This is a genomic window from Undibacterium sp. Di26W (assembly GCF_049340265.1).
Classification (GTDB): Bacteria; Pseudomonadota; Gammaproteobacteria; order Burkholderiales; family Burkholderiaceae_D; genus Undibacterium.
In genome coordinates this window covers 1-52126 of record NZ_JBMPOR010000033.1, presented here as the reverse complement: position 1 = coordinate 52126, position 52126 = coordinate 1, and the positions used below count along the sequence as shown (strand labels likewise).

The window sequence follows — 52126 nt, the reverse complement described above, 5'->3', positions numbered from 1 at the left end:
CTTATTGCCACGCTCGTCGACTCCATGCAACGCAAACACATTCTTTGCCAAATCCATGCCAATTGTCGTAATATTCATTTCGGACTCCTCGCCTCAAGTAGTTGGTCATACTTCTACTTTGGCACATCGATGCCGTCGGCGCTGGAGTCCCCTCTCTATTTCCAGCAGCCTCGAAGGCGGCGTCCATACCATTTGTTTACGATCTGTCGCGAGCGAGCGTCAGCGGGGTGAAGAGCAGCGCAAAAAGCGGAATGTACTGAAGTACATGAGCATTTTGAGCAGCGCATGAGCCCCGATCACGCTCGCGCAGTAAGATCGCAAACAGGTTCTAACTACCCCTGTAAGTTGAATAGGCCCATGGCGACACCACCAGCGGCACATGGTAATTCTGGCTGGCATCTGCCACGCCAAATGCCAGGGTGACACGGTCTATGAATTTGGGAGTGGGCAGGTCCACACCCTGTTTATCGAAGTAATCGCCAGCGGCAAAGACCAGTTCATACTGACCGGGTTTCAGGCTGTCACCCTCCAGCAAGGGGGTGTTGCAGCGGCCATCCTGGTTGGTGACTTCGGTTTTCAGCAATGTTTTCTGGCCTGCCTCAACCGCATACAAGGCCACTTGCACACCCGCACCGGGTTTGCCTATGCTGATATCGAGCACATGTGTACTGAGCTTTCCCATTGTGAACTCCTATATTGATGTCTTGAAATACGCTATCAGCCAAATCTTATACTCTCAGCAGTCTATCAATATACTATCGAAGATATACACATCATGAAGACGACAACACATTCCAGTGCCGGAATTGTGTTTAAGCACCAGGATGATACCCACATGATACCGGCAAGCATTTTCAAAATTTAGCCTAGGCCTGAGCGATGACGACTACCACCCTGGACCACCTGAACCACTGCACGGCGGCGGAATTTGTGCAAATCTTGCATGGTATCTATGAGCATTCGCCCTGGATACCGGAAAGAGCCGCCACGCAAAGACCTTTCACCCGCATCGCCGCGCTGAAGCTGGCCCTGCAAACGGTGGTCACTGCAGCGACGCAAGATGAACAGCTGGGCCTGATACGCGCCCATCCGGAACTGGCGGGCAAGGCTGCCATAGCGGGTGAATTGACTAAAGAATCTACCGGTGAACAGGCCAAGGCCGGTTTAAACAACTGTAGCCCGGAAGAATTTGCCGCCCTGCATCAGTTGAATGCCGATTACAACAACAAGTTTGGCTTCCCCTTCATCCTTGCTGTCAAAGGGCCGGATGGCAAGGGCTTTACCCGGCAAGCCATCATCGCCACCTTCCAGCGGCGCTTTAAAAACCAGCGTGAAGATGAAATGGCAGAATGCCTGCGCCAGATAGGCCGCATTGCCGAACTGCGCCTGAATGATTTGCTGGACCATGCACTGCAATTCGGCCCGGCCATCATGGAATGGTCAGAAACCCTGGCAAGCTGGAGTGATGATGCCGAAGGCCTGACCTGTGCCTATATGACGCCAGCGCACCAGAAAACGGCAGCGCAACTGGCGATCTGGATGCGCGAAGCCGGCATGCAGGTACATATTGATGCGGTAGGTAATGTCGTTGGCCGTTATCTGTCAGACGTAGCAGGTGCCAAAACCCTGATGACCGGTTCCCACTATGACACGGTATGCAACGGCGGTAAATATGACGGGCGTGAAGGTATATTGCTAGCCATCGCCATCATCAGGCACTTGCATGAAAGAGGCGAGAAACTGCCTTTTCATCTGGAGGTCATCGGTTTTTCTGAAGAAGAAGGCGTGCGCTACAAAAGCACCTTCCTCGGCAGTAATGCCATCATCGGCCAGTTTGATCTGGCCCTGCTGGACAAAACAGACGCTGCCGGCATCAGCATGCGTGATGCCCTGACAGCTGCCGGACATGATGTGGGCCAGATACCTGCGATCGCACGCGACCCCGCACAAATACTGGGCTTTGTCGAAGTGCACATAGAACAGGGGCCAGTCTTGCTGGGGCGTGATTTGCCTGTCGGCATAGTCACCTCGATTGCCGGTAGTTGCCGCTATCAGGTACAACTACAGGGCGTGGCCAGCCATGCAGGCACTACACCCATGCATATGCGCAAGGATGCTGCTGCCGCCGCGGCAGAAATCATCCTGTATGTGGAACAGCGTTGTGCAAACGGGACATCCCTGGTGGGTACGGTGGGGCAATTGCAGGTACCGCATGGTTCGGTGAATGTGATACCCGGTGCCTGCAATCTGTCGCTGGATATACGCGCTGCCGATGATGCGATACGCGATGCCGCCGTCAATGACATCCTGGCGCATATTGCAAGCGTCTGTCAGCGTCGCGCCATAGAAGTCAATGTGCTCAGGGCCGTGGCAGCCCCGGCCGCCCCATGCGCACCCTGGCTCATGCACCAACTGGCTGCCGCCACGCAAAGAGCGGGTTTGCCAGCATTTGAACTGCCTTCAGGGGCAGGGCACGACGCCATGGCCATCGCCAGGATGACCGATGTAGGCATGCTGTTTACCCGCTGTGGCAACGGCGGCATTAGTCACAATCCACTGGAAACCATGACTACCGATGACGCCGACGTATCGGCGCAGATCTTGCTGGATTTCTTGAGGAACTTTACAAGCAAAAAATAGATTTACCCTAGGCTGCAATTGCTTTGCGTATCTCGGTTTTTTCCATTTCGGTAAAGTCCAGTACGGTCAGTTGTTCATCCAGCAGGATGAGGTGATCGGTTTCTGGTATTCCGACTGCCAATGCGACAGCGTGCGGTTCAGACAGAAATAGCGGGCGCTCATTTTTGCGCATGAAATTGCTGTGTTCTTTCTTGACGCCGCCGATATGGGTTTCAAAAGTAATGTTGCGCTCGTTTTCAATTTTGGTGACGCCGACCAGTATGGGTTTCAGTACCAGTTTGTGCCTGATCATGCTGCGCAACTTGTAATCTTGCCAGGCAACCAAAAAACTGCTGACAGCAAGCCCGCCGAATAGCAGGCCAAAGACCAGTATCATGAAAAAGCGGTTGGTGATATGTTCAGTCGCTATCGATGTGGTAATCATCGACATGTTTTTTCTGTATCTGAGCACTTCGGTTTTCATCGAAGGGCTGAAACTGATAAACCAGAAACTGTGTTCGATCTCTTTGACGGTGCTGTCTTTCGGTGTGGCCAGGTATCTGATTTTGACATCACAATCAACAAAAATGAATTTACGCGTCTTGCATGAACCGTGTATTTCAGATTGCGTATCTATTACAGGGTCTTTGGATACCTTATAGTCATAGACCAGATCCGGCACCATGAAGTACGCGATCACCGTCGTCAGGGCAACAAACAGCAAGCCCAGGCATATACTGGTCATCAAGCCCTGCTTGCCAGTGGCGAGTATGGACATGCGGCGTTTAGGAAAGGCTGAGGCAATGCTGGCAAAGTGATCGGTCGCAGTTGTGGACATGTCGTGGATTCCCTGAAGTGTTTTGAAAAATTCCGCCTGTACCGACGGTAAGCTTAAAGTATCACGAAAGACTTGTTTTTAAAGAAACACTATTTCAAATTTTTACAAATAGCGATGGTATTTTCCTTGATTACGAGTTAAATGCGCGACAAACAGAATCCTTCGGGAATTAAAAGCATCACTTGATTGTGAAAGTTGTTGTAGTGTTGGCTCGGTTTCTAATGTCAAAATCTTTTTAGTGCTTCATGTCTTATGTCATAGATATAATCATCTTTCCTGCACCTCCATGAAAAAACAGACTTCTTTACATCCAGACGACATCGCAGCATTGCAAAAACAATTTTTTCATTCCCTGACTCTCGGTACAGGCAGGACGATGTTGCTCATGAAGGCGTATCCCGCTGTTGATTTTTCAAAAGAGTTTATTGCGGCGGCGACAAAAAATCTGGCAAATGACCCTCAATCCGAAGGCAGCAGGGCAGATTATTTATTTCGCCTGATTAAACGATCCAAACAAAAAGATTTGATTGCAAATGTTGTTCTTCAAAAGCTGAAAACCAGGAAGCGGGGAGAGAATGACCTATCTCAGCTTTGTGATCTCGCTGTCTTGTTGTACAAAGATGGAATTGTTCGTGCGAAAGAAGTGCTTATACAGAGATTCGAAAAATCCTTCCATGCTGATTTTGATGCTTGCGGAGAATTTCAAGTACTGCAACTCGAAGGTTTACAGGCTTTGTTCAGAATGGCTGAACGTATTGGAAAACTTCCTCCTGACGAGCGGGAAAATTGGGAAAATCGCTGGCTGGTCGAAAATTTTCAAGAAGAAAATAAATCTCTGAACGTATTTTCAGAGTTGAGCGAGGCGGCCAAGAATAATCCTTTTATTCAAAATTACGTTGAGCTGATCGGTGGTGCCAAACCATTAACGTCTTCGCCCCGAATAAAGATGTCACCATATACTGTGAATGAGGTGGAGGAAATTATTCATAACCAGAGACCGCGTGCTTTTTTCAATCGTGCCCGGATTCAAAAGATGACAGTTGCAGAAATTGAGCAGGTCGCCAGGAATTTTCTGGAAACAAGGGACGATGCAAAGAAATTCAAGTATCTGCGGTTTTTCTACGCTACCAAGTTCCCATTTTCTTATGCGCCTCTGTTAAAAATAGCGCGCGGAAAGATCGATTTTCAGATGCGCGCTGTACAGCATGCGGTACTGGCATTGAGTCATCTTAACGGTGCCGAAATACGGGCACTGGCGCTGAAGAAATTCACTACAGTAAGGATACCCTGGGTTTATCTGCAACTGCTGGTCAGTAATTATCAGTATGGTGACGCTGATATGTTGCTTGAAATCATGGGCCGCTCAAAAAATCCGGATGAATTGCACCTCTTTGTGTCAGGGCTAATTGCTATTTATGAAGCCAATCCAGGGGCCGATTGTAAGGCCCCGATAGAGCTGATGTACCATAATATGAACTGTGCCTTGCATAGACGGGAGCTGGTTGAATTATTGTTTGAAAATGGCGTGCTGTCTGATGAAATATTGCCTGAGCTTGCTTATGACTCTGAAGAGAGGATCAGAAAATTCTACAGATACGTTCAGCGCGACCGCGCCAGACTCAAAACGGCAAATCATGCCTGATTACTTGAGACCTTCACCAAAATGAAAAACCGTTTAACCCGCAACGTCCTGCACTTGGCCTTGATGCTGTTGGCGATTTGTTTTATGTCGGTAGTGAGTCATGCTGCAGATAATGTGGATGGGCCAGCTAAACCGGCGCAGGTCGAATTCAAACCCAGCCCTGAAGTGTTGGCCCGTGTGGAACAAAGCCAGCGACTGGTAGAGACCTGGTATCCATTGATCAATAGCCTGCTGTTTGATGAAGGCCATGCCTTGCCTTATGCGGAAATTGGTATCGTGCTGATGCCAGGTTTTGGGCCGGAACTGGCAAATGTGGTTGCCTATGTCAGTGGCAATACCATTTACATTTCTGCTGAACGGGTGGCGATCATGCCCGACAACTTCCAGGCCATGCTGGTACATGAAATCACGCATATCAACCAGCAATACCCGCCATCGAAGGAACAAGTCGGCTGGCTGGTGGAAGGTATTGCTGACTATGTGCGCCACAAGTATTTTGAAAAAGATATCAGCGCCAGCTTGCAGATCAATGGGCAAGACCAGCTCACTGGCTATCAGCCTGATGCGCCGTATTTTTATATGCTGGAAAAACAGGGCGTCAGTTTGAAGCAGCAGGGTTATCTGAAGGCTTACACTGTTGCTTCCAGTTTCTTGTACTGGCTGGAAATCAGCAAGGACAAGGACATCGTCAAAAAGCTGAACCGGGCACTCAGCAAGGGCGAATATACGCCGGACCTGTTTGTCGCGGTCTGTGGTGCCACGCTGGATAGCTTGTGGCAGGAATTTGTCGAGGCATCCAAGGCGACAACAATGGCGACAGCGGCTGCTGCCAAATCCTGAATACCGTCGAAAGCAAGCAAAAGCGCTGCCTTACATCTGCTGGAACAAGTGCGTATGGTTGCGGCTAACTTCCAGTTTTTCGGTATGGCCTTTCAGCGCGATGAGTTGGCGGCCACGAAAATCCCGCGTTACTTCGGCAATGGCAGATACGCGTACCAGGGTGGAACGATGTATGCGCCAGAATTCCTTGGGGTCGAGTTCGTCTTCCAGTTCCTTCAGTGATTTGCGTATCAGGAATTCTGCCTGTTCGGTTTGTACCAGCGTGTATTTTTCGTCGGAGCGGAAAAACAGAATTTCTTTGGTGCTGATCATGCGCAGGCTGCTACCCACGCTGGCCTGTATCCAGCGCAGGTAGTCGCGGTTTTGACCCTGATGCTGCATCAACTGCGTCAGTAATTGTTCTACCTGTTTCGCCTGGTTGGGTGCAGCAGGCGCTTGTTTATCTTGCTGCTGGCGTTGCTCCAGTTGTTGTTGCAGGCGCTGGCAGGTAGCGGCCAGGCGTTCGGCTTCTACCGGCTTCAATAAATAATCCATGGCACCGCGTTCAAACGCCTGTATCGCATATTCATCATAGGCGGTGACGAAGACGATCAGTGCCTGTTTGGCCAAAGTGCTGGCAGCTTCTATGCCATTTTTGCCTGGCATGCGTATGTCCAGGAAGATGATGTCGGGCTTGTCAATTTCAGCCTGTTCGATGGCGGCAATACCATTCGCTGCTTCGGCAATGATGGATAGCTGTGGCCAGGCCTGTTGCAGGCGTGCACGCAATTGCTCACGCATCGGGGTTTCATCATCGACGATCATTGCTGTTGCAGTTGTTGCTGCTTTCACTGACATGCTTTTGCCTTATATCTAATTAATGCGTGCCGTTCAGAGGTAGTTGTATGCCCACCACGGCGCCGCCGCTTTGAGGTGCTTCAATGATGAGCTGTGCTCTGCCTGCATACAGTACTTTCAGGCGTTCACGAATATTGCCCAGGCCCAGGCCATCATCTGCATGCATATTGAAACCCATGCCATTGTCGCGGACTTCGACCAGCAAATGATTATCCAGTTTTTTGGCGGTAATGCAGATATGGCCGCCCGTGGTCTTGGGTTCCAGTCCATGTTTGATGGAATTTTCCACCAGGGTTTGTATCATCATGGAAGGGAAGGGCAAGAACTCCAGTTCAGAAGGTAATTCTATCTGATAAGTCAAACGTTCCTGCATGCGTGCCTGCATGATGTTCAGGTAGGCACGACACATTTCCATCTGTTGCCCGAGCTTGCCATTGCCCTTGTCGCGCATTTGCGGCAAGGCAGAGCGCAGGTAGGTGATCAGGTGCTGGTGGACCTTGCTGGCTTCAGCCGGATTGGTTTCTATCAGCTGTCCTATCAGGGCCAGGGTGTTGAACAGGAAATGTGGTTCTATCTGGGCTTGCAGGGCAGCCATTTCCGCTTCCAGCACTCTTCTTTCCAGCGCTTCGACATCGGCGCGCGTGGCGGCTGCCGTGGCAGCAATTTCGGCCCGTCGCTTGCCGCCGGCCAGGCTCTTGACGATGATGGAAACAATGATCAGCAAAAACACCGGCCCGCCCAGGCCCAGCATGCTACCTATGATCAAGCTCAGCAACGCTGTGATCATCAAGTAAGTCCACGACTTGACTGCCAGCCAGTCAAAGAATTGCCACCACAGCACGGTCACCGTTTCGGTGACGTCCGTGATGAAATCCAGCACCTTATTGTCGTTGCGGTGGTTCATGATCATTTCTCGATATCTTGTTCACTACCAGCCTGTTTGCCTGGTCGGTAATTAAACCTGGGAAGAAGTCTGTTTGTCTTTATTGGCAAACAGTTTTACCAGAATAGAACCCAGGACTGCGGTATTCGCCAGCGATGACAGATGGATCAGGCCGCCGGTGAGAATGGTCAGCAAGGATACCAGCAACAGCTTTTTCCAGGATGCCTGGATGATCCAGTCAAATGCTTGTTGCCCGACATAGGCCAGTGTTTCACCCAGATTCTTGATAAAGTCCATTGTAGGGTTACTGTGAGCGTTGTTCATGGTGTTTTCCTCTGTTGTTGTGTGGTGGATGGTCATTAAGTCATTGCCTGGGTTCATGGTATGCTCCTTTGTTTGCTGCCATGGAGTGACTATAGCGATACCCATTTGCGGGCGACAGCGACTTGTGACCAAGTGCGTAATGGCGAGGTTTAATGGTACCCGGGGAAGATAAGTGGGGCGCTGGCATCCGCCCTGTTATGGATTTCAAGGGGGGTAAGGGGTGGCAAGGTGCAGCAGGTGTCAGGATGATGGCTTTTTTAGATAGAATGGCGGTTTCTGCTTAAAAGAATAATAAGATGGTTATCAAGGAATTGATTAAATTTGCCATGGTCGGCTTATGCGGCACGGCCACCCAGTACCTCACGCTATGGCTGGGGGTTGAGTATTTGCATATTTCTCCTACCATTTGTTCGGCAACCGGCTATCTGCTGGGCTCGTTCTTGAACTATGCATTGAATTATTTTTTCACCTTTGAAAGCGATGGCGAGCATCTTTCATTGGCCCCCAAGTACTTTGCCGTGCTGGGTGTAGGCTTTCTGTTTAATGTCGTGGCGATGTGGTTCCTGACTTCACATCTGCAAGTCAATTACTGGATTTCACAGATATTCATTACCGGGATCGTTTTCCTGTGGAATTTTATTGGTAGCAAAATATGGGTTTTTAAGTAACCGAGGTGCGCGTTAGGCCATTTGTCTTTAGAATGTGAATTGCTTCGTTGATAAGAACTACTTTGACCGGAGGTACACATGCATAAAAGTCGATTGGCAGGTCTGGTGATAGATTGCCAGGTAGATGACATCAATCCGGCAGCCACTTTCTGGGCCGGCGCCTTGGGATATACGGCGATTGCGTCTGATGAAGAATGGGCATCCAAGTATGTCTACCTGGATGTGCCGGGGGAAGAGGCAAGATTGCTGTTACAGAAGGTTGAGCACCCAAGCCGCGTGCATCTGGATATAGAAACAGACAATATCCAGGCCGAGGTACAGCGCCTGGAAAAGCTGGGCGCCAAAATCGTCCAGGTGATGGAACGCTGGACGGTGATGGAAGCACCCACCGGACATCGGTTTTGTGTAGTGAATCCCCAGCGTTCAGATTTTCATGAAGCTGGGGATGTGAATGTCTGGAAGTGATCTGGCTGCCGGGTCAGCGCTGTCGTGATGACCCGGCAGTTTAGAAGGGCGATTCTACATTTTCATAAGCTTGATTTGTATTTCTGTTGCAAAGCATGAGGCGATCTTGCGAAAGCCTTGACGGCTTGTTAGCAAGGCAAAATAAAAAAGCCCTCTGAGTCAGGCTGAGAGGGCTTTCTTCGTAATGAGGCTCAACAATTACGCAAGCAATAACCTTCCCAGCCACAGATGTGACTGATGATGGCGTGCATGCAAAGCGAATGTGATAGCAAATTTCATGAGCCTGATCTTAGATTTTCAAATGAATTCTGTCAACCTGAAACATATTAAGTTTTATCATCTCTTCTATTGTGGTCACCATGTCGATACTGCCTCAATCGTGTTCACAGTATCAATATCGCCCTGAAATCATTCACATTGGTACGCGTTGGGCCGCTGACGACCAGGTCATCGAGGGCGCTGAAAAAGCCGTAGCCGTCGTTATTCTCCAGCAGGCTGCGGGCGCGTAAATTTTTTGCTGCTGCACGACTGATGGAGTCGGGTGCGTACAGGGCGCCGGCATTGTCTTCGGAGCCATCGATGCCATCGGTATCGCAGGCTATCGCATGGATGTCCGGATGGCTGTCCAGCGCGACGGCCAGGCTCAGCAAGAATTCTGCATTACGGCCACCACGTCCTTTGCCACGCACGGTGACGGTGGTTTCACCGCCAGAAATCAGTACACAAGGTTTCTGGAATGGCTGCCCATGTTTGGCCACCTGTTTTGCCAGTGCGGCATGCACCAGCGCCACATCGCGTGCTTCGCCTTCTATGCCGTCGGACAAAATATAGGGGGTGATGCCAGCGGCGTGTGCGGTGGCGGCTGCGGCTTCCAGTGCTTCCTGCGCGGTGGCGATGATGTGATGACTGTGGCTGCTAAAGCGTGGGTCGTCGGGCTTGGGGGTTTCACCCTTGCCGCTTTCCAGATGCTGCAAAATCTCAGCCGGGATGGCGATGTCGTATTTGCGCAAGATTGCCAATGCCTCGGCACAGGTAGTCGCATCGGGCAGGGTGGGGCCGCTGGCAATGATGCCGGGTTCATCACCGGGTACATCGGATATCAGCAGGGTCACCACGCGTGCCGGGGCGCAAGCCAGCGCCAGACGACCGCCTTTGATGGCAGACAGATGTTTGCGCACGCAATTCATTTCAGAAATCGCTGCGCCGCTTTTCAGCAAGGCTTTGTTGATGGCCTGTTTTTGTTCCAGGCTGATACCGTCTGCCGGCAATGCCAGCAGGGCAGAGCCGCCGCCAGAAATCAGGCATAGCACCAGGTCGTCTTTGCTCAGTCCTTGTACCATGTTCAGTATACGTGCAGCGGCCTGTTTGCCTGCTTCATCCGGCACCGGGTGGGCGGCTTCCACCACTTCTATCTTGCGGCAATCTGCACCGTGGCCATAACGTGTTACTACCAGGCCGGACAGTGCACCTTGCCAATGCTGCTCCACCACTTTAGCCATGGCTGCTGCGCCCTTGCCAGCACCGATGACCAGCGTGCGCCCTTGCGCTGGTGGTGCTGGCAGAAACGCAGGCAGGCATTTTTCTGCACTGACGGCAGCAACGGCGCTGCTGTAGAGGTCAAGCAGGAACTGGCGAGGGGCGAGGGTGGTCATGGTATGGCTTTCATTGAATTGCAGATGTTTTATCAAATGGCATAGCGAGCTTGTTGCAGTCCGTGCCGCTTGCTATTCAAACAAAACTGAGTATGCCTGACAGATTGCCGCCAAATCGCCATTCATGGAATGAAATTTTTTCGTGTGTGCTTGGGCTATCAGGTGCATACAGGGCGCTGGTGCAGGCTATCGTTGCGTGCTTCTGGGAGGTATTCAGCAGTTTTGTGGTTAAATCATTCATTTGATCAAACTGAGCGGTGCGTCATGACAGTAAAAGATAACAAACAGCACATATTCGCCAGCCTGCACGAGGCAAAAGTGGCGCTGGACAATTTGCTGGCGAATGAAGAGGCGCTGGCCTCTATTGAACAGGCTGCCCGGCTACTGGTTGGCGTGTTTGAAAACCAGGGCCGTGTGTATAGTTGCGGCAATGGCGGTTCCATGTGTGATGCCATGCATTTCGCCGAAGAACTGACCGGTCGTTACCGCAAGGACAGGCCCGCGCTGGCCGCCATGGCCATCAGCGATGCCGGGCATCTGAGCTGTGTCAGCAATGACATGGGTTATGAACAGGTGTTTTCCCGTTTCATAGAAGCCCATGGCCGGGCCGGAGATTGCCTGCTGGCCCTGAGCACCAGCGGTACCAGCAAGAATGTGATCCGCGCGGCAGAAGCGGCACAGGCGCGTGGCATGCACGTCATCATACTCAGTGGTCGACGTAGTGAAGTGCTGGAAAAATTGAGCAGCACCTACATTTGCACACCTGGCGGACAATTTGCCGACCGCGTGCAGGAACTGCATATCAAGGTCTTGCATATCCTGATCGAGTTGGTGGAACGTCATTTTTTCTCGCAAAATTATGCCTGAGGAGTGGGTAAAACAAGCGGCAATCCAGATACGCCGCGCCGTTCAGCATGACAACGTTCCGATACGCAAAATCGTTGCCGCATCGCTGGCCGGCTTTGGCATCAGCGTTGAATTTTCCGGGTTGGATGCAGCCATAGGCGCTGCGGGTTTGTCAGACAGCAGCAATGCGATAGAACTGGTGGCCGAACTGGATGGCGAAGTGGTCGGCTGCCTGGCAGTGGAAGCCTTGCTTCCTGCAAGAAAGTGGCCATCGGGGTATATTCAGGGCTTCTTTGGCTTCCGTTTATTCCGATGTCAGAACCACGTACCGTCATCCTGCTCGGCAGCGCACGCAACCCGGGCAACACTTATCATCTGGCGCAAGCGCTGGCTGATAAATTGCAGGCCAGCCTGGTGGATCTCAGCCGCTATCAGATCAAGCCCTTTGATTACACCTTCCATAACCAGGATGATGATTTCCCTGGCCTGATTCGCGAAGTCCTGACCTATGAACGCATCATCCTGGCCAGCCCGATCTATTGGTATGCCCCCAGTGGCAGCATGAAGATATTCATGGACAGGTTGTCTGATCTGCTGAAAATCGACAAGCCGCTGGGTCGTCAATTGCGCAGCAAGCGGGCGGCTGTTCTCAGCACGGGGTCGGATGAGATACCGGCAGACTGCTTCGAGCAGATGTTCAAACTCAGCTTTGCCTATCTGGGCATGCAGTACGAAGGCATGCTGTATGCCAGTTGCGATGAGGATTTTATTCTTGAGCAGCATGCAAAAGCCATCAACGATTTTTGCCGGAGGCTGCATGCTGGATGAAGCACAAATACAGACTTACCTGGACAGAATCGCGTATACCGGTCCGCGTGTGGCAACGCTGGACGTGTTGACCGCTTTGCATGTCGCCCACTTGCAGCACATCCCGTTTGAAAACCTGGATATCAGCCTGGGTCACAAGCTGGATTTATCTACACCGGCTTTGCTGGATAAGCTGTTGCAGCAGCGGCGTGGTGGTTTTTGCTATGAATTGAACCAGGCATTCAGGCTATTGCTGCAGTCTTTCGGTTTCCAGACCAGCTTGATTGCTGCGCGCGTATTCAATGGCAAAGACTATGGGCCAGATTTTGATCATATGCTGATACAGGTGCAGCTGGATGGACAAGGCTGGATTGCCGATGTCGGTTTTGGGGATAGCTTCCGTACGCCGCTCACTATGAATGGCCAGCCCATCACTGAACTTGGCATGCAGTATCAGGTGCAGCCCGAGCCGGGGCTTGAGCCAACTACGGCTTGCTTCAAACTGATGCAGGGCAGGGATAACAAGAGCATGCAGCCGCAATTCCACTTTTCCTTGCAGGCTTTCGAGATCGATGATTTTGCGGCCATGTGCCTGTATCAGCAGACTTCACCCCTATCGCACTTCACGCAAAAAACCATTTGCTCGATAGCCACACCGCAGGGGCGCATCAGCATCTCCAACAACAAATGCATCAGCACCGAGCGTGGGGTCAGACAGGTGCACAGTATGCGTGACGAGAATGAATACCGCGCCCTGTTGCAGCAGCATTTTGGTATCCACCTGACTGCCGATGCCGACATACAAAAACTGATGGCACGCCACCCGGTCTGAGTTGACTGACTACGCTTAGTCGATGATGCGCATCTTGAATTGTCTGCCCTTGATATTCGTGCGGCTCAGGCGGTCCACGGTTTTGACGGCGACATGGCGGTCAAGCGCTACATAGGTGATAAATTCGGACACATTGATTTTGCCTACCTGTTCTTTCTTCAAGCCCAGGTCTGCGGTCAGTGCACCCAGCAGATCACCGGGGCGCAGTTTGTCTTTTTTACCACCCATGATGCAGACGGTCATCATCGGTGCTTCCAGGTGCTGTGCATCCTGATTCTGTAGTTCATGAATATCTGCCCAAGCGACAGCTTCACCCTGATATTCTTCTATCAGCTTCACCCATTTCTTTTCACCCGGCGTCGCCAGGCTCAGCGCCAGGCCTTTTTCACCGGCGCGGCCCGTGCGGCCTATGCGGTGGATATGCACTTCGGTATCCTTGGATACATCGACGTTGATGACGGCACCCAGGGTTTGTATATCCAGGCCACGGGCGGCGACATCGGTGGCCACCAGCACTGAACAACTCTGGTTGGCAAAACGGATCAGCACTTCATCGCGGTCGCGCTGTTCCAGGTCACCATGCAGGGCCAGGGCGCTGATGCCACGTGCATGCAATTCTTCTGTCAGTTCGCGGCAATGAATCTTGGTATTGCAAAAAGCAATGGCGGATGCCGGTTGATAATGATGGAGCAACTGCGCGACAGCAGCGTTGCGTTCTTCCGGCGTTACCAGGTAAAACAGTTGTTCGATATGATTGGCCGCATGTTGCGATTCAACCTTGATTTCCACTGGTTCCCGCAATAACTGTTCGCTGGCCTTGCGGATATTATCCGGATAGGTGGCGGAAAACAGCAGGGTTTGCCGGCGTGGAGAAGTGGCTTCGACAATGTTATAGATATCATCGTAAAAGCCCATGTCCACCATGCGGTCGGCTTCATCCAGTACCAGGGTCTGGACAGTTTTCAGGTTGATGGTGCCGCGGCTGATATGGTCTATCAGCCGCCCCGGCGTACCGACCACGATGTGTGCGCCGTGTTCCAGCGAAGCGATTTGCGGGCGCATGGCGGTACCGCCGCAAAGGGTGATGATCTTGACGTTTTCTATGGCCCTGGCCAGACGGCGTAATTCATTCGCCACCTGGTCTGCCAGTTCTCGTGTCGGGCAGATCACCAGGCCCTGTACTGCAAAATAGGTAGGATTGAGTTTTGCCAGTATGCCCAGGCCAAAGGCCGCGGTCTTGCCACTGCCGGTTTTGGCCTGGGCAATCAAATCCTGCAGTTGCAGGATGACGGGCAGGCTGGCGGCCTGTATGGGGGTCATTTCCTTGTAGCCCAGACTTTCCAGATTACTGAGCAGGGGGGCGGACAGGGATAGCGAACTAAAGGCGGTAGATGCAGACATGGGAATAATTTCAAAAATAGGAGTGGCGGTTGTGCTTGCCCGCCAATGGCAGGACCATGGCGAGCCGACGACAGTAGCGCAGGATATGCCGCCATTGTAGGTGAAGCGGGCGTCGTGGTGGGAAAGCTTTATGCAACAAGCATCTATGGCAATAACAACAAGGCCCGCATTGCGGGCCTGTTTTTACCTTGCAGATAAGCTGGTAGTGCAGCAGTGTTGCGGCCTTTTATGCGGCCCCAACATCAGGCGTGCCACAGCAGATATTCTATGCCGTTCTGTATGGCACCGATGACCAGCGCCTGGTTTTCGGTACTTTCGCAAAAACTGGCGAGTGCACCGGCCGCCGTGATCTTGTTGGTATTGAGCTGATCCAGCCAGTAATTGAAGCCGGATTGATCCGGCGCACGGTGCAATACATTCTGGTAAAAATTCGTGACCAGGGTGGTATTGGAAGGCTTGCTGCCATATAGCTTCTGGAATTCCGCCGATTGCATGAAGCCAGCCGCCACCGTAGTCAGGCCGGATCCCTTGTCCATGTCGGCGATCCAGTAACCCAGACCCAGCATGTCCGGCTTGCGGTCAAAGGCGGCTTGGTACAGGCGATATGCCTGGCCGGCGGTGCCGGTGATATCCAGGGCAATGTTTTCATCGCTGAATTGCAGGCGCTCCACGTTGATCAGATTGTCGGCACCGTCGGTGCCGCTTTTTGCCTTGATGAAGGCGGTATTGCTCACCGCAGTTACTGTGTAGTTGGTGTGCAGGCCGTTATAAATTGCCGTATCCAGGCCAAGACCACCGTCAATCGTGTCATTGCCAGCGTTGCCGGTAAAGGTATTGCTGATGGAATTGCCTATCAGGGTGTCGTCACCGGCACCGCCTATGGCATTTTCTATAAAGGCCTGGTAGGCGATACCCAGGTTAGCTATACCATTATAGGTGGGTACCGTTCCCCCGGTGAAACCGGCGGGGGTAGGGGCAGACACCATGCGTATGTCGGAATAATTACCCGGCGTCAGGTCAATCTTGCAGGCCAGGGTGAAATTGGCAACCGAAATCGTATCATTGCCACCTGCATCCCATAGCGTTTTCAGGAAAGGCTTGTCGGTTTCAAAGGTGTAGACATCATTTCCGGTTTTGTAAGTCGTGTTGGCGCCATACATGTCTTGCATGGCGGCGATGTCGGCAACCATCGGCGTTTCTGGCACGATATTCTGGTATGTAAAAATCGGTTTGCCATTCGTGCCATAGGTAATGGTACGGAACAGGTCGTTCGCCTGCTTGGTATACGACATGATGGTGAATTGCCGCGTATCGAATGCGGTCGGCATGATGACACCATCTTCAAACGGGTGCTTCAGACCCAACGCATGACCCAATTCATGCAAGATGGCCTGGTAATTATAGGAACCCACAGTCCAGTCCGTATCCTGGTTTGTGGTGGAGGTGGAAATCCAGATATCGCCGCCCTCCGGATAAAAACTGGTCGGGTTATATGCCCATCCCCACGCCGTTTTGCCGGTGCTGGTTTTATCGGTGGCAGAAGTCAGGGCAATACGGATATCACCGGCAGAGCCACTGTTATCTGCTACCTGGGTGAACTGAATATTGGCGACGTCAGACCAGGCCTGCATGGCGGTTTTCGCTGACTGTTGCTGTACTGTGTTTAATGCTGCGTGGGAGCTTGCATTCGGTTCATCGGTCGTCGAATATGTGCTGGATCCATTGTGACCAAAAAAATAGGAATCGCCGGTTGACCATGGAAAACTGTAGGCGAGCGAAATTCCCGTTTGCAGCCCGGTACCCCATTTGGCACCTGCAAGCAGCGCATCGATCAAAATAACACCGGTTAGTGGTACGTTGGTTGTGGGTACGGTGTTGTATGGGGTAGGCATGTCGCTTAAAAATAAAAAGTGGTTGAACCCTGGGATCAAAAACAGATCGCTGTAATGTTGCTTATTGTAACGGGGAAAAAACCGATTATTATGAAGATTGTGGTAATTTGATTAAGGTTTCTGCGCTAAAAATACAGATATGTGGTTTTCGCAGGATGCAACTGGTAATAATGTCATTGTCGTTTTAAGCTCAGCACTTGTTTCTTAACCCGGAGTCAGCTCATGATAATACTTGCCATAGTTGTGCTTTTGCTCATTGCCTTTCTGCTGTACATCGCGTCTTTGCCAGATGCTTTCCGGGTTGAGCGCTCACTGGAAATCAATGCCGCCAGTGAACAGATTTTCCCCTTGATAAATGATTTCCACGCGTGGGAAGCCTGGTCGCCATGGGAAAAAGCCGATCCTCAGGTCCAGCGCAGTTATAGCGGTAATGACAGTGGCCCCGGGGCGGTGTATGCCTGGCAGGGGAATAAGCAACTGGGCGAAGGGCGCATGGAAATTCTGGAAACCCGGCCACATGATTATCTGCGCCTGCAAATCAATTTCTATAAACCTTTTGCGGCCCAGAACACCATAGAATTCAAGCTGGAAAACCAGGCTGGCAAGACCGTGGTCAGCCACGCCATGTTTGGCCCCAGCAATTTTATGTCCAAGCTGATGGGCGTGTTTTTTAATATGGACAAGATGGTGGGGGGCAAATTTGATGAAGGCTTGCAGAGCCTGAAAGCAATTGCCGAGAAATCGTCGACGTCGGCTGCCGGAAAATAAACATGGTCAGGCAACGTAAATTGTATGCCTGGCTCTGTGATCACAGCGTAGCCTGCTTTGTCTTGCTGACAGTCAGTTTTCTGGTGTTTGGCAAATTGTCTTTCGACCTGATACACCTGTTCAGTGCCAATGCCGACTACCTGCTGGACAACGGCTGGATAGGGCTGATGGAAGGTGGCCTGCAGCAGTTGCTGGAATTGCTGGCCACCTCTTGCGGTGCCATGATCGCTTACGTGCTATTCAAACTGTGCGAAAACGCCCTGGTAGAGCGGCTGCGCCACCACAAAAATGAGCAAGACTGATCATGCTCGCGCGATGGTGCTTGCGTAAGCTGTGATCTGTCAGGGGGAAGCACAGTGAATATCAGGGATGTGGCGTATCAAACCAGAATGCTGAAGGTCTTGCATTACATCGACCAGCATCTGGAACAAGACTTGTCGGTAGAGTCATTGAGCGCAGTCGCTGCATTCTCAAAATTTCATTTTCACCGACAGTTTTCTGATTACTTTGGTATAGCGGTGATCAAGTATGTGCAATTGTTGCGCCTGAAGAAGGCCGCGCATGTACTGGCTTTTCGCCAGCACCGTCAGGTCATCGATATTGCTCTTGAAAGCGGATATGAAAGTAGCGAGGCATTTTCTCGCGCGTTCAAGAAAAGCCTGGGGCACAGTCCTGCGCATTTCAGAAAACAGTCACAGTGGACCGCCTGGCAGAACAGCTACTTATCCCTACACCACATGAGAGAACAGCATATGTCAGCCCAGCACCAGCTTGATGATGTGAAAATCATCACCTTCCCCGCAACCAGCATCGCCGTATTGGAACATCGCGGCGACCCCGCGCTGCTGAATAGCAGCATTCAGAAATTCATTGCCTGGCGCAGACAAAACAAATTGCCGCCAAGCGTCAGCGCAACCTTCAACCTGATTTATGATGATCTGGAAAATTGTATTCCCAGTCAATACCGTTTCGACTTGGGGGCGGCGGTACAAACGCCAGTAGAAGAGAATGCTGCCGGCATCGTCAATAAAATCATACCGGAAGGGTCTTGTGCCGTATTGCGGCATACAGGATCAGATGCCTTGCTGGGTGCCAGCATACGGTTTTTATACGGACAGTGGTTACCACAAAGTGGTGCCAGCTTGCGCGACTTTCCGCTGTTTTTGCAACGCCTGAGTTTTTACCCGGATGTACCGGAACATCAGATGAGGATAGATATATTTTTGCCTTTGAATTAAGGCGTGTTGACCTGGGTTAACACGCCCAAAAGCATGGGACTAGCGCAAGTCAGCAATGGCTTGCGCTAGCCAGCAGACAATTATTTCAATGTCCAGGCAAACGCAAGGTCGTTCCAGCCTTGTGCAGCGCCAGTCTGGAAGCGGCATGCTTTCAGTGCCTGCAGGGATGCTTTATCGAGTTTGCGGAAACCGCTGGAAGCAACGATTTTTGCATCAACAACGGAACCTTGTTTATCCACCACGTAGCTGATCTTGACTAGGCCTTCTTGCTCGTCAGTCAAGGCACGTTGATCATAAGATGGAGCTTCGCAACCGGATTCAGCAAATGGGTTACGGACTTCTACGGCGAATGCCGGTGCGGTGACCAAAGCAAAAGCCAGTGTGGATACTATTGCATAGAGGCGGAAATGTGAGGACATAATAAACTCCTGAAAATAATGAAAGCTATCGATGAATTTGCTGTTGCCCCTGGGGCATTTGACTGCCACCAAATCGAGCAGGTGTTTGCACTATACGTCGTGCCAACGCAGCTAAAAAATCAATAATTCGTATAGGCATTATTTCCAAAAAGTATAATTGCTGCGTTGCATCAATTTGGTGCGCTTATCTCATCGTTACCTTCTCAAAAAATCGTTTGCTTGAGCAAAAAGCCTGTAAAGTGGGCGAATCTCGCATCTTTCTGGTCATGCTGGTGCAAAAAACGGCACCAGATGGCATGAAAATATATTTAGAAAATTTGTAAGCAAATGCTGCAAGTGCAGTATTTTTTTTCATGGGCATATGAGAAGATTGGGTTTTTATTAATATTTAGCCTGCTCTATGCTTACCAATTCAATTGCTGACCGGCAATTTGAACGTTTCTGAAATTCATTGTTGATGCGCATTCATAACGTGAAGGTAATCAAAACCTTCCCATACTGTTGTGTACTTGTATGACAAGCCGTTGTCTTCAAGCATATTTGCCTCAAATCAATTTTTTCGCAGTAACGAGAATCATCTTCAGGTTAGAATTGCCCTCAGTGTAATAGTGAATACGTGATGACCAGTTCACCTTGCTTTGTGCTTTGTTAACCAAAATGCTTTATTTCACTGAAATTTGTTGAATTTGTGCAAACACTACAAGATTTTTTACAGCGTTGGCAGCAGCGAGGAATCTATACCCGGCTATTTGTACCGCTCTTTTTCTTGATATTTGCCGTCAGTGGTTTGCGCTACTACCTGCTGCTGGATGCAGAAACCCTGGATGCCCGCCAAAGGTCAGAGGCAGAGCTGCGGCATTCTTTTCATTACCTGATCCCGGTATTGAGTGCATTGTCGGCGCAAGGTGATAGTAAGGGCATACACACCTTACTGGATCAGGAAGTACGTTCCAGCACCATCATTACCCGTATTATCTGGAGTTATGGCAAGCAGCAGTTTGTCGGGCAAGATCCGCAACTCCAGCGTGCTGCGGTGCCGGCCTGGTTCAATAATGTGTTGTCCTTGCCTGAGGAAACTGTTGCCAATGAAGTCAGACTGGCCAATGGGGATGCTGCCATGCTGCGGCTTGACACCACGGCCGAGTATGAAAAAGAACACATCTGGGAAAAGTTCATTACCCAGGCAAAAATCTCGCTGGGGATTATTTTCACCATCTACCTCTTGCTGAGCCTGATACTGCGCTCGAATGCCAGAACGATCAGCCGCCTGGCCAACGTAACTGAGCAATTCAAGCAAGGCCAGCATGCGGTACGCATGTCGGTGTCGGGCACGGCAGAAGCGCGCGCCCTGGCCCTGACCTTTAATAGTATGGCAAATGAAGTGCAAGCCTTGCTGCTGACTTTACAACGCAGCCAGCGCGACCATAGCGAGCAATTGCATTTCACCTGGCAATTGCTGAATGCCTTGCCGATACCGATATTCTTCCAGGACCAGCATGGCATCTGCAGACGGGTGAACCATGCCTGGGAACTGATGTTTGAACTTAGTGCCGAAGAAGTCATAGGGCAGCCCATGCCTGCCCTTTTCAGTGATAAGAGCGTACCTGGTGTATCCAGCATGCCCCTGATGCCGGATGATGCCGGCGATACAGTGAAACGGGTGACAGAGGCCAGGGCCCATGTCTCCGGCAAGCATCTGGATGTCATCTTTTATCAGGCGAACCTGACCAATGTCGATGGTGAGCCGGTTGGCAGCATCGGTGCCATGATCGACATCAGCGAACGCATTCAGGCGCAGGCAGCATTGGCCGCTGAAAACGAAAAGGTGGAAACCACTCTGGCTTCGATTGGCGATGCCGTCATCAGTACCGATGTCGATGGCCGCATCCTGATGCTCAACAAACTGGCACAGCAACTCAGTGGCTGGAGCCGGGAAGAGGCATGCGAGTATCACTTGCAGGATGTATTTTTCCTGGCCGACTCTGTCAGCCGGGTTGGATTGGGTGATTTTGTCAGCAATATCTGCAACAGCGAAGACGTCCTGCAGGCCAGCAACCAGATACTGGCTGCGCGTGGTGGCAGGCAGATCGAAGTGGATTACACGGCGGCACCGATACGCCAGAAAGATGGCAGCGTCACCGGTTGCGTACTGGTGTTCCGCGATGTCAGTGAACGCCGGCAACTGATACAGCAACTGTCCTGGCAGGCAGGTCATGACGTGCTGACCGGGCTGGAAAACCGGGCCTCGCTGGCCGACCGTTTTAGTCTGGCTATCAACAGCGCCCGTGAACAGCAATGCTGGCTGGCTGTTTGCCTGCTCGATCTCGATTATTTCCAGGTCATCAATGAAAAATACGGCCATGAATTTGCTGACAAATTATTGCAGCAGGTCGCGCGCCGTCTGGAAATCAGTGTGGGTTCCAGCAATAGCGTAGCCAGGCTGGGTGGCGATGAATTTGTGGTGCTCTTGCACAACCAGACCGATGTCGCCGGGGTAGAACTGAGCCTCGCCCTGTTGCTGGCCGAACTGGCACAACCCTATGAAATCGAGCAACGCATGGTCAGCATGTCGGCCAGCATCGGTGTGGCGATTTACCCGCGTGATGATATCAATGCTGATACCTTGTTGCGCTGTGCCGACCAGGCCATGTACCAGGCAAAACTGAGCGGACGTAACCAGTTCCATCTGTTTGATGCCGAGCAGGACCAGCAGTTGCGCACCCATCATAATCAGCGCGCCCGCGTCAGGCAGGCTTTGCACCAGAGTGAACTGTGCCTGTATTTCCAGCCCAAAGTGAATATGCACCTGGGCCATGTGACAGGCATGGAAGCTTTGTTGCGCTGGCAGCACCCGGAACATGGCATCGTCGGCCCGCTGGAATTTTTACCTCTGGTCGAACACACAGATCTGATCATTGATATCGGTGACTGGGTCTTGCAGCAGGCCATGGAACAACTGCGGCTATGGAATCGTGAACACCAGCAATGGATAGTCAGCGTGAATATCGCTGCCCGTCATTTCCAGAGCAAGAATTTTTTACCGCGCCTGCGCAAAATACTGGCTGACTATCCGGATGTCGCGCCCGAACGGCTGGAAATAGAAATTCTCGAATCCGCCGCCATACAGGATATTCAACATGTGCGCGAAGTCATGCTGGCCAGCCAGAAAATGGGTGTGAGTTTTGCGCTCGATGATTTCGGTACCGGTTATTCTTCCCTGTCTTACCTCAAGCGTTTGCCCGCCAATACCTTAAAAATCGACCAGAGTTTTGTGCGCGATATGCTTGAAGACAAAGATGATCTGGCCGTGATCAGCGCCGTCATCGGCTTGGCGCGCGCCTTCAACCGTGAGGTGATTGCGGAAGGGGTGGAAAGTGCCGAACATGGCGTCGCCCTGATGCGACTCGGCTGCATGCTGGCACAAGGGTATGGCGTGGCGCGGCCGATGCCGGCACTGCAGGTCAGTGACTGGGCAAAAAATTACATCATGCCGTCGATATGGAGCCAGGGCAAAGACTTGCATTGGGAAGGTGCCTGAACCCTGATCGCCGGCAGCGTGACATGCGGCGCCAGCACCAGCAGACAGACGTAAAAAAAGCGAATCACCTCAATGATTCGTTTTTTTTACGATGAAGACTTGCTTACTTCGTCGGGTACCTGATCGTCATTTCCTTCAGCACATTGTCGGCATGATCAACTTCGCTCATGACCCACAGCATGTAGCGGATATCGACATGGATGGCCCTGGTGATGGCGCTGTCAAAATACCAGTCCTTGGTAATCGATTCATAAGTGGAATCAAAATTCAGGCCCACCAGTTCACCATTCTTGTTCAACACGGCAGAGCCGGAATTGCCGCCGGTGGTATCCGCCGTCGACAGGAAATTCACCGGAACGGTATTCAAAACCTTGTCCTTAAATATGCCATAGTGCTTGTCCTTGATGCTGGCCAGCAGATTGATGGGTGCTTCGAACGGCGCTTTGCCGGTATCTTTTTCCAGTATGCCTTCCACCGTGGTGAATGGCCCCTTGCTGATGCCATCACGTGGTGTGTACGGAGCCACCGTGCCATAGGTGACGCGCAAAGTTGAATTGGCATCGGGATACACCGGTTTGCCTATGGATTTCTTCCACGCGATGACAGCCTGCATGTATTGCGGGATGATGCGTTCCAGGTTGCCGTCTACTTCCTTGCGCTGGTTTTCCAGCGCCATATCAATTTCATGCAGCTTGATGGCCAGGCGAATGAAGGCATCGTCCGCAGCGTCGAACGCAGCGCGGTGCTTGCTCATCCAGCCCAATCGTGTGGCCGTGTTACCCAACTGGCTTTGCTGATACAGGTTGACCACGCTTTCCGGCGCTGGCAGCAAGGCGTCCAGTCCTGGCGGATGAGCATGCTCTGGCAATTTGCTATAGCGTTGCAGGGCGGCCGTGAAGCGTGCCTGATCGACATTGGGCAGATAAGATTGTTCGAGGCGGTTCAGGCGTCCGGCGATAAAAGACAATTCGCGCTGTTGATAATCGGCATGACGTTCGACATCCGGTTTTTCGCTTTCGATGGCGACGCGGTACAGCGTGCGCGCACTTTTCAGCATTTCACCAGTATGGATGATGGTCCATGCCGTTTCTTGTTCAGACAGCGTCATGTCACTGGCGATGACCGCATCCAGTTCTGACAGCAAAGTCTTGTTGTCGCCATGCTGTTTATACCAGGCACGGAAATCGGCATCCTGGCCATCCTTGATGGCGGCCAGGTCTTTGCGCGCAAAGCCAGCCAGCAAGCCTTCGGTTTTTTTCAAACCGTTGTTGATGCCTTTGACGACGCTGGCGTAACGTACTTCTGCAGTCTTGTCACCGGCGCTTGCGGCCTGGATGACGGCAATATCGGCCGTGGATTCAGCCACCTTGGCCGGATAGCTGCGGTCACGCGCAAAACGTATTTCTGCCGGCAATTTATAACGGCTGGTGCGTCCTGGGTAACCCGCCAGCAAGATCGGGTCACCGTTTTTCAGACCCTGTGCCGACACCACCAGGAAGTCTTTGGACTGATACGGGATATTGTCGGCAGACGGGTCAGCAGGACGACCATCCTTGCCCACATAGGCGCGCAAAAATGAATAGTCGCCGGTATGACGCGGCCATTCAAAATTATCGACTTCACCCCCAAAATTGCCAATCTTGTCAGAGGGTGCGTACACCAGCCTGACGTCACGTATCATCATCTGGCGTATGCGGTAATACTCCAGTCCGCGATGGAAGCTGGGTACGGAACAACGATAGGCCTTGTCCTGTTCGCATTCAGCAATCAGGGCCTTGATGCGGTTTTCCACCTGTTCATAGCGGGCACGGCCAGACATGGTGGCCGTCAATCCCTTCAACACCTGCTCGGTGACGTTGTCTACCTTGTCGGTGATGTACATATGCGCATCTGGTCCGGCAGGTAATTCCTCGGCCTTGGTACGGGCCAGGAAACCATCGCTGATGTAATTCTTTTCTGCCGTGGAATTTCTCTGTATGGCCTTGTACGCGCAGTGATGATTGGTCACGACCAGACCGCTGTTTGACACAAAAGAAGCAGAACAGCCGCCCAGCGACACCATGGTATTCAGTGGGTGCTTGCTCAAATCCGCCAGTTTTTCAGCCGGGATGCTGATGCCTATGCGTTTGAGTTCAGATTTTAACTGAGGTAACTGATGTGGCTGCCACTGACCTTCGTCAGCATGGGCGGATGAAAAAGCACCGGCAACAGCCAGCGTGAGGGCGATAACTTTGAACAAATTGGTCTCCAACGAGGTAAAACATACGGGCGGCAGTATAGCTGTACCCGTCAACAAAAATAGCTGGTGTGCAGAAAAATTCAGCGAAATACGGTGACTTGCGGTCAAATTTTCAGTTTGCTTATTAAAATGGCAGAAAATCCAGACAATAGCAGTCAATTACAGACACATATCTACAAATTTAGTTCCTGTCTTGTGCGGCGACAAGTGCAGATTATTTCCATTATTCCGCTAGAAGGAATAATGAATTATAAATGATGGGGATTCTAATCCTGCTGACTTTGCTACATAGTAGATACCAGACCTTCACTTTACGCCAACTACCTGATTGGAAACCATCATGTCCCGCGCCTTTGCTGATATCAGCTTCACACCCAGTGTCAAAGCAGCACAAAGCCTGTATGGCAGCCGGGAAGACAATCTTGGTTTTGAAATGGTGGATGAAAAACGCGATCATTTGCTGGAGCGTGATATTGAATTCCTGCAGGCGCGCGACAGTTTTTATCAGGCGACGGTGTCTGAAAATGACTGGCCTTATGTGCAGCACCGGGGCGGCCCGGCGGGCTTTCTGCAGGTATTCGATGCCAAAACCATAGGCTATGCCGACTTTTCCGGCAATGCGCAATACCTGAGTGTGGGCAATCTGTTTGCAAATGACAGGATTTCCCTGATTCTTATTGATTATCCCAGACAGCGGCGTATGAAAATCTGGGGCCGGGCCCGTATCGTCCACGAAAATGAAGAGCCTGAGCTCATCGCCAGACTGACAATGCCGGCCTACCGTGTCCGGGTTGAGCGTGCCGTCATCATCACGGTAGAAGCGGTCGAATGGAATTGTCCGCAACACATCACCCCCAAGTTTAGCGAAAGAGAAGTGCAGGGGATGATGGCGGAATTGCTGGAAGAAAACCAGCTGTTGCACCAGCAACTGCAGCAATTGCAGCAATTACAGCACCCGAAGGCCGCCGGTTAGGGAAGACTGTGTGCGGGATAGTATTTGCTTGCTATCCCGGCATCGGCTGCACGGGGGCGGCTATAATGGGGGACCCACAGCAAAGACAGGCACCATGAAACTCTATCGTTATCTGACCGGCCCCGACGACAAGGCATTCTGCCTGCGTGTATCTGAAGCGCTGAATAAGGGCTGGACCTTATATGGCGGACCGACCCTGAGTTTTAATGGTGAGGACACGATAGCCGGTCAGGCCATCATCAAGGAAATGGACGGCGAATTTTCAGCCGATCTGGACTTGTCGGCTATGTAATGCTGCTAAGTAATGCTGATATGTAATGCTGCTACGTACCGGTCATCCGGTACAGCACCTGTTCTGATCTTCCCTTCCTATTTATGAAACAGCAACACGATCAATTTCCCTCGGCGCTGGAAGCGGTTTTTCTGGTCGCTTTTCTGATGGGCGCGGAATTTGTCATCAACGCCGCTTTTTACGATATGCGTTCTGTGGTGGGCATGGACCCTGCACATATGATAGGCATCGTTTTCCTGCTGGCCAATGCAGCGTTATTTACGGTACTGCTGCACTACAAAAAGATGACGTATTCATCCCTGTTTCATGCCTCCCCTACCCCGGTGGGTGCTACCGTTGGCTTGCTGGGTGTGCCGGTACTGATGCTGGTGCCGGCATTGTCGCTGCTGATCATGCTGCTGGAGCAAATGCTGGTGCAATGGATGCCGGTACCAGCAGCGCAGCAAAAGATTTTTGAACAGATGATGCTAAGTGGCCTGTCGTCCATCGTCACTGCCTGCCTGATTGCCCCGGTGGTGGAAGAAATGCTGTTTCGCGGGATTATCCTGCGCAGTTTCCTGGGCCAGTATTCACGCTGGCAAGCGATCTGCGGGTCGGCTTTGCTGTTCGGTTTTGCGCACCTGAATATCTACCAGTTCTTTGCCGCCTTCCTGCTCGGCTGCCTGTGTGGCTGGCTGTATGAACGCAGTCGTTCCTTATGGCCGGGTATCATTTTGCACGCCAGCTATAACAGCCTGGCCATGCTGATGGAGCGCTGGTCGGTATCCGGGGAAGACTGGCAACCCTCACCAGCTCACTGGGTGATTGCCATCGTCTTGTTTGCCATTGGCGCTGGCTTGTTGCACAAGCTGCTGTTAAGGCGAACATAAGACGAACTTAAGGTGAGGAATTTAAGGTGACGAATTTAAGGTGACGAATTTAAGGTGACGAATTTAAGGTGACGAATTTAAGGCCCGCTTTGCCAACGACAGGAAGAAGCGATTAGACCCTGCGGGAAAGGCGCATGCCCTTCCCCTGGCTGTTTAGTCTGGCTGCATTTCGCGCTTCAGGCGACGCTGCACTTCCCAATCCAGTTCGGTTTCACGTTTCTTTTCCAGTGCATCGATATGGCGCAGTTTCTTGCCTTCGACAAACAGGCCGGACAACAGCAGGCGTGGCTTGCTGGTGGCGGACACCATGCCATGTGTCGCCCAGCGTGAACGTGGCAGGGTGGTGCCAGCCAGGATGCCGTAATCGCTGCCGCAACTGATGCCTTTTTCACCAATCACGGATTCACCCGACTTGATGTACTTGGCCGCATAAATCGTAGCCTTGGTGGCGATCCAGCGTCCACAATGGATTTCACCGCGCAGGCTGCTGATTTCGCCGGTGGCGCGCAAGCTGCCCCAGGTACTGATATCGCCCTGGCTGCACAGGCTGTCCACTTCCAGGTTGCCCTGGCAAATCACGGTGGCGGCAAACAGGCTGCCTTCTACCTGGACATCGGTTTCGCTGAACAATTCACCCTGACAATTGCAGTCACCGGCAACATGGATACCAGCCGCCGACAAATGTCCGCCGATAAACTGGATTTCGCCGGCTTCCAGCACATCGTCGAGTTGTACATTGCCATGGCAATCCAGGTCGGCACAGGTCAGGTAACCCAGTGCCTGGATATCTCCATAACCGCCAAAGGCGTCATGATGGTCATGACGTGCCAGGATAGCCGGATGCACCAGTTGATGAATGAAATTACTGTCAGCCGCCAAAGCCTTGCGCTGATCCAGTTCCAGCATGCGTGCCATCCAGTCGGCGCTGCAACCGGTTTTCAGCAGGTATTCGACTTCAATATTGCCACCGACATCCAGCGTATGGCCAACATACAGCGATTGCACGCGGATATCGCCGGTTACTGTCAATTTACCCAGGCAAAATACTTCTTCTGCTTCCAGGTCACCATCGATCAGGCAGTCACCACCGACGATAAGCTGGGTGGTGATCAGGGCGTCGCCCTGTACATGTACGTCACCCGTGCTGGCAAATTGCTTGCGTTTCAGGCGTGTGGTTTGAACCGGTAAAGGCGCAGGAAGAATGGCGGGCACGGTGATTTTTGTGGCCACGGTGGCAGTGCGCTTGGACATGGTAAGCCTTGCAGAGAGAATGGTAATCGGAGAAGAGTAAAGACGAACAAGGCGGCATTATCCCAGAGTTTTGCCGTCAATCGGCATTTGGATTGACGGTATTGGCGGTGTTGCCGATGTCGCCAGCTAACTCAGGACGGCAAGGCATCCAGCCTGCCGGCTTCTGCCAGCTCGCGGATGATGCGTACGGTTTCTACGTCGGCTTCGTGATAGGCCGATTTGCGGTATTCGTTATACATATCATTTTCGGCATCGTGCTGTGCGCTCTGCCCATTGTCATAGCTGAAACGCACGAACAGCGCCTGTGGCTGCGGTTCTTCTATACTCATGCGCAGGGTGGAATGCGGGATTTCTTTCTGCGCTGCGACATCGTAATGCACATGTTCCAGATGCACGAAACTGACACGGTCGGTGACTTCCAGCTCGCCATACTTCAGCGTACGCGTCATGCCGGCTTCGGTGCGCTCCATGATCAGGGCGTCGTCCAGATAAGACACAAACATTCTTGGCATTTCTGCCCTTAGTACCAGACCACGCCACAATTGCTCGCGGGTGATGACTTCTATCATGGGATTGCTCAGATCATTGATTTCTACCAAATGCTCAAATTTCATGGGACACCTTTTTTCAGTAACCCATAGTTTACCTCGCCTGCCGGGCATTGTAAGCAAATTCTATGTCGGAGCACTTGCCAGGATGACAGCAATCTAACTGCTCAAGACCTTGTTGACCAGATCCATGAATTGCTGGTAACGGATGGGTTTTGCCATATAGGCATCGCAACCCGCTGCCATGAAGCGTTCTTTGTCACCATGCATGGAAAATGCCGTCAATGCCATGATACGGATATGCGCGGTAGTAGCATCATTCCTGAGCAGGCGCACTGCTGTCATGCCGTCAATGCCGGGCAATTGCATATCCATCAAGATCAAGTCCGGCAACTGTTCTTTTGCATAACGCAGGCCCACTTCTGCATCAGGGGCTTGCAACACCTCGTGACCGGCATTGTTGAGCAGAAAGGAGGCCAGTTTCATGTTGACAGGATTGTCTTCCACGATCAGTACGCGTGCCATGTCATTTTCCTCTGCCGGCCATGGCACGTCTGACTTCGCCGATGAAACGGCCATGATTGAATTCGGATTTTTCCATTACTTTTTTAACATCGCCGCTCAGGCGTAGCTTGTCTTCGGTGGTGATTTGTTTGGCTGTCAATATCATAACGGGAATTCCGGCGGTGCTGGCATCTGCTTTCAAAGCTTCAACCACGTCAAAACCGTTGACTTCGGGCATCATCAAATCCAGTACGATCAGGTCAGGCTGGGCGTGACGGGCTGTATGTATACCTTCCTGGCCACCCAGGGCAGACAAGGTACGGTAACCGAAACTGTCGAGGTAGGTTGTAATGAGTTGTATCGCCTTGGGGTCATCATCAATGATCAGCGCACTTAACTGCCGCCCGCTGCTGCGCGATGCAAATCCCAGTTGTGCCAGGGCGGCATTCATGGTTTCCCTTGATACCGGTTTTTGCATGACCTGCGCTGCCCCCAGCGACATGCCACGGCCACGGTCAGCCACGATGGAAATAATCACTACCGGTACTGATGCAAACCGGGTTTCCTGTTTAAAGCGTTGCAAGAATTCCCAGCCATCCATGCCCGGCAACAAAATATCCAGGGTGATCAGGTCAGGACATTCCTGTTCAGCCAGGGCCAGGGCACTTTCTGCCGAGCTGGCCCGCACGATGCGAAAGCCTTCGCTTTCCAGTTGCAGGCGCAATACTTCAGCGGCCTGGTCATCATCTTCTATCACCAGTGCCAGCAGCGTGCCGCTGGTATCGGCAACCGGGGCAGGAATACTGCTATGGCTGACCAGCACGGGCGCGTTGCCGAGAATCGCTTCCACCTGTGCGGCAGAACGTAAAGGCAAGAGTACCGTGAAAGTGGAACCCTGGTCTGGTTCACTCTGCAGTGTCACGCTGCCGCCATGCAATTCTGCCATGCGCTTGACCAGGGCCAGGCCCAGTCCGGTACCCTGATGGCGGCGTGCCAGGCTGCTGTCTATCTGGGTAAATGGCCGGAACAGGCGCGTCTGTTCTTCTGCCGACATGCCTATGCCGGTATCGCTGATGCTGATTTCAAGATAATGTTCATACCGTCCGCCCGCGATCTTCACACCATCGACGCGGCGGGCAGCAATGCTGACTTTGCCGCCTTCAGGCGTGAACTTGACGGCATTCGATAACAGGTTGTAGATGATCTGTTTGATCTTGACTTCATCAAGCCAGGCTTCACCCAAGTCTTCCTGTACCTCTGCACTCAGTTGCAGCCCCTGCATCAGGGCCTGTTCACGCACGATTTGCAAGCTGGACTGCACCAGCGGTCCGACGCTAACGGCTTCGAAATTCACATTCATTTTTCCAGCCTCAATCTTGGACAGGTCAAGAATGTCATTGATCAGGCTCAGCAGGTGCTTGCCACTATTGAAAATATCATTGATGCCTTCGCTTTGCCGGGCATTCATTTCTCCCATCAGGCCATCCCTGAGTATTTCTGAAAAACCGATGATGGCATTCAGGGGAGTACGCAATTCATGCGACATATTCGCCAGGAATTCGGATTTCATCAGGCTGGCTTGTTCCAGTTGCTGATTTTTAGCCGCAATTTCTTCACTGCTGATGCGCAGGCGGTCAGCCAGCAATTTCAGGTCGTTATACTGACGCAGATTGTGCAGGGCGACACCCAGCTGTATCACCAGTTTTTCCAGAAACGCCTGATCGCTGTCAATCAGCCTGGTGGTTGCAGCTAGCACCAGCACCGCCATACGGCGTTCCTGATAAGTGACTGGCACCATCAACACCTGGGTCGGCGCGAAATCTGCCAGCCCGGCCTCCAGCTTCAGGTAGCCAATATCCAGGAAATTGGTTTTGCCGCTCAGGGCTGCCTGACCCAGCAAACCTTCGCCCAGCGCGAATTGGCGTGGCACCTCGCGGCCCAGGCCATGCCCTGCTTCACAGCGGAACAAGGCATTCCATTCATCAAATCCATACAAGGCAGATACGGCGAAACCGTGGCGTTCGGCCAGCAGGTCCAGCAGGCCGGAAAAAATTTTCTCACGGTCGAAGCTGGTGGCAAACAGGTTTTGCGCCTGTACCAGAGTGTCGTCATAATGGGCGGCAGCCCTTAACTTGCGCTCAGTATGGATAAAGTCGGTGACATCCACATTCACCGCCAGACCACCGACGATGCGACCGCTGTCGTCACGCAAAGGGGTGGTATTATTTGAAATGGTTTTGCGACTGCCATCAAAGCAGCGTATGTCTGCCAGTTCGTTCAAAATGGTTTCACCGTTTTGCAGGGTGCGTGCCAGCGCCCATTCATTTGCCGCGATGCGTTTGCCGCTATCTGGCCACCAGCCTACATATTCGCCATATTGATCCATGCTTACATGACGCGCACCGCTCCAGAGTTTTTCGCCATACTGATTGATCTGGGTCAGCAAACCGTTGCGATCTGAAATGAACACACCGACCGGCAAGATGTCCAATATCTGCTTGAGTAGCGATTCACTATCGTGAACGGCTTTTTCGGCAGCCGAGCGATGTTTGACATCAATCCTGATTTGTTGCCACAGCAAGAACCAACCCAGCAAGGTGATTACCACCATCAACGTGCCGACATTGCGCGCCTGCACTGCACTCTGCTCGGCTTGTCGGCTGCGCTGACTGAGTAATACCTGTTCTTCCTGTTCCATTTGCCTGATTTGTTCCAGCAGGCTTTCCATGATGATGCGTGGTGTCCCGCCTATCAGTCTTTGCCGCGCGGCTTCAAAACCGGCTTCCTTATACAGTCGCAAGGTCTGGTCCAGGGTGTTCAGGCGTTCATTCAGTCTTTGTGCCAGGACTTTCCCTTGCAATTGCTGGCGTGGATTGTCTGCCGTCAGCTCAGTGATTTTTTTCATGGCAGCCTGTGCCTGCGTCGTCTGCGCTTCGCGCTGGCCGATGAAGGAAGCATCACCAGTAATCAGATACAGTCTTTGCACGCTTTCCATTTCCAGCACACCTGATTTCATGTCATCCAGCGCACCCATGACCTGATAGGTATGTTCTACCCAGTAGGAATTGTTGCGGTATTCCTGCAATGCGCGATACAGTTGCCATCCGGCTGTCAGCAGCAATATCAGGCCAAGGCCCAGACCGGTGACCAACCTGAATTCTGTACTGAATTTTTTCATGTGGTTCTTCCTGTGGAACTGGATATTGTCACTGCATGACCGCTATGAAACTGATACAGAATGCTATGTATCCGGTGGACGTCCAAGGCTGGGTTCAGGAGCGAAAGCGATCAGGGTGCCGGCAGTCAGTTCCAGCACAAAATAATCCATTCTGCGATTGATGGAAGTGCGGTGTTGCAGGCGCTGACGGCGTGGGGCATGCGGCGCGTCCTGCAAGGCAGCGGGCAAGTGCGCCAGGCTTATACCAGCCTCTGCCGGGGTTTCATCCATCTCCTGCAAAAACCGCCGTGCCGGTGCATTCGACAGGCTGACACAGTCATTCACCAATAGCAATGCACCTACCGGTAAATGATGTATGGCATCTGCCGCCATATCCTTGTGGATGGAATGCATGAGTGCGTCCAGCACGCGGAAAGCATGGGCACCTTCCGCATTGGCCAGTATGCCCTGGTATTCGCGCAGCAAACGTTGCTGTTCCTGTTGTTGTACTGCATGTTCCAGTGCCTGTCTGACCGTGCCCAGCAATTCTTCATCGCTACCAGGTTTGATCAACAGGCGGTAAGGTCTGGCCCGATTCAGCACCTGCAATACTTGCGGATGTTCAGGATGACCGGTCAGGATCAGGCTGACCATATCGCCATGTGTTTCATGCATGTCCTGCATGAAATTTGCCACGCCGGCGTCTGCCGGTTCCGCAATCAGCAAGCTGATGCGCTGCTCTGCCATCACAAGACGGGCTTGTGCGGGGTCGGCGGCGATGCATAGTCGCTGAGGCAAAGCATGCAGCAAGATCGCCAGCCTGGCTTGCAAGGCTGGGTCGGCATCAATCAACAGAATACCCGGAGTATGCTCAGGCATCGTCATGCTGGTCATAAATGGCGGCAAAGCGATCGCCCTGGGCGATGAAACAGGACAGCACGGCGGGGTCAAAATGACCGGGTTCAGTACGCCCATCACCATGAGCAATGATGTTCATGCTGCGCTGGTGGTCAAATGCCGGCTTGTAAGGTCGACGGCTGCGCAGCGCATCATACACATCACAGATTTGCATGACACGCGCAGCGATGGGAATGGCAGCGCCTTTCAAGCCATTCGGATAACCGGTGCCATCCCAGCGTTCATGGTGATTGAGAGCGATTTCTGCCCCCATTTCTGTATACGGAGAGCCGCCGCTGGATAAAATACTGGCACCCAGCGCGCAATGGGTACGCATGATATTCCATTCATCCATGGTGAAACTGCCGGGTTTTAACAGTACGTGATCAGGGATGCCTATTTTGCCGATGTCATGCATGGGGCTGGACTGGAAGATGGCATCGTGGAATTCCAGCGGTAAATTCATCGCCCGGGCCAGCACCTGGCAGTAATAACTGATACGGCGCACATGGTGGCCGGTTTCTTCATCCTTGTGTTCGGCTGCCCGCACCAGGGTAAATACTGTTTCGCGGTAGGCATCTTCCAGCTGGTTGGTGCGCTGTCTTACCTGTTGTTCCAGCAACTGGTTATGGTCATTCAGAAAATCACCATATTCCTTCAGCCTGAGCAAATTACGCACCCGCACATTGAGGTCGGCGCGGTCTATGGGCTTGGACAGAAATTCTTCGGCTCCCGCCTCCAGGGCGCGCAGTTTCGAATGGCGGTCATCCAGTGCAGTCAGCATGATGACAGGTACGTGCTGGGTCGCACTATGGGCTTTCAGCGCGGTGACGGTTTCAAAACCATCCATGCCGGGCATCATGATATCCATCAGTATCAGGTCTGGCGGCGCGCTGACCGCCATCGCCAGGGCGTCGCGCCCGTTGCTGGCCGACACCGTGGCATAGCCTTCTGATTGCAACAACACCTGCAATAGTTTGACGTTTCTTTCTTCGTCATCAACGATAAGGATACGAGCCGATTTTAACTCTTTCATAAAATGCATCCCTCCTGCGTTGAGAATAGTCTTGGCTTGTGTAATTGTCTAGTTTTAACACTATTTTTAACAAAATTCTTATTTTTTACCAACACCTTGTTAGCCATTTTTAGCCATTTCCGTCAGTGGGTTATCGCCCGGCATGGCTAGCTACCGGGTTGATACTCTGAAGAAGGCAGGAATTGCCTGCACTCAAGTTACAATAGCACTTGAAAGTTTTTCCGGATGTGCTCCGCCTGCCAGTTATGTCTCATGGTCTGAATACCCCCCAGCGCAATGCAGTCAATTACATGGATGGTCCTTGCCTGGTGCTGGCAGGGGCCGGTTCGGGCAAGACGCGCGTCATTACCCAGAAAATCGTCAATCTGATTGAGCTGCATGGCTATGATCCAAGACATATCGCCGCCCTGACTTTTACCAACAAGGCCGCGCTGGAAATGCAGGAGCGCATCGGTAAATTGCTGGCAGAGCCGCGGCAGGCCAAGCAACTGACGGTATCCACCTTTCACTCGCTGGGGGTGAAAATACTGCGCCAGGAAGCACAGGCCCTGGGCTTGAAAGACCGCTTTTCCATCATGGATAGCGATGATTGTTTTTCCCTGGTGCAAGATCTGGCGATCACCACCGACAAGCAATTGATACGCCGCATACAGACGGCCATGTCGTTATGGAAAAATGGCCTGGTCGATCCCGAACTGGCACTGAAACAGGCGCAGGATGAAGATGAAGCCATCGCGGCCCGGGTTTATCGCAGCTATGTTGCCACCCTGTCTGCCTATCAGGCGGTGGATTTTGATGACCTGATACGACTGCCGGTAGAATTGTTTCGCAGCAATGAACAGGTCAGGGACAAATGGCAACGCCGCCTGCGCTATCTGCTGGTGGATGAATACCAGGACACCAATACCTGCCAGTATGAACTGGTCAAACTGCTGGTGACCGGCATCGGCAAGAAACCCATGTTTACCGCCGTGGGCGATGATGACCAGGCGATTTATGCCTGGCGTGGTGCCACCATAGAAAACCTGAAGACCCTGCAAGTCGATTTTCCTGACCTGGAAATCATCAAGCTGGAACAGAATTACCGTTCCAGCACCCGCATCCTGCAGGCAGCCAATGCTGTCATCGGCAACAATCCCAAGCTGTTTGAAAAATCGCTGTGGTCAGAACATGGCCTGGGTGATCCGGTCAAGGTGCTGGGCATGCAGGATGATGAACAAGAGGCAGAGCAGGTCGCCATCATGATCTCAGCCCACAGATTCGAGCGCCAGGCCAAGTATTCTGATTACGCCATCCTGTATCGCGGCAATCACCAGGCGCGCGTGATCGAACAGGCGCTGCGGCGTGAGCGCATCCCGTATACGATATCCGGCGGCCAGAGCTTCTTTGACCGCGCCGAAATCAAGGACATCATTGCCTACCTGCGCCTGATCGCCAATGAAGATGATGACCCGGCCTTTATCCGCGCCATCACCACCCCCAAACGTGGGGTCGGCCTGGCCACGCTCGAAGTGCTGGGCGAATTTGCTGGTCAATGGCAATGCTCGCTGTTTGCCGCAGTCTTCAAAGGTGGTATAGAAGCCAAGTTGCCTGACAAACAGTTACGGCCATTACGAAATTTCTGTAGCTTTATCAACCAGGTCGAAGCCCATGCCCACCGGGAAGGCCATGCCACCGAATTGCTGGATGACCTGATGAAGGAAATCAATTACGAAGGCTATCTCTACGACAGTTTTGAAGACCGTGCCGCCCAAGGCAAATGGCAAAACGTGCTCGACTTTACCCAGTGGCTGAAAACCAAGGGCAGCGGCGGCAAGGATGGCACCGATGATCACCGCAGCCTGCTTGACCTGACCCAGATGGTAGCGCTGATGACCATGATGGAAGGCAAGGATGAAGAACCCGATGCCGTGCGCATGTCCACCCTGCATGCTTCCAAGGGGCTGGAATATCCGCATGTGTTCCTGGTCGGTGTGGAAGAGGGCATTTTGCCGCACAAGGGCGACCCTGATGCGCCGGTAGAAACCATGGCCGCCCGCATAGAAGAAGAACGTCGTCTCATGTATGTGGGCATCACCCGTGCCCAGCGCAGCTTGCATATCACCTGGTGCAAAAAACGCAAACGTGCCGGTGCCCCGGTGCACTGCGATGTCTCGCGCTTCATCAAGGAAATGAAACTGGATGAAGGTATCGCCTTGCCAACGGAAACCGAGGTACTGACACCCAAAGAACGTCTGGCAGGTTTGAAGGCCCTATTGAATAAGCCACGGGAATAAGTCAGGAGAACCAACGCACCGTAAAATTGCGTAAGAAATCGCTGCCCTAAAAAGGTGAAAATGTTAGTATTACTTACCGGGTAAGGATGATGCACTGTTGCAAGTGTTGTGAGCTTGCCATTTTTGCGGAAGTGATTTATGCATCGTTGTCTGATTTTGCTGCTCTTCATTTTGTGTGCACCACTCACTCAAGCGGCTGGAAAATGTGAACGCATGGTGATTTCGGCAGACCCTGCCTACCCACCCCTGCATTGGCATGATGGTAAAAATTTCCACGGTGCCAGCATAGACATTGCCATCCGCATCATGAAAGATCTGGGCATACCGTATGAAGTGCGTTATCTGGGCCCCTGGAAACGGGTCTTGAATGCAGCACAAAACGGCGGCATAGACCTGATCGCCACCCTCAAAACCACGCCGGAACGCACCAGTTTTTTACTCTTCAGCGATCTGGTGCTGGTTAATCCTGTGGCTGCCTTTGTCAGGAATGGCAATGTCTTCCCTTACAACAAATGGGATGATTTGATTCCTTATCGTGGCGGCATCGCCCGTGGCAACCGTTTTGGCCGTCCATTCGATGATTTCATGGATGGTCGTTTGGCCATCAACGAAGTGGATAACCTGGAAACGGCACTCAAGATGTTGCAGGCCAGGCGCTTTGATTATGTCATCACCGGTTATCATTCCGGCATGGCGTATATGGCGTCGGGCAAACTGGACGACAAGCTCGTGCCGTTGACTCCCTACCTGATCGAGACGGCGAATTTACTGGGGTTTGTCGCCAGCAGCCCTTGTGCCGTTTATCTGCCGGCAGTGAACAAGCAACTGCAAAAACTGCAAAAAGAAGGCTATATAGAACGCGTCCTGCTGCAGGCCAGGGAAGAATGGCGTCTCGCCCCTTACCTGGGGAAAAACTGAGCTGCCTTACACCACCATTTGCCTATCATGACCATCACGCCATCCCATCTCATCACCACTGCAGAACAACTCGCCGGGCTTTTCGATACCGTCGGTGAGGCTTCGCTGAAAAAGGAAATCAGCTATCTTCATCCGCATTACCAGGCAATGATAGCGGCTTCACCATTCGCCATCCTGGCCACCCATGGTGCAGATGGACTGGATGCATCACCCCGTGGCGATGCCCCCGGTTTTATCGTGGCAGAAGACCAGCACACCCTGTTGCTACCCGAGCGCCGTGGCAACAACCGCATCGACAGCCTGCGCAATATCTTGCATGACCCGCAGGTGGCACTGCTGTTTCTGATCCCCGGCCTGGGCGAAACTTTGCGCGTGAACGGCAGTGCCAGCATTTCTGTTGATCCGCAGTTGCTGGATAAACTGTCCGTGGATGGCAAAGCGCCAAAATGCGTGATACGCATACAGGTGGAATGCGTGTTTTTTCAGTGCGCCCGCGCAATTTTGCGTTCGCAATTATGGCAACGCGCAGGCGCAGAGCGTCCGGCGGGCATACCCAGCGCCGGCACCGTCCTGGCGAGTCTGAGCAATGCAGCCATTGATGGTGAAAAGTATGATGTGGAATTACCTGCCCGCCAGCGCGCAACTCTTTATTGATAGGACTTACTGGTCCCGAACACATTTCTGCTATCCTGTGCCGCGTTGATACGTGGCACAAGGTCCCATTTCTCTTTTTACGGAACATTCATAATGAATTTCAAAACTTCCTTTACCCGTCTCGCTGCCCGCTATCTTGGTATCGTCGGCCTGAGCCTGGCCTGTGCTGGCATCAATGTCCAAGCCCAGGCCCAGACTGCCAAAGAAGACACGGCCAAAGGCGTACTGTGGGAAGTGAAATCGGCTGGCAATACCGCGTATCTGTTTGGCTCCATCCATCTTGCCAAGGCCAGTTTCTACCCTTTGCCAGAAGCGGTGGAAAATGCCTACAAACAGGCCGATACCCTGGTTGTTGAAGTCGATACCTCTGACCCCAGGGCTGCAGAAAAAGCCATGCCGTTTTTTACTTATACTGCACCAGACAAGCTGGAAAACCATATCACCAAAAAAACCTGGGAAGACTTGCAAGGCATGGTCGGCGCTGCCAGCGCCCAGTTGCAAGTATTGAAGCCAAGTATCGTGGCGACGGCACTCAGCGTCGGTGTTTTCAAGCAGCAGGGTTTTGATGCCGGCAAAGGTGTGGACCTGCACTACATGCAAAAGGCGAAACAGGACAAGAAAGATATCGTCTCACTGGAAACTATGGAATTCCAGGCCAATGTGCTGGCCGGTTTAAGCGATGAAGATGGCGATGCCATGCTGGCACAAACCCTGGATGGCTTGAAGAATGGTGATTTGTTGCGCGAAACCAATGGCATGATCAATGCCTGGAAAGCCGGTGATGCCGAAGCCCTGACCAAGATCCTGCAAGACGCTGCCAGCAAGGATGCCGGTTCGCGCAAGGTCATGAAATTGCTGCTGGATGACCGTAATCCCGGCATGGTGGAAAAAATCAGCGGCATGCTGGAAGGCGGCAAGAAACTGTTTGTCGTCGTCGGTGCCGGACACATGAGTGGCCCTAACAGCATCACTGAATTGTTGCAGAAAAAAGGTTTTGAAGTGAAGCTGATCAAGTAAATCCATGGTCAGGTCCAGGGGCCACAAGGTGGCCCCTGGAAATGGCAGTGGCGACCCCAGTAAACAAGAAAAACCAGAAAAACAAGAAAAACAAGAAAAACAAGAAAAATTTCCTTGCTCAATCGCGCTTAAGATGCCAGGGCTGCAAAGGTGTCTCGTCGGGAATCAGGGCATGCAGGCGCTTGTACAGCAAACGCGTTTCCAGCAAATTCGAGATTCTCAATATCGATTCGATGAAGTCGAAAGGCTTGGTCAGGAAATCTTTTGCGCCTAGCGCCAGCGCCCGGTGTTTTGCTTCCGGCATGACATCAGCGGTCAGTACCATGACGGGCCGGAAATCGTTTTTCGGTGTACACCTGGCCAATTGTTCCAGCACGGCATAGCCATCGAACTCAGGCATCATTAAATCCAGCAAGACCAGATCCGGATCAAAAGCGATGACCAGGTCAAGGGTACGGGTCGGATCCGTGGTGCTGACGATGTTGCTGAAGCCCTCACGCGTCAATATTTTTTCGAGTAACTGCACATTGTCGATTTCGTCATCGACAATCAGGATGCGCATGGCAAGCAGGTCGGAAGCATTCATGGCAAAAGACGATTGAGGGTGGAAAAGAATAGGCTTACATCCAGCGGCTTGGTCAGATAGTCGCTGGCACCATTAGCCCTTAGCCGCTGTATGGTCGCTGCCAGCGCATCAGCACTCAGTATGACCACCGGAATAGTTTTCAGGCTTGTTGATGCACGCAGTTGTCGCAACACTTCTTCGCCTGACATGTCGGGCAATTGCAGGTCCAGCAGTATCAGGTCGGGTTGCTGCTGTTGCGCCATTTGCAGACCCTCGGCCCCTTTTTTTGCACTGACGAGTTGTACATGCTTGCTGCGTGCCAGCAGTATTTCTATCAATACCAGGTTGGATGAATTATCTTCGATATACAGTATGCTGCAAGGGCGATGCAAAGTTGCCAGATCATTGGTCGCAGGCCTGATGCCTTCTACTGGCAACGCGGCCTGTGCGACCGGAAAATTGACCCAAAACTGACTGCCTTGTCCTTCGATGCTGGACATGCCGATTTCCCCGCCCATGGCCTGCGTCAGCTGTCGGGATACCACCAGGCCCAGGCCATTACCTTCCACCAGCTTGTGTTCGGCACCCAGCCGGTCGAAGGGAGTGAACAAGCGCTTTTGCATGTCTGGCGCAATGCCTATGCCACTATCGACCACCAGCAACTGCACCTGCGTTGCGGTTGCCTGTACGCTTAGTGTGACCGTGCCGTTTTCCTTGTTGTATTTGACGGCATTGGACAAGAGATTCAGTATCACCTGCAACAGGCGTTTGCGGTCTGCCAGCAGGTAGATATCAGTGGTCTTTTCCGGGCCGGTCAACAAGATGTTCCTGGTGTGTGCCAGCGGCGCAAGCAGCGACAGTGCTTCGCGCATCAGCCCGCCCGCCTCGACCGGTTGCAGCGCCAGTTCCAGATGGCCGGTTTCGATACGGGCGATATCCAATACCTCGTCGATCAGGGCCAGCAGGTGGTGACCACCTTTCAGTATATGGTCCAGGCTTTGCTGAGCGTCTTTGGCATGGATATCCAGTTGCAGCAATTGTGCAAAGCCGAGGATGGCATTCAGTGGCGTGCGTAATTCGTGGCTGGTACGGGACAGGAATTCGGTCTTGGACTGATTGGCGCGCTCGGCCTCTTGCCGGGCGTTTTGCACTTCTTCCGCGCGGGCTGCCAGCAGCTGGCTGGCGCGTGCCATGCGATCGGACAACTGGCCCAATTCATCACTTGCTGCTTCAATCGGGTTCAGCTCCAGACCATGTTCGAGGCGGCCTGCGTTGCTCGTCAACTGATGTACGCGCCGCACGATACCGGCAGAAAATAACAGGCTGGTCAACAATGCGCCGAGCACACCGGCAATACCGGCTCCCGCCGTAACGATCATGGTGAGATTGTGTACCTGATTGGCCTCCCTGACACTTTCTTGTCGCAAGTACTCTTCCCGTACCAGCATGGTATCGATATGGGCACGCAAATCATCCAGCACTTTCTTGTTCAGGACCAGGGCTTGCGTCAATTGTTCAGGCGGCGATGCTGGCCCGATGTGTATCAGTTCCACCAGGCCGTCGCTTTTTTTGACGGCCAGCGACGCCAGTTCATTTAATAGTGCCAACTGTTGTTGGTCGCGGATTTGCGCACGCAGACGCTGCAGGGTTTTTGGTAATTCAGTTTCGCTGAGCTGGTAGGGCGCCAGGAAGTTGTTGTGTCCGGTCAGCAAATAGCCGCGCACGCCGGTCGCCGCTTCTGCCAGCAAGGTATGTACTTCCTGAATATCCCTCTGGATCTGTATCGTGCGCTGCACGTTTTCCTGCGCACGGTTGGCCTGTATCCCCATCAGGTAACTGGATATCAGGGTGCCAAGCAAGACCACGATGGGCACGGCGATCACGATCAGCCCCTTGATCCGCAGGGGGCGGTCTGACCACCAGCGCATCGCCCGCTTGAATAGTCGCTTCATGATTTTCTGGTGGCAGCGCTGCCAGATGTACCTGAGGTACCCAGGCCCAGTTCGACTGCAAGCGCGGCAACCTGGGTGCGGTCTTGCAGCCTGAGTTTTTGAATGATGCGTTCCACGTGGATTTTTACCGTACCCCTGGCAATACCAAGCCGGTCACCTATATCCGCGTTGGTCAAACCATGCGGCAGCAGCGACAGTACTTCGCGCTCGCGGGCAGTGAGCAGCGCAGATATCTGTTTGACGCTGTCATTCATCTGCTGGGGCCTTACGTCAGACGGCGCATGCAGTGCCAGCGCCAATATGTTGGCCAGCGTGCCTAGCGTCAGCATGTCGGCAGGGGAGGGTTCTGCCAATTGCTTGCGATTGACCAGCACCAATATGCCTTGCGGACGGGTTTGCTTCATCAGTGGAAACAGCAATTCCAGCCCTGCCACATCACCCGCCGGCAGCAACAGGCGGCTAATGCTCTTTTGCCTGATCATCACGCGGGCATCCGGCTTCAGCATGGCGGACAACACGCCCTGCGCCGGGAACCGCGTGCCATGCGGCAATACGGGTCCTTTGGATGCATGGATGCGCAATGCACCGGCGTCTTCCACCAGTACAGCGCAGGCTTCAAAAGCAGAAAATTCCAAAGCATAGGCAAGCACTGCAGAGATGGCTGATTCTTCTCCTTCTGCCAGTACCCGGCCGACATCGTGCAACAGGCGCAGACGCGCCTGGTTGGCCTGGTTGTCGCGATACTGCTCGCGTAAAGAATGGGTGGTAGCTGCGGTTGTCGTGTTCATGGGGTTAGTATATGCCATGTGGCATATACAGCGCTAGGCCATATGGCTGATGGCAGGCATTGCACAGTACATCATGATGATCCCAACCTTGCAGAAGAGGTCATTGATCTGTTTTTAACCATGGGAAATCTGAAATGAAAAATCTGTTCTTTGTAATGAGCTTGCTTGCCAGTGCTGCTGTTTTCGCAGAAGCGCCTCCCAAGAAATATGACCAGGTAGCTGCTGCACCTGCCAGCGCCGCAGAAAAGGAAATTGCCGGCTTGTTCGATCGCTGGAATGCGGCATTGGCAACCGGCAAACCCGCAGAAGTCGTGAAACTGTATGCGCCTAACGGCATCTTGCAGCCAACCGTGTCGAATAAAATCCGTGCGACACCGGAAGAAATTGAAGAATACTTTGAGCATTTCCTGTTGCTCAAACCTAAGGGCACCATCAATTACCGTCAAATCCGTCTTTTCGGTGAAAACACAGCGCTCGATAGCGGTGCCTATACCTTCGATATCGTGAAGAACGGCAAACCGGCAAAAGTGCGGGCACGGTATACCTATGTCTATGAAAAGATCAAGGGCGACTGGAAAATCATCAATCACCATTCTTCGGCCATGCCCGAGTTTGTGGAAGAAAAATAAGCCAGAACAGCTAGCCTGTATTGAGGCTTTCTATATCAGGTAGTCAGCTGTCCGTGCACGGACAGATTGTTTTTTGATGCGCCCTGACACACCCTGACACCCCCCTATCGGCCGCTACCATGCCGGATAATGAATGGGGCTAGAGATTTGTGTCAGAATGCGGCTGTCAGCCTTCATAAGCTGTCAAATTGAAACGACAGTTCCGAAAGTAATCAAGAAACAAGATGACGTTTAATGACAATCTGCAATCTGCTGCTGTGCCAGACTTGCAAGAGCACCCCTGGGTCTCTCTGGAAACCGCGCTGGATGTCGAAGCATGGATGGATTTGCAACACCGTGAATTACAGCAGGCCCTGGGTAACAAGCCGACCACAGGGCAGGGCATCTGCCTGACTTTACTGCATGGCGGTGAACTGTATCTGCACACCAATTCTGATGGCGATGTCTTGCTGGACCTGACGCCGGAAGCACAATGGGTGGCCCCGGTATTAAGCGCCGTGACCCAGGCTACCGCGCCACGCGGCCAGGTGTGGTGTCTGCAAGGCCATGTACTGATACAACTGATGCTGGGTTTGAATACCCTGGTTGCCAGCAGCAGGCTGGTGCTGAAGCATCAATATAAAGGGGCACGCCATAGCATGCAGTAATGTCAACTGATGCAGCACTCGTGTAGTGCTGCACTCTTCTTGCCACTTATAAAATGCGCCTTTTCCGCCGATACTGCGTCAAAAATCCTCGCAATACCTCTGTATTGCTGCGGTTTTTTCCTTGTCTCAACGAAAAATTCGCGATTTTATAAGCGGCAATCTGCGTGCAACACTACACTAGCGCAATGCGTACACCCTGGCCAGTTCGCCATCCTGATGGGCGCGCAAGATGGCGCGGTCGATTTTCTGTATCAAGCCCTGGTCAAGATCAGGTCGGACAGCGATGTGAATGTCCATGGAAGAAACCGGCTTTGGCAAAATACAAAACAGTTTTTCCTTTGTCTGGTTAGTAGTAAATTGTGTGGCGAATTTCGCCGCATATTGCCGGTTGAGTCGTTTTTCCAATTGGCTGATGTTGTTTGTCGAGCTATACAACAAAAATGCATCCATCCGCCCCAGGTAAAGTTTCTCCAGACGCCGCGAATTATTGTTGGTATCGTCTTCCACCTTGAACAGCACATTGCTGAGCCGGTCAAATTTGTCGCCGTTGCTGGTGCCACGAACAATGCCTATGGTTTTATCCTTCAGGTCGTCCAGTGACTGAAATACAAATTTGCTATCGCAACGGGTGACCAGCAAGGACAGGTCGGTAAAAATCGGCTGCGAAAACTTGAAACTGCGTAATCTCTCCTGCGTTTTTGATATGCCAAAGATCAGGCCTTCCCCATTTTCCGCATTTTCCAGTGCACGCTTCCAGGGATAGCGCCGTATGTCAAACGTGATTCCAGAGTGCTGTTCCAGGTAGCGCAACAAGGTCTTGACCGCTGCGGGTATCGGCGTCACCTTGCCTTCGTCACTCTGCTCTTCACTCATCAGCAACACCGCATGTTGGGTGGCCTGGGCATGCACCGGGCCTGCCTGGCACAGACAGGCCAGCAGCAGGCAGACAAATAAACGCAAAAAACGAGGCATGACAATTCTGGTTGCGGATTCGGAACTTATCTTAGCGCAATTTTTTGCCTTGTGACGCGGTCTAGGTAGTTTCCCTGATCATCCCGAAGAGCATTGTTCAGCGTCTCACCTCTTTTTGAAAAGAAGACTACAATTTAATTGCAAAAATAAAAATATTTCCATAAATTAATTGTTAATATAGACATATTATGAAATGCTGTAAAAATATGACTACGAATAACAATAAAGTCCTCTTTGCTCATCAGCTCAGAGGTCTGGCTGCATTGCTGGTGCTGGTTTCACACTGGTTCGGCGTGTACTGGGGAATGAGAGAGGCGGTTTCCTATTACACCTCATCGCCGGTTCATGGCGGGGCTAATCCGCTGGCATACGAGCTGGTGTCATTCAATCCCAATTTTGGCCTTGGGCCTTTTGGTGTATCGATATTTTTTCTCATTAGTGGTTTTGTGATCCCTATTTCTCTTGAAAAGAATAGTGCATTCAATTTTCTGATCATGCGATTTTTCAGGATATTTCCCACTTACTGGATCAGCTTGTCCATCGGCCTGTTATTCGTCTATGGTTCCAGTCAATTTTGGGGGCAGGCACTGTATTGGAATACGAAAATCCTGGTGTCCAATATGTTGTTAATCAATGACCTGTTGTTGTTACCGGGCGTTGATCTGGTCAATTGGACGCTGGCGATGGAATTGAAATTTTATCTGGTCGTGGCATGCCTGAGTCCGGTAATCAAAAGGGGAAAAGTTTTTCCGCTGTTTATTTTCTCCACCTCGGTATTGATATTGAACTGGTGCTTAAACAGCCTGCCCCATGTGTTGCCTGGCAATGAATTTGTAGCTGTCGCCAGGATGCTGGCTTCAGAGTTTGTCTACGTTCAGTTCATGCTGGTCGGGCTGTTTTTTTATTATGCATATCAACAGAAAATTTCGAACAGGGAATTGATTTTCTATGTCTTGCTTCAATTGCTGCTGTTTTCACTGACATGGAGGAATAGCAGTATCCGCGATGAATTCCCGGTCGTGACCCTGATTTATTGGTATGGATTGGCGCTTTTTGCCGTGGCCTATTTCTTCAGAAACAAATTCAGGCAACATGCGGCCATCAATTGGCTGGCTGATATCAGTTTTCCTCTGTACCTGCTGCACTCACTCGCCGGCTATGTGATGATAAAAATAGGGATGTCTTACGGGTTTTCATTCTATGTGGCGGTGTTGCTGGCGGCGCTGGTCGTTGGTCTGTTTGCCTATGCAATTCACCGCCTGGTAGAAATACCGACGAATGCGTTTGGAAAAACGCTATCAAACTTGCGGGCATCCAGACTAAAGGCCGGCAATGAATTTTAGTGGTTGCCACCACGACCGTCCATGAAAAAAGCGTCCAGCCGCAGTCGCAGGCTGGACGCTTTAGCTTGTGCACGGACAATCAATGGTCAGCGCAACTAGACTGGCAATTTTTAACTCTCTACGCCGTTGCGGTCTATTTTGACTATCCGTGAGCCGCCGGTTTTTTTCACATTGACTTCTGCTTCGCCGGGGCCGGTGACCTTGATGCTGGCGCTGTCGAGCAGCAGTTCGCTGGCGCGCAGGTCGCCACTGCCGCTGACTTTGGCGGTCAGGCTCCTGGCCTTGCCTTTCAGGTTGACCTGTCCCGGGCCTTGCATATTCAGTTCCAGTGCCGCATCGGATTGCAGTTCCGCATCCAGATCACCCGAACCCGACATGTCTGCCTTCAGGATACCTTGTATGCCACGGAAACTTTGGTTCGAGGGACCATTGTTGGCGAGGTGCAGGTCCTTGATTTTCAGGTTTTCTGCATCCAGGTCGCCAGAACCGCTGGTGGTCACCGTCAAATCACCAACTTCACCTGCCAGCCTGACATCACCAGAACCGCTGGCACGCAGGCTTGCCTGTTCAGCCTTGATGCCCTGGATATCGATATCCCCCGATCCCACCGTTTCCAGTTGCAGGGCTTTGATATTACCCAGCAGACGCACGTCGCCCGATCCATGCTTGATCAGCCTGACGCTGGCTGCCTGCAGATTGTCGACCCGCAGATCACCGCTGCCGCTGGAGGTGGTATCCAGCGATTGGCTGACGGTATCCAGGTGTACTTCACCAGAGCCGCGCATTTCCAGCTCGGCCTGGGCGACTTGCAGTTGCTGCATGTCCAGGTCACCGCTGCCGGTGGACGATAGTTTCAGGCTGCCCAGCTTGCCGGTGACCCTGACATCGCCAGAGCCATGCAGGTTCAGGCTCAATTTGTCGGTCTGCAGATCATGTATGTCCATGTCGCCGCTGCCAGAATTGGTGGCCTTGTTCAAACTCGCAGTCGTGATCCTGACGGTACCTGGTTGGCTGCTCCAGGTAAAGTTATAGGATTTGCGCTTGCTGCGTATGATCAAGACCTTGTTTTCCACCACGGTTTCAATTTCTGGCACCAGATTGTCGTCGCCACTGATCACCACAGTCGCCTGCGGCGCGTTGGTGACCACCACATCGAAGAAACTGGAATTTTCTATGGCATTGAATTCAGTCACACTGCGCTGTTCCGTAGTGATCTTGCCGCTGCCCTTGATGGTATCGCCGTTGACGCTGATTTCGCAGCCACCCAGCAAGACTGCCAGCAGTGTGAGACATCCTAGTGATTTGATCATGATTTGACGTGATGAAAGAGTTAACAGTTTCCAAGTGTAGTAGGATTTATGCGGTTTTTCACTGCCCATAGAGACAGACTGCACATTCCGTGTCATCAAACGCAAATTTGCCCGACGAAGCGTTGTCATATCTGCCAAAACCACAATTCGGATGTACACTTGGTAGCAGTTTCTTTAGGTGCAACCACGACGACACTATTATGCCAAGCCGCCGCCAGCTTTTAAAACAAGGTTTACTGCTCAGTGCTACCGGTTTGATCGGCCAGCCTGGGTTATCGCAGGCAGCGCAGGCTGGGGAAAAATCCACGCAGCTGGCGCCACCACCGGATTTATTTGATTCCCAGGCACTGGATATCGAATTCTGGGTCAAGCCCCGTACTCTGGACCTGATACGACCGGCAACCGGTGAACGCAGCAAAATCCTGTACTGGAAAGACGGCGACGTGCTGGAATCTGCATATCAGCAACTGTGTCATCTGTTGCGCGACGTGAATGGCAAACAGACCGCGCCGATTGATCCCAAACTGCTGGAAACCCTGTGGGCTACCCAGGCCTATGTGGCGCGCTTCGGTGTCAGCCGGCCACTGGAGATTTTGTCCGGTTACCGCACCCAGGCATCGAATCAGCGCCTGATTGAAGAAGGCGTACCCGCCGCCCGCAAGTCCCTGCATATGGAAGGCAAGGCAGCAGATATCCGCATACCGCAGTTACATGAAGAAATACTGGGGGAATTGATACAGAGTTTTCGCCAGGGTGGCGTCGGTTTTTATTACCGCCAGACCGCGCAAGGCGGATGGATACATACCGATACCGGCTTGCAAAGAAGCTGGAAGGGTTGATTGATCTGATCTCCGTAGTGGATCTCTGACTTTTTGCGAAGTAAATCTTAAACATTCGACAACTAGGAGAAGGTAGGCATAAGGCTCACAGTTCGTACAAACTCGCCACCTACTTTATCGCGTGCAATCTCCAGTATATGCTCGTGATGGGTGAAAACTAGCACCTGCCCATTTTTTGCGAAATCAGCCAAAGCTTTTAATACTAGAGCTGCGCGGTTGTCATCCGAAGTCATTAAAACATCGTCCAGAACTACTGGCATGTCTACGCCTGCTTCTCGTTGAATTTGCAACGCCGCCAAACGAAGTGCAAGATACAACTGATCCCTCGTTCCTTCGCTCATTGCATCTACACTTATCCTGATTCCATCAGTTCGCACCGCTAACAGCACTGGGTTGACATCGTTATCGTCGCTCACTAGGCGAACGAATTCCCCAGCCGTCATGTCTGAGAATAGTTTCGAAGCCGCAGCCAACATCGGGCCCTAAACTCGATCTCGAAATCGATACAATGCCTCTGCCAATAGTTTGTGCGCCAAACGAGATCGAATCCATGGCCCCAAATTGACGCGGACACTAGCCGCCGCTTGCTCCATCCTTTCGCGTGCAACAGCAGCAGTATCAGCGCTGTCTATTTCGTCAAGGGCTCTACGGGCTTCCTCTTCTTTGGCCCGGGCAACAGGCAGTTTTTCGTCCAGTGCCGTCAATTCATTGCTAAGACTGATTTCGTCAGCATCCAGGCACGCTGCGTCCTGATTGTGCAGACGGTGACGTAAAACGTCTGCAGGATGCCGCGATGCTTGAGCCAACTGAGCTCGCGCACGATCCATTTCCGCTTGCGCCTCCCGCTTTCGCTGTGCTCGGTCCTCGGCTTCGGGCAACATGTGGGACGAGGCGACCTTCGCGGCTAAGCACAATCCATGAAGCATTGATTCACACCTTGTTACCGTCTCTTCATTAAACCGTTTGCGTGTTAGATTGGCTTCGAGAGCCTGCTCTGCAAGCGTTCGTGCCGCTTGAACATTCTTAGCTATGCTCAGTCGTGCAACCACTTCGTCGATAAAAAGTCTTAACTCTAATGTGCGTGTCTCAGCTAAGGCATTCGCAATTGCATCTGCCTGCGCTTCAAGTCCTTGCAACGAATTTTGAATCCTTGCCTCCTTCACCTTCAGCGCATCAAGATTACTGTATTCTGTCGCGAAGACTTCAAATTCTCTTAGGCGAGCGCGTGATACATTGGTTGTTGCGTCGTCAGGTAGCAATAACTGCGAAAGCACTGGTTTGAAATTAAGCTGCGCTGTTTGAAGTTCATGCAAGAGAATTTTTTCTTGTGTCAGCATTTCCTTTCGTTGTTTCTCGCGCTCCTGACGTTTTCCAGCAACAGTATTCTGCTCCTTTTCGCGTTGCTTAATTTCTTCTTCAATTTCAGTTGCCAAAGCTGATAGTGTTCTCAGTGAAACACTATCAGTTGGAGTCGTCATTCCCATACCAGCAATTGCTTGGCGAAGCGTCGCTGCAAGCGAAATTTCAATTTCACGGCCTTGTGTTTCTTCGTCGCATTTTCTCTGTAGGGTCTCTTGAGCTTGGAGCGCCGTTGCAAGGCGGCCTTGCCATTCTCGAAGTTGGTTAGGTAACAATTTTGGAAGCATCGCTGCTCCCAATTTCTGAAACCACTCTAGTTCCCAAGAACTTGCGTCATTCTTTAACAGTGTGACTTGTCGCTCAAATTCCTGGCGACCACTGTTGAGCACGTTGATTCTGTGCAGGGATGATTGCAACTGTTCCGCTCGTGCGCTGTCTTGTGCCAATTCATCTATCAACTGATCGGCCTTTTTGACTGCTCGCTCGTAGATTTCTGGTAGCGGCTCATGACCAGAGTAATCCGCGATTGCCGGATTCGTTGCATCAATATACGTTCCTCGTACGAGCGACCATCCAAGATCACGATGGGATCTCGCTGTTGACACGTCGTCTTGGGTTGGCACTATTCCCCCCTCAAGAAGACGATCTCGCGTACTTTCCTCCGCCGCTAAAGCTGTGGCGGTTTCAGTGATTCGAGACTCAAGCTCGTCTAGGCGCGTCGTATTTCGATCGTGGAAACTCTTGGCCGCGTCGATTTCTGCATCAAGAAGTGGTCGAACCTCCTGTAATGATTCAATGTTCGATACGCCGATTGCGGTGAGTGCCGTACTTTCTCCCCGCTGGGCTTCTTTAATTTCTGCAGGAAGTGCAGCTAATCGTTGCAAAATCGTGTCGCTGCGTGTTAATTCCAATTGAGCACCGCGAAGAATCGTCCTTGATTCTTGGGAAGGTAGGGGAAATGTCTCAGTATCCAATAAATCATCGGTTAGACGTTCTATTGCCTTTTTGTGTTGCACGAGTGATTGGTTTGCCTGATCGACGAAGCGCAGTTTTTCTTCGATATCGGCCTTGATTGTAGCGGCTGGCACAAGCTTAATTAAATCAACTGGCTCAAGTTTTGGAGTGATTTGTAACGCAAGCCCAGCCACTCTGGTCAGCGAAACACCGATTTCCACAGTCGTGTCAGCGAGATCTTTACGATGAGAATCGACGGTCTCCGTCATGGGACCCAACCGTTCGATTGCCGATGCAATTGCTAATACAGGGGAATCGAGTTCCAAATCTGCAAGCCTGGCTCGCAGTAGAGTCTCTTCTGATTTCTCATGCTCATTGTTAAGTCGAGCTGTACTGAGTTCTGTTTCTGCAGCAACTCGCTGACTTGTTGCGTCGCTTGATAAGAACGTAACGCCTTCCAGCATCTTTAGTGATTCATCCGCTTGATCGAGAGCCCGCAGGAGCGGCTCAACAGCCCTCAGTTCTTTGACTGACAATAAAGCGCTTTGGCATTTCAAACGATGCGATTCTAAACTATTTAAATCTTCTTTCGCGGACTCATGTTTTTTGAAGAGTTCACCCCATTGCACTGGTCTTACCACGGCGCTCTTATATAGGTTTTGATGTTCGTCGTAGACTCTTAACGCTTCATTAATGAGGCCGTTCTTTGCACGTGGACCAGGCATGAAGATTCGTCGAGCAGTTTGATCAAGGAGTTCAAGGATCGCTGATATGCTGCGTACTCCTGCGCTAGCTTCAAATATTGCTGCACCGATCTCTCCTTGCCCTTTGAGCAAAGCTTCACCGCCGTCGCGAAGCCTTTGGTGATCAAGCCCGAACATTGCATCATATTCATCCCGGCGTAGGCCACCGTTAAGCATAGCTTCCAGTTCGGGCGAAACCAAACTATCGGTTTCGGAGAAGTTGTTTTCGATGTCGGCAAAATGCAGTGTACTTCCTCTCCCCTTTCGACGAATCAATGCATGCTGGCGGCCTTCTCGATCTAGAAATAATCCGCCAATACGTATGTCCGGGTATGCATGAACAAAGTTATCCTTGCTTTGCATCGGAATACCGAAGCGAAGATCGGAGATCGCCCGTAGTAAAGCGGACTTGCCAGCTTCATTGGGACCATATATAAGTACCAGGCCTTGTCCAGTAGGGCCAAATTCAAGAATTTTTTCAGTGAATGGACCAAAAGCCTTCAGATATAAAGTCAGAATCTTCATGATGCACTTTCTGACTTAGTTATTTCAGATATTTGAGCTAGAACGCTTGCTTCTGCATCGGCCAACGCAATGTGTATATCTTCAATTGACATAGTAGTAGGAATGACGTCGGCAAGCTCGCGTGGCAAATTCGGTAGTTCACGCAATTGTTCGATCACCCATGCTTTGAGGTTTATCTCGTCAATCATAAGTGAGTCAACTAGGCGCACCACTTCACCTACTGCATCAGGTCGTGTTGCCGCTGACCGAAAATTGACCCACTTAAGAGGTTTCTGCTGATTCAAAACTGACCCAGGTGTTCTACTTATCCTGCCTAATTTTTAGGCGGGAGACAAAAAGGTGATCACCATGGAAATGTTA

At 51.9% G+C, this 52126-nt stretch carries 47 protein-coding genes; 23 read left to right on the top strand and 24 right to left on the bottom strand.

Annotated features, from left to right (window positions below; translation table 11 throughout):
- Positions 1-328 precede the first annotated feature (328 nt).
- A complete protein-coding gene (gene uraH, locus ACO0LM_RS26685; protein WP_423041653.1) occupies positions 329-682 on the bottom strand; it encodes a hydroxyisourate hydrolase in 354 nt (117 codons plus the stop codon).
- Positions 683-879: 197 nt separating this feature from the next.
- On the opposite strand from uraH, the gene ACO0LM_RS26680 reads away from it, so the two are divergent.
- On the top strand, positions 880-2640 hold the full coding sequence (locus tag ACO0LM_RS26680) for an allantoate amidohydrolase (RefSeq protein WP_423041651.1): 1761 nt from the start codon (positions 880-882) through the stop codon (positions 2638-2640).
- Between the two features lie 7 nt (positions 2641-2647).
- Here the strand turns inward: ACO0LM_RS26680 and ACO0LM_RS26675 are convergent, their stop codons facing one another.
- Positions 2648-3457, bottom strand: coding sequence for a hypothetical protein (locus tag ACO0LM_RS26675; protein ID WP_423041649.1), 810 nt, complete (start codon positions 3455-3457; stop codon positions 2648-2650).
- A gap of 286 nt (positions 3458-3743) precedes the next feature.
- On the opposite strand from ACO0LM_RS26675, the gene ACO0LM_RS26670 reads away from it, so the two are divergent.
- Both ACO0LM_RS26670 and ACO0LM_RS26665 read left to right on the top strand, forming a co-directional pair.
- Complete coding sequence (locus ACO0LM_RS26670; protein ID WP_423041647.1) at positions 3744-5099, top strand: hypothetical protein; 1356 nt, start codon at positions 3744-3746, stop codon at positions 5097-5099.
- 21 nt (positions 5100-5120) lie between these two features.
- The gene (locus tag ACO0LM_RS26665) at positions 5121-5939 is read left to right on the top strand and encodes a basic secretory protein-like protein (RefSeq protein ID WP_423041645.1); all 819 of its coding nucleotides are present in this window, start codon (positions 5121-5123) and stop codon (positions 5937-5939) included.
- Between the two features lie 30 nt (positions 5940-5969).
- On the opposite strand, the gene ACO0LM_RS26660 is transcribed toward ACO0LM_RS26665, so the two are convergent.
- The 3 genes from ACO0LM_RS26660 to ACO0LM_RS26650 are packed head-to-tail and all read right to left on the bottom strand — an operon-like array spanning position 5970 to position 7983.
- Positions 5970-6776, bottom strand: coding sequence for a LytR/AlgR family response regulator transcription factor (locus tag ACO0LM_RS26660; RefSeq protein WP_423041643.1), 807 nt, complete (start codon positions 6774-6776; stop codon positions 5970-5972).
- 19 nt (positions 6777-6795) lie between these two features.
- Positions 6796-7680: a sensor histidine kinase gene (locus ACO0LM_RS26655; protein WP_423041641.1), complete on the bottom strand. Its 885-nt coding sequence runs from the start codon at positions 7678-7680 to the stop codon at positions 6796-6798.
- Positions 7681-7731: 51 nt separating this feature from the next.
- Complete coding sequence (locus ACO0LM_RS26650) at positions 7732-7983, bottom strand: hypothetical protein (protein WP_423041639.1); 252 nt, start codon at positions 7981-7983, stop codon at positions 7732-7734.
- Positions 7984-8279: 296 nt separating this feature from the next.
- Between ACO0LM_RS26650 and ACO0LM_RS26645 the strand changes: the two genes are divergently transcribed.
- Positions 8280-8651 carry a GtrA family protein gene (locus tag ACO0LM_RS26645; RefSeq protein ID WP_422984751.1) on the top strand — a complete coding sequence of 124 codons (372 nt, stop codon included), beginning with the start codon at positions 8280-8282 and terminating at the stop codon, positions 8649-8651.
- Positions 8652-8729: 78 nt separating this feature from the next.
- Positions 8730-9116: a VOC family protein gene (locus ACO0LM_RS26640; protein ID WP_423041637.1), complete on the top strand. Its 387-nt coding sequence runs from the start codon at positions 8730-8732 to the stop codon at positions 9114-9116.
- A 383-nt stretch (positions 9117-9499) separates the two neighbouring features.
- On the opposite strand, the gene ACO0LM_RS26635 is transcribed toward ACO0LM_RS26640, so the two are convergent.
- Entirely contained in the window at positions 9500-10768 is a 1269-nt protein-coding gene (locus tag ACO0LM_RS26635) for a glycerate kinase type-2 family protein (RefSeq protein WP_423041635.1), read from the bottom strand.
- 264 nt (positions 10769-11032) lie between these two features.
- Between ACO0LM_RS26635 and ACO0LM_RS26630 the strand changes: the two genes are divergently transcribed.
- The 3 genes from ACO0LM_RS26630 to ACO0LM_RS26620 all read left to right on the top strand — a co-directional run bounded on the left by ACO0LM_RS26630 (position 11033) and on the right by ACO0LM_RS26620 (position 13253).
- Positions 11033-11635 (top strand): SIS domain-containing protein, encoded by a 603-nt coding sequence (locus ACO0LM_RS26630; protein WP_423041633.1) that lies wholly within the window; start codon positions 11033-11035, stop codon positions 11633-11635.
- A gap of 291 nt (positions 11636-11926) precedes the next feature.
- Entirely contained in the window at positions 11927-12442 is a 516-nt protein-coding gene (locus ACO0LM_RS26625) for a flavodoxin family protein (RefSeq protein WP_423041631.1), read from the top strand.
- Positions 12396-13253, top strand: coding sequence for an arylamine N-acetyltransferase family protein (locus ACO0LM_RS26620; RefSeq protein ID WP_423041630.1), 858 nt, complete (start codon positions 12396-12398; stop codon positions 13251-13253). Before ACO0LM_RS26625 ends, ACO0LM_RS26620 begins: the two co-directional genes overlap by 47 nt.
- Before the next feature lie 15 nt (positions 13254-13268).
- Here the strand turns inward: ACO0LM_RS26620 and dbpA are convergent, their stop codons facing one another.
- Positions 13269-14654, bottom strand: coding sequence for an ATP-dependent RNA helicase DbpA (dbpA, locus tag ACO0LM_RS26615; RefSeq protein ID WP_423041628.1), 1386 nt, complete (start codon positions 14652-14654; stop codon positions 13269-13271).
- Positions 14655-14896: 242 nt separating this feature from the next.
- Positions 14897-16546, bottom strand: a complete 1650-nt coding sequence (locus ACO0LM_RS26610; RefSeq protein WP_423041626.1) for a DUF4214 domain-containing protein — start codon at positions 16544-16546, stop codon at positions 14897-14899.
- Positions 16547-16768: 222 nt separating this feature from the next.
- On the opposite strand from ACO0LM_RS26610, the gene ACO0LM_RS26605 reads away from it, so the two are divergent.
- From ACO0LM_RS26605 to ACO0LM_RS26595, 3 genes are read left to right on the top strand one after another with little or no spacing between them, the layout of a single operon-like run.
- Positions 16769-17314: an SRPBCC family protein gene (locus ACO0LM_RS26605; RefSeq protein ID WP_423041624.1), complete on the top strand. Its 546-nt coding sequence runs from the start codon at positions 16769-16771 to the stop codon at positions 17312-17314.
- Positions 17315-17316: 2 nt separating this feature from the next.
- Entirely contained in the window at positions 17317-17616 is a 300-nt protein-coding gene (locus ACO0LM_RS26600) for a hypothetical protein (RefSeq protein ID WP_423041622.1), read from the top strand.
- A gap of 54 nt (positions 17617-17670) precedes the next feature.
- Positions 17671-18552 (top strand): AraC family transcriptional regulator, encoded by an 882-nt coding sequence (locus ACO0LM_RS26595; protein WP_423041620.1) that lies wholly within the window; start codon positions 17671-17673, stop codon positions 18550-18552.
- 80 nt (positions 18553-18632) lie between these two features.
- Here ACO0LM_RS26595 and ACO0LM_RS26590 read toward each other — a convergent pair whose 3' ends face one another.
- Positions 18633-18971 (bottom strand): energy transducer TonB, encoded by a 339-nt coding sequence (locus ACO0LM_RS26590; protein ID WP_423041618.1) that lies wholly within the window; start codon positions 18969-18971, stop codon positions 18633-18635.
- A 688-nt stretch (positions 18972-19659) separates the two neighbouring features.
- Here ACO0LM_RS26590 and ACO0LM_RS26585 point away from each other — a divergent pair.
- A complete protein-coding gene (locus tag ACO0LM_RS26585) occupies positions 19660-22509 on the top strand; it encodes an EAL domain-containing protein (protein ID WP_423041616.1) in 2850 nt (949 codons plus the stop codon).
- Between the two features lie 103 nt (positions 22510-22612).
- On the opposite strand, the gene ACO0LM_RS26580 is transcribed toward ACO0LM_RS26585, so the two are convergent.
- Entirely contained in the window at positions 22613-24748 is a 2136-nt protein-coding gene (locus ACO0LM_RS26580; protein WP_423041614.1) for a S46 family peptidase, read from the bottom strand.
- A 340-nt stretch (positions 24749-25088) separates the two neighbouring features.
- Between ACO0LM_RS26580 and ACO0LM_RS26575 the strand changes: the two genes are divergently transcribed.
- The 3 genes from ACO0LM_RS26575 (at position 25089) to ACO0LM_RS26565 (ending at position 26882) form a co-directional block, all read left to right on the top strand.
- Complete coding sequence (locus ACO0LM_RS26575) at positions 25089-25721, top strand: pyridoxamine 5'-phosphate oxidase family protein (RefSeq protein WP_423041612.1); 633 nt, start codon at positions 25089-25091, stop codon at positions 25719-25721.
- A 94-nt stretch (positions 25722-25815) separates the two neighbouring features.
- Positions 25816-26013: a DUF1737 domain-containing protein gene (locus tag ACO0LM_RS26570; protein ID WP_423041611.1), complete on the top strand. Its 198-nt coding sequence runs from the start codon at positions 25816-25818 to the stop codon at positions 26011-26013.
- Positions 26014-26096: 83 nt separating this feature from the next.
- Positions 26097-26882, top strand: a complete 786-nt coding sequence (locus ACO0LM_RS26565; RefSeq protein ID WP_423041609.1) for a lysostaphin resistance A-like protein — start codon at positions 26097-26099, stop codon at positions 26880-26882.
- 153 nt (positions 26883-27035) lie between these two features.
- Here ACO0LM_RS26565 and ACO0LM_RS26560 read toward each other — a convergent pair whose 3' ends face one another.
- From ACO0LM_RS26560 to ACO0LM_RS26535, 6 genes are all read right to left on the bottom strand, one after another.
- Positions 27036-28133, bottom strand: a complete 1098-nt coding sequence (locus ACO0LM_RS26560) for a hypothetical protein (protein ID WP_423041607.1) — start codon at positions 28131-28133, stop codon at positions 27036-27038.
- A gap of 131 nt (positions 28134-28264) precedes the next feature.
- Complete coding sequence (locus ACO0LM_RS26555; RefSeq protein ID WP_422973828.1) at positions 28265-28747, bottom strand: SRPBCC family protein; 483 nt, start codon at positions 28745-28747, stop codon at positions 28265-28267.
- A 93-nt stretch (positions 28748-28840) separates the two neighbouring features.
- Entirely contained in the window at positions 28841-29206 is a 366-nt protein-coding gene (locus ACO0LM_RS26550) for a response regulator (protein WP_423041605.1), read from the bottom strand.
- 1 nt (position 29207) lies between these two features.
- On the bottom strand, positions 29208-32363 hold the full coding sequence (locus ACO0LM_RS26545) for a response regulator (RefSeq protein ID WP_423041603.1): 3156 nt from the start codon (positions 32361-32363) through the stop codon (positions 29208-29210).
- Positions 32364-32426: 63 nt separating this feature from the next.
- A complete protein-coding gene (locus ACO0LM_RS26540) occupies positions 32427-33221 on the bottom strand; it encodes a hypothetical protein (RefSeq protein WP_423041601.1) in 795 nt (264 codons plus the stop codon).
- Entirely contained in the window at positions 33214-34275 is a 1062-nt protein-coding gene (locus ACO0LM_RS26535) for a response regulator (RefSeq protein WP_423041599.1), read from the bottom strand. Before ACO0LM_RS26535 ends, ACO0LM_RS26540 begins: the two co-directional genes overlap by 8 nt.
- A gap of 245 nt (positions 34276-34520) precedes the next feature.
- Between ACO0LM_RS26535 and ACO0LM_RS26530 the strand changes: the two genes are divergently transcribed.
- From ACO0LM_RS26530 to ACO0LM_RS26515, 4 genes are all read left to right on the top strand, one after another.
- Entirely contained in the window at positions 34521-36551 is a 2031-nt protein-coding gene (locus ACO0LM_RS26530) for a UvrD-helicase domain-containing protein (RefSeq protein WP_423041597.1), read from the top strand.
- 213 nt (positions 36552-36764) lie between these two features.
- Positions 36765-37469, top strand: coding sequence for a substrate-binding periplasmic protein (locus ACO0LM_RS26525; RefSeq protein WP_423041595.1), 705 nt, complete (start codon positions 36765-36767; stop codon positions 37467-37469).
- 27 nt (positions 37470-37496) lie between these two features.
- Positions 37497-38123 (top strand): pyridoxamine 5'-phosphate oxidase family protein, encoded by a 627-nt coding sequence (locus ACO0LM_RS26520; protein ID WP_423041593.1) that lies wholly within the window; start codon positions 37497-37499, stop codon positions 38121-38123.
- Positions 38124-38216: 93 nt separating this feature from the next.
- Positions 38217-39140: a TraB/GumN family protein gene (locus tag ACO0LM_RS26515; protein ID WP_423041591.1), complete on the top strand. Its 924-nt coding sequence runs from the start codon at positions 38217-38219 to the stop codon at positions 39138-39140.
- 118 nt (positions 39141-39258) lie between these two features.
- Here ACO0LM_RS26515 and ACO0LM_RS26510 read toward each other — a convergent pair whose 3' ends face one another.
- From ACO0LM_RS26510 to ACO0LM_RS26500, 3 genes are read right to left on the bottom strand one after another with little or no spacing between them, the layout of a single operon-like run.
- A complete protein-coding gene (locus ACO0LM_RS26510; protein ID WP_423041589.1) occupies positions 39259-39726 on the bottom strand; it encodes a response regulator in 468 nt (155 codons plus the stop codon).
- Positions 39723-41657, bottom strand: a complete 1935-nt coding sequence (locus ACO0LM_RS26505) for an ATP-binding protein (protein WP_423041587.1) — start codon at positions 41655-41657, stop codon at positions 39723-39725. The genes ACO0LM_RS26510 and ACO0LM_RS26505 overlap by 4 nt, the downstream gene beginning before the upstream one ends.
- A complete protein-coding gene (locus ACO0LM_RS26500) occupies positions 41654-42445 on the bottom strand; it encodes a LuxR C-terminal-related transcriptional regulator (protein WP_423041585.1) in 792 nt (263 codons plus the stop codon). Before ACO0LM_RS26500 ends, ACO0LM_RS26505 begins: the two co-directional genes overlap by 4 nt.
- Before the next feature lie 134 nt (positions 42446-42579).
- On the opposite strand from ACO0LM_RS26500, the gene ACO0LM_RS26495 reads away from it, so the two are divergent.
- Positions 42580-43074: an SgcJ/EcaC family oxidoreductase gene (locus ACO0LM_RS26495; protein WP_423041583.1), complete on the top strand. Its 495-nt coding sequence runs from the start codon at positions 42580-42582 to the stop codon at positions 43072-43074.
- 224 nt (positions 43075-43298) lie between these two features.
- Entirely contained in the window at positions 43299-43721 is a 423-nt protein-coding gene (locus ACO0LM_RS26490) for a hypothetical protein (protein WP_423041581.1), read from the top strand.
- A gap of 177 nt (positions 43722-43898) precedes the next feature.
- Here the strand turns inward: ACO0LM_RS26490 and ACO0LM_RS26485 are convergent, their stop codons facing one another.
- Complete coding sequence (locus ACO0LM_RS26485) at positions 43899-44693, bottom strand: substrate-binding periplasmic protein (protein WP_423041579.1); 795 nt, start codon at positions 44691-44693, stop codon at positions 43899-43901.
- A gap of 206 nt (positions 44694-44899) precedes the next feature.
- Here ACO0LM_RS26485 and ACO0LM_RS26480 point away from each other — a divergent pair, with 206 nt between their 5' ends.
- Positions 44900-46036 (top strand): acyltransferase family protein, encoded by a 1137-nt coding sequence (locus ACO0LM_RS26480; protein ID WP_423041577.1) that lies wholly within the window; start codon positions 44900-44902, stop codon positions 46034-46036.
- 110 nt (positions 46037-46146) lie between these two features.
- On the opposite strand, the gene ACO0LM_RS26475 is transcribed toward ACO0LM_RS26480, so the two are convergent.
- The gene (locus ACO0LM_RS26475; protein ID WP_423041575.1) at positions 46147-47346 is read right to left on the bottom strand and encodes a GIN domain-containing protein; all 1200 of its coding nucleotides are present in this window, start codon (positions 47344-47346) and stop codon (positions 46147-46149) included.
- Positions 47347-47546: 200 nt separating this feature from the next.
- Between ACO0LM_RS26475 and ACO0LM_RS26470 the strand changes: the two genes are divergently transcribed.
- Entirely contained in the window at positions 47547-48185 is a 639-nt protein-coding gene (locus ACO0LM_RS26470) for a YcbK family protein (RefSeq protein WP_423041573.1), read from the top strand.
- A gap of 62 nt (positions 48186-48247) precedes the next feature.
- Here ACO0LM_RS26470 and ACO0LM_RS26465 read toward each other — a convergent pair whose 3' ends face one another.
- The 3 genes from ACO0LM_RS26465 to ACO0LM_RS26455 form a co-directional block, all read right to left on the bottom strand.
- Positions 48248-48601, bottom strand: a complete 354-nt coding sequence (locus tag ACO0LM_RS26465) for an ATP-binding protein (protein WP_423041571.1) — start codon at positions 48599-48601, stop codon at positions 48248-48250.
- A 66-nt stretch (positions 48602-48667) separates the two neighbouring features.
- A complete protein-coding gene (locus ACO0LM_RS26460; protein ID WP_423041569.1) occupies positions 48668-51766 on the bottom strand; it encodes an AAA family ATPase in 3099 nt (1032 codons plus the stop codon).
- A complete protein-coding gene (locus ACO0LM_RS26455; protein ID WP_423041567.1) occupies positions 51763-51954 on the bottom strand; it encodes a hypothetical protein in 192 nt (63 codons plus the stop codon). Before ACO0LM_RS26455 ends, ACO0LM_RS26460 begins: the two co-directional genes overlap by 4 nt.
- Positions 51955-52126 lie beyond the last annotated feature (172 nt).

Bases quoted from the DNA above. Each gene is read 5' to 3' on its own strand.
- ACO0LM_RS26455 (WP_423041567.1), bottom strand. From the start codon at position 51,954: ATGATTGACGAGATAAACCTCAAAGCATGGGTGATCGAACAATTGCGT.
- ACO0LM_RS26550 (WP_423041605.1), bottom strand. From the start codon at position 29,206: ATGGCACGCGTACTGATCGTGGAAGACAATCCTGTCAACATGAAACTG.
- ACO0LM_RS26500 (WP_423041585.1), bottom strand. From the start codon at position 42,445: ATGAACACGACAACCGCAGCTACCACCCATTCTTTACGCGAGCAGTAT.
- ACO0LM_RS26650 (WP_423041639.1), bottom strand. From the start codon at position 7,983: ATGAACAACGCTCACAGTAACCCTACAATGGACTTTATCAAGAATCTG.
- ACO0LM_RS26675 (WP_423041649.1), bottom strand. From the start codon at position 3,457: ATGTCCACAACTGCGACCGATCACTTTGCCAGCATTGCCTCAGCCTTT.
- ACO0LM_RS26630 (WP_423041633.1), top strand. From the start codon at position 11,033: ATGACAGTAAAAGATAACAAACAGCACATATTCGCCAGCCTGCACGAG.
- ACO0LM_RS26645 (WP_422984751.1), top strand. From the start codon at position 8,280: ATGGTTATCAAGGAATTGATTAAATTTGCCATGGTCGGCTTATGCGGC.
- ACO0LM_RS26565 (WP_423041609.1), top strand. From the start codon at position 26,097: ATGAAACAGCAACACGATCAATTTCCCTCGGCGCTGGAAGCGGTTTTT.
- ACO0LM_RS26620 (WP_423041630.1), top strand. From the start codon at position 12,396: ATGCAAAAGCCATCAACGATTTTTGCCGGAGGCTGCATGCTGGATGAA.
- ACO0LM_RS26680 (WP_423041651.1), top strand. From the start codon at position 880: ATGACGACTACCACCCTGGACCACCTGAACCACTGCACGGCGGCGGAA.
- ACO0LM_RS26610 (WP_423041626.1), bottom strand. From the start codon at position 16,546: ATGCCTACCCCATACAACACCGTACCCACAACCAACGTACCACTAACC.
- ACO0LM_RS26560 (WP_423041607.1), bottom strand. From the start codon at position 28,133: ATGTCCAAGCGCACTGCCACCGTGGCCACAAAAATCACCGTGCCCGCC.
- ACO0LM_RS26520 (WP_423041593.1), top strand. From the start codon at position 37,497: ATGACCATCACGCCATCCCATCTCATCACCACTGCAGAACAACTCGCC.
- ACO0LM_RS26480 (WP_423041577.1), top strand. From the start codon at position 44,900: ATGACTACGAATAACAATAAAGTCCTCTTTGCTCATCAGCTCAGAGGT.
- ACO0LM_RS26600 (WP_423041622.1), top strand. From the start codon at position 17,317: ATGGTCAGGCAACGTAAATTGTATGCCTGGCTCTGTGATCACAGCGTA.
- ACO0LM_RS26670 (WP_423041647.1), top strand. From the start codon at position 3,744: ATGAAAAAACAGACTTCTTTACATCCAGACGACATCGCAGCATTGCAA.
- ACO0LM_RS26555 (WP_422973828.1), bottom strand. From the start codon at position 28,747: ATGAAATTTGAGCATTTGGTAGAAATCAATGATCTGAGCAATCCCATG.
- ACO0LM_RS26460 (WP_423041569.1), bottom strand. From the start codon at position 51,766: ATGAAGATTCTGACTTTATATCTGAAGGCTTTTGGTCCATTCACTGAA.
- ACO0LM_RS26665 (WP_423041645.1), top strand. From the start codon at position 5,121: ATGAAAAACCGTTTAACCCGCAACGTCCTGCACTTGGCCTTGATGCTG.
- ACO0LM_RS26505 (WP_423041587.1), bottom strand. From the start codon at position 41,657: ATGAAGCGACTATTCAAGCGGGCGATGCGCTGGTGGTCAGACCGCCCC.
- ACO0LM_RS26530 (WP_423041597.1), top strand. From the start codon at position 34,521: ATGTCTCATGGTCTGAATACCCCCCAGCGCAATGCAGTCAATTACATG.
- ACO0LM_RS26515 (WP_423041591.1), top strand. From the start codon at position 38,217: ATGAATTTCAAAACTTCCTTTACCCGTCTCGCTGCCCGCTATCTTGGT.
- ACO0LM_RS26605 (WP_423041624.1), top strand. From the start codon at position 16,769: ATGATAATACTTGCCATAGTTGTGCTTTTGCTCATTGCCTTTCTGCTG.
- ACO0LM_RS26485 (WP_423041579.1), bottom strand. From the start codon at position 44,693: ATGCCTCGTTTTTTGCGTTTATTTGTCTGCCTGCTGCTGGCCTGTCTG.
- uraH (WP_423041653.1), bottom strand. From the start codon at position 682: ATGGGAAAGCTCAGTACACATGTGCTCGATATCAGCATAGGCAAACCC.
- ACO0LM_RS26655 (WP_423041641.1), bottom strand. From the start codon at position 7,680: ATGAACCACCGCAACGACAATAAGGTGCTGGATTTCATCACGGACGTC.
- ACO0LM_RS26540 (WP_423041601.1), bottom strand. From the start codon at position 33,221: ATGCCTGAGCATACTCCGGGTATTCTGTTGATTGATGCCGACCCAGCC.
- ACO0LM_RS26525 (WP_423041595.1), top strand. From the start codon at position 36,765: ATGGTGATTTCGGCAGACCCTGCCTACCCACCCCTGCATTGGCATGAT.
- ACO0LM_RS26625 (WP_423041631.1), top strand. From the start codon at position 11,927: ATGTCAGAACCACGTACCGTCATCCTGCTCGGCAGCGCACGCAACCCG.
- ACO0LM_RS26660 (WP_423041643.1), bottom strand. From the start codon at position 6,776: ATGTCAGTGAAAGCAGCAACAACTGCAACAGCAATGATCGTCGATGAT.
- ACO0LM_RS26535 (WP_423041599.1), bottom strand. From the start codon at position 34,275: ATGAAAGAGTTAAAATCGGCTCGTATCCTTATCGTTGATGACGAAGAA.
- ACO0LM_RS26470 (WP_423041573.1), top strand. From the start codon at position 47,547: ATGCCAAGCCGCCGCCAGCTTTTAAAACAAGGTTTACTGCTCAGTGCT.
- ACO0LM_RS26635 (WP_423041635.1), bottom strand. From the start codon at position 10,768: ATGACCACCCTCGCCCCTCGCCAGTTCCTGCTTGACCTCTACAGCAGC.
- ACO0LM_RS26475 (WP_423041575.1), bottom strand. From the start codon at position 47,346: ATGATCAAATCACTAGGATGTCTCACACTGCTGGCAGTCTTGCTGGGT.
- dbpA (WP_423041628.1), bottom strand. From the start codon at position 14,654: ATGTCTGCATCTACCGCCTTTAGTTCGCTATCCCTGTCCGCCCCCCTG.
- ACO0LM_RS26590 (WP_423041618.1), bottom strand. From the start codon at position 18,971: ATGTCCTCACATTTCCGCCTCTATGCAATAGTATCCACACTGGCTTTT.
- ACO0LM_RS26570 (WP_423041611.1), top strand. From the start codon at position 25,816: ATGAAACTCTATCGTTATCTGACCGGCCCCGACGACAAGGCATTCTGC.
- ACO0LM_RS26640 (WP_423041637.1), top strand. From the start codon at position 8,730: ATGCATAAAAGTCGATTGGCAGGTCTGGTGATAGATTGCCAGGTAGAT.
- ACO0LM_RS26490 (WP_423041581.1), top strand. From the start codon at position 43,299: ATGACGTTTAATGACAATCTGCAATCTGCTGCTGTGCCAGACTTGCAA.
- ACO0LM_RS26575 (WP_423041612.1), top strand. From the start codon at position 25,089: ATGTCCCGCGCCTTTGCTGATATCAGCTTCACACCCAGTGTCAAAGCA.
- ACO0LM_RS26495 (WP_423041583.1), top strand. From the start codon at position 42,580: ATGAAAAATCTGTTCTTTGTAATGAGCTTGCTTGCCAGTGCTGCTGTT.
- ACO0LM_RS26510 (WP_423041589.1), bottom strand. From the start codon at position 39,726: ATGAATGCTTCCGACCTGCTTGCCATGCGCATCCTGATTGTCGATGAC.
- ACO0LM_RS26545 (WP_423041603.1), bottom strand. From the start codon at position 32,363: ATGAAAAAATTCAGTACAGAATTCAGGTTGGTCACCGGTCTGGGCCTT.